Origin of the sequence: Rhodococcus sp. RD6.2, assembly GCF_001040705.1 — a bacterium.
Classification (GTDB): domain Bacteria; phylum Actinomycetota; class Actinomycetes; order Mycobacteriales; family Mycobacteriaceae; genus Rhodococcus_G.
The window spans coordinates 57,672-114,804 of the sequence record NZ_CVQP01000005.1; the positions used below are offsets into that span (position 1 = coordinate 57,672).

52 protein-coding genes and 1 riboswitch are annotated in these 57,133 nt (G+C 68.2%); of the genes, 25 read left to right on the plus strand and 27 right to left on the minus strand.

Annotation, left to right across the window (positions count from 1 at the left end; translation table 11 throughout):
* Window positions 1-247: 247 nt before the first annotated feature.
* A riboswitch (M-box (ykoK) riboswitch) is annotated at window positions 248-417 on the minus strand.
* Between the two features lie 184 nt (window positions 418-601).
* A complete protein-coding gene (locus tag RHCRD62_RS06750; protein ID WP_050063943.1) occupies window positions 602-1,186 on the minus strand; it encodes a hypothetical protein in 585 nt (194 codons plus the stop codon).
* Window positions 1,187-1,395: 209 nt separating this feature from the next.
* Between RHCRD62_RS06750 and RHCRD62_RS06755 the strand changes: the two genes are divergently transcribed.
* Window positions 1,396-2,373: a cation diffusion facilitator family transporter gene (locus RHCRD62_RS06755; RefSeq protein WP_050063944.1), complete on the plus strand. Its 978-nt coding sequence runs from the start codon at window positions 1,396-1,398 to the stop codon at window positions 2,371-2,373.
* A gap of 54 nt (window positions 2,374-2,427) precedes the next feature.
* On the opposite strand, the gene epsC is transcribed toward RHCRD62_RS06755, so the two are convergent.
* The 7 genes from epsC to RHCRD62_RS06790 form a co-directional block, all read right to left on the minus strand.
* Entirely contained in the window at window positions 2,428-3,012 is a 585-nt protein-coding gene (epsC, locus tag RHCRD62_RS06760; protein WP_050063945.1) for a serine O-acetyltransferase EpsC, read from the minus strand.
* Window positions 3,013-3,015: 3 nt separating this feature from the next.
* Window positions 3,016-3,951, minus strand: coding sequence for a cysteine synthase A (gene cysK / locus RHCRD62_RS06765; RefSeq protein ID WP_050063946.1), 936 nt, complete (start codon window positions 3,949-3,951; stop codon window positions 3,016-3,018).
* A gap of 163 nt (window positions 3,952-4,114) precedes the next feature.
* Complete coding sequence (locus tag RHCRD62_RS06770; protein ID WP_050063947.1) at window positions 4,115-5,941, minus strand: phosphoenolpyruvate carboxykinase (GTP); 1,827 nt, start codon at window positions 5,939-5,941, stop codon at window positions 4,115-4,117.
* A gap of 318 nt (window positions 5,942-6,259) precedes the next feature.
* Complete coding sequence (locus RHCRD62_RS06775; RefSeq protein ID WP_050063948.1) at window positions 6,260-6,982, minus strand: hypothetical protein; 723 nt, start codon at window positions 6,980-6,982, stop codon at window positions 6,260-6,262.
* Between the two features lie 286 nt (window positions 6,983-7,268).
* Window positions 7,269-7,583 (minus strand): DUF6802 family protein, encoded by a 315-nt coding sequence (locus RHCRD62_RS06780; RefSeq protein ID WP_050063949.1) that lies wholly within the window; start codon window positions 7,581-7,583, stop codon window positions 7,269-7,271.
* A gap of 43 nt (window positions 7,584-7,626) precedes the next feature.
* Window positions 7,627-9,021: a coiled-coil domain-containing protein gene (locus tag RHCRD62_RS06785; protein ID WP_050063950.1), complete on the minus strand. Its 1,395-nt coding sequence runs from the start codon at window positions 9,019-9,021 to the stop codon at window positions 7,627-7,629.
* Window positions 9,014-9,766, minus strand: coding sequence for a hypothetical protein (locus RHCRD62_RS06790; protein WP_157050835.1), 753 nt, complete (start codon window positions 9,764-9,766; stop codon window positions 9,014-9,016). Before RHCRD62_RS06790 ends, RHCRD62_RS06785 begins: the two co-directional genes overlap by 8 nt.
* Window positions 9,767-9,983: 217 nt before the next feature.
* Between RHCRD62_RS06790 and trmB the strand changes: the two genes are divergently transcribed.
* From trmB to RHCRD62_RS06805, 3 genes are read left to right on the plus strand one after another with little or no spacing between them, the layout of a single operon-like run.
* Window positions 9,984-10,763, plus strand: a complete 780-nt coding sequence (gene trmB, locus RHCRD62_RS06795) for a tRNA (guanosine(46)-N7)-methyltransferase TrmB (protein WP_172671038.1) — start codon at window positions 9,984-9,986, stop codon at window positions 10,761-10,763.
* Window positions 10,760-11,461, plus strand: a complete 702-nt coding sequence (locus RHCRD62_RS06800) for an NYN domain-containing protein (RefSeq protein ID WP_050063953.1) — start codon at window positions 10,760-10,762, stop codon at window positions 11,459-11,461. Before trmB ends, RHCRD62_RS06800 begins: the two co-directional genes overlap by 4 nt.
* Window positions 11,461-14,442 (plus strand): MMPL family transporter, encoded by a 2,982-nt coding sequence (locus RHCRD62_RS06805; RefSeq protein ID WP_050063954.1) that lies wholly within the window; start codon window positions 11,461-11,463, stop codon window positions 14,440-14,442. The genes RHCRD62_RS06800 and RHCRD62_RS06805 overlap by 1 nt, the downstream gene beginning before the upstream one ends.
* A gap of 16 nt (window positions 14,443-14,458) precedes the next feature.
* Here RHCRD62_RS06805 and RHCRD62_RS06810 read toward each other — a convergent pair whose 3' ends face one another.
* The 4 genes from RHCRD62_RS06810 to macS form a co-directional block, all read right to left on the minus strand.
* Window positions 14,459-15,106: a DUF1707 SHOCT-like domain-containing protein gene (locus tag RHCRD62_RS06810; protein WP_050063955.1), complete on the minus strand. Its 648-nt coding sequence runs from the start codon at window positions 15,104-15,106 to the stop codon at window positions 14,459-14,461.
* Between the two features lie 54 nt (window positions 15,107-15,160).
* Window positions 15,161-17,035: a DUF2339 domain-containing protein gene (locus tag RHCRD62_RS06815; protein ID WP_050063956.1), complete on the minus strand. Its 1,875-nt coding sequence runs from the start codon at window positions 17,033-17,035 to the stop codon at window positions 15,161-15,163.
* 110 nt (window positions 17,036-17,145) lie between these two features.
* Window positions 17,146-17,775, minus strand: coding sequence for a response regulator (locus RHCRD62_RS06820; RefSeq protein ID WP_253277262.1), 630 nt, complete (start codon window positions 17,773-17,775; stop codon window positions 17,146-17,148).
* 23 nt (window positions 17,776-17,798) lie between these two features.
* Entirely contained in the window at window positions 17,799-18,953 is a 1,155-nt protein-coding gene (gene macS, locus RHCRD62_RS06825; RefSeq protein WP_050063958.1) for a MacS family sensor histidine kinase, read from the minus strand.
* A 192-nt stretch (window positions 18,954-19,145) separates the two neighbouring features.
* Here macS and RHCRD62_RS06830 point away from each other — a divergent pair, with 192 nt between their 5' ends.
* Together RHCRD62_RS06830 and RHCRD62_RS06835 are read left to right on the plus strand one after the other, a co-directional pair.
* Window positions 19,146-20,600 (plus strand): adenylate/guanylate cyclase domain-containing protein, encoded by a 1,455-nt coding sequence (locus RHCRD62_RS06830; RefSeq protein ID WP_050064503.1) that lies wholly within the window; start codon window positions 19,146-19,148, stop codon window positions 20,598-20,600.
* Between the two features lie 143 nt (window positions 20,601-20,743).
* Window positions 20,744-21,832, plus strand: coding sequence for a lysylphosphatidylglycerol synthase transmembrane domain-containing protein (locus tag RHCRD62_RS06835; RefSeq protein WP_084734172.1), 1,089 nt, complete (start codon window positions 20,744-20,746; stop codon window positions 21,830-21,832).
* Window positions 21,833-21,839: 7 nt separating this feature from the next.
* Here the strand turns inward: RHCRD62_RS06835 and RHCRD62_RS06840 are convergent, their stop codons facing one another.
* Window positions 21,840-22,529, minus strand: a complete 690-nt coding sequence (locus RHCRD62_RS06840) for a FadR/GntR family transcriptional regulator (RefSeq protein WP_050063959.1) — start codon at window positions 22,527-22,529, stop codon at window positions 21,840-21,842.
* A gap of 165 nt (window positions 22,530-22,694) precedes the next feature.
* Between RHCRD62_RS06840 and RHCRD62_RS06845 the strand changes: the two genes are divergently transcribed.
* Complete coding sequence (locus RHCRD62_RS06845; RefSeq protein ID WP_050063960.1) at window positions 22,695-24,404, plus strand: 2-isopropylmalate synthase; 1,710 nt, start codon at window positions 22,695-22,697, stop codon at window positions 24,402-24,404.
* Window positions 24,405-24,470: 66 nt separating this feature from the next.
* Here RHCRD62_RS06845 and RHCRD62_RS06850 read toward each other — a convergent pair whose 3' ends face one another.
* The 4 genes from RHCRD62_RS06850 to paaZ are packed head-to-tail and all read right to left on the minus strand — an operon-like array spanning window position 24,471 to window position 27,537.
* Window positions 24,471-24,743, minus strand: coding sequence for a hypothetical protein (locus RHCRD62_RS06850; RefSeq protein ID WP_050063961.1), 273 nt, complete (start codon window positions 24,741-24,743; stop codon window positions 24,471-24,473).
* A 10-nt stretch (window positions 24,744-24,753) separates the two neighbouring features.
* A complete protein-coding gene (paaI, locus tag RHCRD62_RS06855) occupies window positions 24,754-25,158 on the minus strand; it encodes a hydroxyphenylacetyl-CoA thioesterase PaaI (protein ID WP_050063962.1) in 405 nt (134 codons plus the stop codon).
* A complete protein-coding gene (locus RHCRD62_RS06860; protein ID WP_050063963.1) occupies window positions 25,155-25,484 on the minus strand; it encodes an EthD family reductase in 330 nt (109 codons plus the stop codon). The genes paaI and RHCRD62_RS06860 overlap by 4 nt, the downstream gene beginning before the upstream one ends.
* A gap of 1 nt (window position 25,485) precedes the next feature.
* Window positions 25,486-27,537: a phenylacetic acid degradation bifunctional protein PaaZ gene (gene paaZ / locus RHCRD62_RS06865; protein ID WP_050063964.1), complete on the minus strand. Its 2,052-nt coding sequence runs from the start codon at window positions 27,535-27,537 to the stop codon at window positions 25,486-25,488.
* A 274-nt stretch (window positions 27,538-27,811) separates the two neighbouring features.
* On the opposite strand from paaZ, the gene RHCRD62_RS06870 reads away from it, so the two are divergent.
* The 9 genes from RHCRD62_RS06870 to paaK all read left to right on the plus strand — a co-directional run bounded on the left by RHCRD62_RS06870 (window position 27,812) and on the right by paaK (window position 35,502).
* Window positions 27,812-28,540: an enoyl-CoA hydratase/isomerase family protein gene (locus tag RHCRD62_RS06870; protein ID WP_050063965.1), complete on the plus strand. Its 729-nt coding sequence runs from the start codon at window positions 27,812-27,814 to the stop codon at window positions 28,538-28,540.
* On the plus strand, window positions 28,537-29,391 hold the full coding sequence (locus RHCRD62_RS06875; RefSeq protein ID WP_050063966.1) for a 3-hydroxyacyl-CoA dehydrogenase family protein: 855 nt from the start codon (window positions 28,537-28,539) through the stop codon (window positions 29,389-29,391). Before RHCRD62_RS06870 ends, RHCRD62_RS06875 begins: the two co-directional genes overlap by 4 nt.
* 43 nt (window positions 29,392-29,434) lie before the next feature.
* A complete protein-coding gene (locus RHCRD62_RS06880) occupies window positions 29,435-30,226 on the plus strand; it encodes an enoyl-CoA hydratase-related protein (RefSeq protein ID WP_050063967.1) in 792 nt (263 codons plus the stop codon).
* Window positions 30,227-30,306: 80 nt separating this feature from the next.
* The gene (gene paaA / locus RHCRD62_RS06885) at window positions 30,307-31,260 is read left to right on the plus strand and encodes a 1,2-phenylacetyl-CoA epoxidase subunit PaaA (protein ID WP_050063968.1); all 954 of its coding nucleotides are present in this window, start codon (window positions 30,307-30,309) and stop codon (window positions 31,258-31,260) included.
* Entirely contained in the window at window positions 31,257-31,562 is a 306-nt protein-coding gene (gene paaB, locus RHCRD62_RS06890; protein WP_050063969.1) for a 1,2-phenylacetyl-CoA epoxidase subunit PaaB, read from the plus strand. Before paaA ends, paaB begins: the two co-directional genes overlap by 4 nt.
* A 48-nt stretch (window positions 31,563-31,610) precedes the next feature.
* Window positions 31,611-32,528, plus strand: coding sequence for a 1,2-phenylacetyl-CoA epoxidase subunit PaaC (gene paaC, locus RHCRD62_RS06895; RefSeq protein ID WP_050063970.1), 918 nt, complete (start codon window positions 31,611-31,613; stop codon window positions 32,526-32,528).
* 1 nt (window position 32,529) lies between these two features.
* Window positions 32,530-33,054, plus strand: coding sequence for a 1,2-phenylacetyl-CoA epoxidase subunit PaaD (gene paaD, locus RHCRD62_RS06900; protein WP_050063971.1), 525 nt, complete (start codon window positions 32,530-32,532; stop codon window positions 33,052-33,054).
* A gap of 2 nt (window positions 33,055-33,056) precedes the next feature.
* On the plus strand, window positions 33,057-34,154 hold the full coding sequence (gene paaE, locus RHCRD62_RS06905; protein WP_050063972.1) for a 1,2-phenylacetyl-CoA epoxidase subunit PaaE: 1,098 nt from the start codon (window positions 33,057-33,059) through the stop codon (window positions 34,152-34,154).
* A 52-nt stretch (window positions 34,155-34,206) separates the two neighbouring features.
* Window positions 34,207-35,502, plus strand: a complete 1,296-nt coding sequence (gene paaK, locus RHCRD62_RS06910; protein ID WP_050063973.1) for a phenylacetate--CoA ligase PaaK — start codon at window positions 34,207-34,209, stop codon at window positions 35,500-35,502.
* A 77-nt stretch (window positions 35,503-35,579) separates the two neighbouring features.
* Here the strand turns inward: paaK and RHCRD62_RS06915 are convergent, their stop codons facing one another.
* From RHCRD62_RS06915 to RHCRD62_RS06925, 3 genes are all read right to left on the minus strand, one after another.
* Window positions 35,580-36,188: a TetR/AcrR family transcriptional regulator gene (locus RHCRD62_RS06915; RefSeq protein ID WP_050063974.1), complete on the minus strand. Its 609-nt coding sequence runs from the start codon at window positions 36,186-36,188 to the stop codon at window positions 35,580-35,582.
* A gap of 180 nt (window positions 36,189-36,368) precedes the next feature.
* Window positions 36,369-37,151 (minus strand): SDR family NAD(P)-dependent oxidoreductase, encoded by a 783-nt coding sequence (locus RHCRD62_RS06920; RefSeq protein WP_050063975.1) that lies wholly within the window; start codon window positions 37,149-37,151, stop codon window positions 36,369-36,371.
* Window positions 37,152-37,736: a cupin domain-containing protein gene (locus tag RHCRD62_RS06925; RefSeq protein WP_050063976.1), complete on the minus strand. Its 585-nt coding sequence runs from the start codon at window positions 37,734-37,736 to the stop codon at window positions 37,152-37,154.
* A gap of 108 nt (window positions 37,737-37,844) precedes the next feature.
* Between RHCRD62_RS06925 and RHCRD62_RS06930 the strand changes: the two genes are divergently transcribed.
* On the plus strand, window positions 37,845-38,747 hold the full coding sequence (locus RHCRD62_RS06930) for a LysR family transcriptional regulator (protein WP_050063977.1): 903 nt from the start codon (window positions 37,845-37,847) through the stop codon (window positions 38,745-38,747).
* A 355-nt stretch (window positions 38,748-39,102) separates the two neighbouring features.
* Here the strand turns inward: RHCRD62_RS06930 and RHCRD62_RS06935 are convergent, their stop codons facing one another.
* The 3 genes from RHCRD62_RS06935 to RHCRD62_RS25385 are packed head-to-tail and all read right to left on the minus strand — an operon-like array spanning window position 39,103 to window position 41,901.
* On the minus strand, window positions 39,103-40,011 hold the full coding sequence (locus tag RHCRD62_RS06935; RefSeq protein ID WP_050063978.1) for a LysR family transcriptional regulator: 909 nt from the start codon (window positions 40,009-40,011) through the stop codon (window positions 39,103-39,105).
* 57 nt (window positions 40,012-40,068) lie between these two features.
* A complete protein-coding gene (locus RHCRD62_RS06940; protein ID WP_050063979.1) occupies window positions 40,069-40,602 on the minus strand; it encodes a 2,4'-dihydroxyacetophenone dioxygenase family protein in 534 nt (177 codons plus the stop codon).
* 39 nt (window positions 40,603-40,641) lie between these two features.
* Entirely contained in the window at window positions 40,642-41,901 is a 1,260-nt protein-coding gene (locus RHCRD62_RS25385) for a 2,3-butanediol dehydrogenase (protein WP_172671020.1), read from the minus strand.
* Window positions 41,902-42,127: 226 nt separating this feature from the next.
* Here RHCRD62_RS25385 and RHCRD62_RS06950 point away from each other — a divergent pair, with 226 nt between their 5' ends.
* A complete protein-coding gene (locus RHCRD62_RS06950) occupies window positions 42,128-42,682 on the plus strand; it encodes a YceI family protein (RefSeq protein WP_050063981.1) in 555 nt (184 codons plus the stop codon).
* 86 nt (window positions 42,683-42,768) lie between these two features.
* Here RHCRD62_RS06950 and RHCRD62_RS06955 read toward each other — a convergent pair whose 3' ends face one another.
* Entirely contained in the window at window positions 42,769-44,313 is a 1,545-nt protein-coding gene (locus tag RHCRD62_RS06955) for an FAD-binding protein (protein WP_050063982.1), read from the minus strand.
* 121 nt (window positions 44,314-44,434) lie between these two features.
* Between RHCRD62_RS06955 and RHCRD62_RS06960 the strand changes: the two genes are divergently transcribed.
* The 3 genes from RHCRD62_RS06960 to RHCRD62_RS06970 all read left to right on the plus strand — a co-directional run bounded on the left by RHCRD62_RS06960 (window position 44,435) and on the right by RHCRD62_RS06970 (window position 47,722).
* A complete protein-coding gene (locus RHCRD62_RS06960) occupies window positions 44,435-44,812 on the plus strand; it encodes a DUF3054 domain-containing protein (RefSeq protein WP_050063983.1) in 378 nt (125 codons plus the stop codon).
* A gap of 64 nt (window positions 44,813-44,876) precedes the next feature.
* On the plus strand, window positions 44,877-46,346 hold the full coding sequence (locus RHCRD62_RS06965) for a peptide MFS transporter (RefSeq protein WP_050063984.1): 1,470 nt from the start codon (window positions 44,877-44,879) through the stop codon (window positions 46,344-46,346).
* Window positions 46,343-47,722, plus strand: coding sequence for a chloride channel protein (locus RHCRD62_RS06970; protein ID WP_050064505.1), 1,380 nt, complete (start codon window positions 46,343-46,345; stop codon window positions 47,720-47,722). Before RHCRD62_RS06965 ends, RHCRD62_RS06970 begins: the two co-directional genes overlap by 4 nt.
* 1 nt (window position 47,723) lies before the next feature.
* Here the strand turns inward: RHCRD62_RS06970 and RHCRD62_RS06975 are convergent, their stop codons facing one another.
* Both RHCRD62_RS06975 and RHCRD62_RS06980 read right to left on the minus strand, forming a co-directional pair.
* On the minus strand, window positions 47,724-48,461 hold the full coding sequence (locus tag RHCRD62_RS06975; protein WP_050063985.1) for a sulfite exporter TauE/SafE family protein: 738 nt from the start codon (window positions 48,459-48,461) through the stop codon (window positions 47,724-47,726).
* Entirely contained in the window at window positions 48,458-50,326 is a 1,869-nt protein-coding gene (locus RHCRD62_RS06980) for a penicillin-binding transpeptidase domain-containing protein (protein ID WP_084734173.1), read from the minus strand. Before RHCRD62_RS06980 ends, RHCRD62_RS06975 begins: the two co-directional genes overlap by 4 nt.
* Before the next feature lie 138 nt (window positions 50,327-50,464).
* On the opposite strand from RHCRD62_RS06980, the gene RHCRD62_RS06985 reads away from it, so the two are divergent.
* The 3 genes from RHCRD62_RS06985 to RHCRD62_RS06995 all read left to right on the plus strand — a co-directional run bounded on the left by RHCRD62_RS06985 (window position 50,465) and on the right by RHCRD62_RS06995 (window position 54,165).
* Window positions 50,465-51,016 carry a hypothetical protein gene (locus tag RHCRD62_RS06985; RefSeq protein ID WP_050063987.1) on the plus strand — a complete coding sequence of 184 codons (552 nt, stop codon included), beginning with the start codon at window positions 50,465-50,467 and terminating at the stop codon, window positions 51,014-51,016.
* Between the two features lie 164 nt (window positions 51,017-51,180).
* Window positions 51,181-52,761: an ABC-F family ATP-binding cassette domain-containing protein gene (locus RHCRD62_RS06990; RefSeq protein ID WP_050063988.1), complete on the plus strand. Its 1,581-nt coding sequence runs from the start codon at window positions 51,181-51,183 to the stop codon at window positions 52,759-52,761.
* A gap of 9 nt (window positions 52,762-52,770) precedes the next feature.
* Window positions 52,771-54,165, plus strand: coding sequence for an amidase (locus RHCRD62_RS06995; RefSeq protein ID WP_050063989.1), 1,395 nt, complete (start codon window positions 52,771-52,773; stop codon window positions 54,163-54,165).
* On the opposite strand, the gene RHCRD62_RS07000 is transcribed toward RHCRD62_RS06995, so the two are convergent.
* Window positions 54,162-56,171 carry an MMPL family transporter gene (locus RHCRD62_RS07000; protein ID WP_172671039.1) on the minus strand — a complete coding sequence of 670 codons (2,010 nt, stop codon included), beginning with the start codon at window positions 56,169-56,171 and terminating at the stop codon, window positions 54,162-54,164. The two genes, RHCRD62_RS06995 and RHCRD62_RS07000, sit on opposite strands and share 4 nt — an antisense overlap.
* Before the next feature lie 173 nt (window positions 56,172-56,344).
* On the opposite strand from RHCRD62_RS07000, the gene RHCRD62_RS07005 reads away from it, so the two are divergent.
* Window positions 56,345-56,782, plus strand: coding sequence for a MarR family winged helix-turn-helix transcriptional regulator (locus RHCRD62_RS07005; RefSeq protein ID WP_050063990.1), 438 nt, complete (start codon window positions 56,345-56,347; stop codon window positions 56,780-56,782).
* The last annotated feature ends 351 nt before the right edge of the window (window positions 56,783-57,133 follow it).

A 57,133-nucleotide genomic window follows, 5' to 3' on the forward strand; every position in this document is an offset into this window, starting at 1 on the left:
ACAAGACAAGTCGCGCGAGTGGGCACGGCGGTTGGCCGTGGAGGAAAGGACCGAGGCGGGAGACGGCTAGAGCGCGCGGCGACCGCCGTCGGTCATCGTGATGCGAGTCGACAGTCGACTGGGGGGTTCGTCCACGGCGGTCACCTCCTCGAGACACGGGCGCCGGTCGGTGGACCATCCGGCGCCGAAAAGTTCCGGCGAGCACACGAGGTCGTGAGTCTTTCTTGCGGAACGCATTTCGTGAAACACGTCACCTCCACGTAAGAGCTTCGGCACTGCACGACGTGTCCCGACTCGGGGAAGCCACCTTGGATCACCCCTTAATCCGGGGAGACCTGTCCTAACCTTGGGCGTCTCTCGACGTCGTCAGATCAGTGGCCTGTGTTCGTGCAGGAGCCTCGCCTAACGAGGTGCTGCGCCATCCAACCAACCACCACGGTCGGACGACTGTCAAATCGAGCCTCGAAGCGATCGGCACGGCGGCACCATCACGGGACGGCCCTGCCGAGGTCGGGGGCGGGGTCGCCGTGGCCGCAGACCCCACCGAACGTGAAACGCGCGCCGCACCGAAAGGTGCGACGCGCGTTCATGTTTCCCGGGATCAGCTGCCGGCGCTCCCGCTGTCGCCACTGCTCGCGCTCGACACACCGAGCAGCGTGAGGAAGACCGGGATCGCCTCCGGGTTCTCGAGGACGGTGCTGCCGAAGTCGGCGACACCGGCGACACTGCCGAGACCGGCCGGGACGATCACCGGCGCCATCGCAGTCGCCGCGTCCTTGCCGATGCCCGCGCAGGCACCGACCACGGCGTAAACGCCGTTGGGCAGGTCCTGAACCGTCACACTCGCGGAACGATCCAGAATGGTGGTGATCGCGGGTGCGCCCTTGATGACACCGCTGTTGAGGATGCCGAGGAAGTTGGCCGGATCGGTGATGTTCGCCAGCAGTGCACTGATCTCCACCGCGCGGCCGGCGTCGACGAGACCGGCTGCGCACCCGTCGAGGATGCCGGTGTTGGGATCGTCGAGCGTGAACGTGACGTCCCCGCCGCTGACCGACGCCTTCAATACGGGTGCGGTCGCGGTCGCGGCGGACGCCGTCGCCGGCATCGCGAATGCCAGTGCGGCGGCGGTCGCGGCGGTGATCGCGGCGCCGCCGGCGATCCTCGTCAGGGTGGTACTCGGCATGGTGAACCTTCCTGTGGATGTGACCGCAGCCCGCCCATGCGGTCCGACTTGGGGAGAGCGCACGCACCCTATTGGACAACCGTCCGAATCGCCGCGAAACACGCCGATTGCCGGAGGATTCCTGCCAAACCGTTACTCCGCCAACACGGACCGCCCGACGCGGCCCCAGCCGAGGCCGATCGCCCATTTCCCGTCGTAGGGTTCCACGAATGACGGATCCGGACGTGACGGCGGGCTCGGAGCGGTCGGATTCCGGCCAGGAGAGCACGCTCACGGTGGTGCTGGCGTTCGGCGCGAACCTCGCGATCGCCCTCGCCAAAACGGTGGCCGCGGTGCTCACCGGGTCGGCCTCGATGGTCGCGGAGGCGACCCACTCCTGGGCGGACACGGGAAACGAGGTGCTGCTGCTCATCGCGAACGGACGATCGCGGCGGGCCCCGGACCGCGCCCACCCCCTCGGATACGGACGCGAGGCCTACATCTGGTCGATGTTCGCGGCACTCGGACTCTTCGCGCTCGGCGCGGGGGTGTCGATCACGCACGGCATCCAGGAACTGGTCCACCCTGAGCCCGCCGCCGACTACGGCATCGCCTACGCGGTCCTTGGCATCTCCCTCGTTCTCGAGGCGATTTCGTTCCGGCAGGCGTATCGACAGGTCCGGACCGAAGCGGTGTCCGCGGACCGCGACCTGCTCGAGCACGCACTCCACACGTCCGACCCGACGGTGCGGGCCGTGTTCGCGGAGGACGCGGCGGCCCTGATCGGCCTGCTGATCGCGTTCGCCGGAATTCTCCTGCACCAGATCACCGGGTCGCCGGTGCCCGACGCGATCGGGTCGATCCTGGTCGGCATCCTGCTCGGGGTGATCGCGGTGATCCTGATCGACCGCAACCGGCGGTTCCTCGTCGGCGAGGAGGCCTCACCACAGTTGCGGAACGCGGGCCTTCGGTCCCTGCTGGATCTTCCGGAAGTGGAGCGGGTGACGATGCTTCGGATGGAGTACCTGGGTCCGCGTCAGGTGTTCGTCGTCGGGGCCGTCGACCTGGTCGGCGACGGCGCCGAGCACACCGTCGCGGAACAACTGGACCGATGCGAGAAGGCCCTCGAACAGCATCCGTACATCCGCAAGGTGGTGCTGTCGCTGTCGACGCCCGGCGACCCCGCGCTCACCCCCGACAACAGGTGAGGGGAGTCCGTGCCCGGTCGACCGGGCATGGACTCCCCTCACCCTGGTGTCAGCTCAGATGTACATCGCAGGGTCGATGTAGCTGTTGGGGTCGACCAACTGCTCGTGCTGGCGACCGCTGCGGTGTCGCACGGTCGCCGGAATTCCTGTCGCGATCGAATCGGGCGGCACGTCACGGGTGACGACCGCATTGGCACCGACGGCGCTGTCGTCCCCGACGACGACCGGGCCCAGGATCTTCGCTCCCGCGCCGACCGTGACGCGGTTCCCGATCGTCGGATGACGCTTCGTCTTCGCCAGCGACCGACCGCCGAGTGTGACCCCGTGATAGAGCATCACGTCGTCGCCGATCTCGGTGGTCTCGCCGATGACGACACCCATCCCGTGGTCGATGAAGAACCGCCGTCCGATCGTCGCACCGGGATGGATCTCGATACCCGTCAGGAACCGGGTGAACTGGGAGAGCATGCGGGCCGGACCACGCAGCGCGGGCTTCGCCCACATGCGGTGCGCGACCCGGTGCGACCAGATGGCGTGCAACCCCGAGTAGACGATCGCGTTCTCGACGTTGCTACGCGCGGCCGGGTCCTGGCCGCGCGCGGCCTGCAGGTCCTCCCGAACCGTGCGCAGCACTCCCATGCCTCAGTCCCGGATGTGCTCGAACAGCGGCGTCGAGATGTACCGCTCACCGAAGTCCGGCACCACCACGACGATCAGCTTGCCCGCGTTCTCGGGGCGCTTCGCGATCTCCAGCGCGCCCCACACGTTCGCGCCCGCGGAGATGCCGCCGAGGATGCCCTCGTCGGTGCCGAGGCTGCGTGCGGTCGTGATGGCGTCGTCGAGCTTGACGTCGATGATCTCGTCGTAGATATCACGATCGAGGATGTCGGGCACGAAGTTGGCGCCGAGACCCTGGATCTTGTGCGGGCCGGGCTGTCCGCCGGTCAGGATCGGCGAATCGGCGGGCTCGACGCCCACGATCTTGACCTCGGGGTTGCGCTCGCGCAGTGCGCGGCCGACACCGGTGATGGTGCCGCCGGTGCCGATGCCCGCGACGAAGATGTCGACCTTGCCGTCGGTGTCGGCCCAAACCTCTTCACCGGTGGTGGCCTGGTGGATGGCCGGGTTGGCCGGGTTCGCGAACTGGCGTGCGAGGACCGCGTTCTCGGTCTGCCCGACAATCTCCTCGGCCTTCTTGACGGCACCGGCCATGCCCTCGGAACCCGGGGTCAGCACGATCTCGGCGCCGTAGGCGCGCAGCATGACGCGACGCTCGGTGGACATCGTCTCCGGCATGGTGAGGATGACCTTGTAGCCGCGTGCGGCCGCAACCATGGCGAGCGCGATGCCGGTGTTACCGGACGTGCCCTCGACGATGGTGCCGCCGGGCTTGAGCTCACCGGACTGCTCGGCGGCGTCGATGATCGCGACACCGATGCGGTCCTTGACGCTGTTGGCGGGGTTGTAGAACTCGAGCTTGGCCACCACCTGCGCCTGCGCACCGTCCGTGAGGCGGTTCAGGCGGACGAGCGGGGTCCGCCCGACCAGTTCGGTGACGTTGTTGTAGATCTGGCTCATCGCTGATCCTCTCCCCGTGCGTATACGCCGGGCGTCGCTGTTCGTTGGATGTATTCCACCACTGCCACCTGGGTTCGGCGACACCACCCCCGGAAACGAGTGAGGGGAACCTTCAACCGGATGGACCGGTCGAGGGTTCCCCTCACCACGAAGCTGGACTACGTCAGCCGAGACGCTGCTTCAGAGCCTCGAACTCGTCGCGGATGCCCGACGGCACCTTCTCTCCGAGGAACTCGAACCATTCCTCGATGAGAGGCAGTTCGGACTTCCACTCGTCGACGTCGACCGCGAGGGCCTCGTCGACATCGGCGGCGACGACGTCGAGGCCGTCGAGCTCGAGGTCCGCCGCGGTCGGCACGAAGCCGATCGGGGTGGTCTGCGCGCCCGCCTTGTGCTCGATGCGGTCCACGATCCACTTGAGGACGCGGGAGTTCTCGCCGAAACCGGGCCACAGGAACCGGCCGTCGTCACCACGACGGAACCAGTTCACGTAGAAGATCTTCGGAAGCTTCTCCGAGTCGGCGTTCTTGCCGAGGGTGATCCAGTGGTTCAGGTAGTCGCCGGCGTTGTAGCCGATGAACGGGATCATCGCCATCGGGTCGCGGCGGACGGTGCCCACCGCACCCTCGGCCGCGGCGGTCTGCTCGGACGAGAGCGTTGCGCCGAGGAAGGTGCCGTGCTGCCAGTCGAAGGACTCGCTGACCAGCGGGACGGTGGTCTTGCGGCGTCCACCGAACAGGATCGCCGAGATCGGCACGCCCTGCGGGTCGTCCCACTCGGGGGCGAGGATCGGGCACTGCGACATCGGGGTGCAGTAGCGCGAGTTCGGGTGGGCGGCCTTCTCGCCGGACTCCGGGGTCCAGTCGTTGCCCTTCCAGTCGATCAGGTGCTGAGGCTCGCCCTCGAGGCCCTCCCACCAGACGTCGCCGTCGTCGGTCAGTCCGACGTTCGTGTACAGCGAGTTGCCCGCCTCGAGCGTCTTCATCGCGTTGGGGTTCGAGCCGTAGTTGGTGCCCGGCGCGACGCCGAAGAAACCGAACTCCGGGTTGACGGCGTACAGACGGCCGTCCTCACCGAAGCGCATCCACGCGATGTCGTCGCCGAGGGTCTCGGCGCGCCAACCGGGGATGGTCGGCTGGATCATCGCGAGGTTGGTCTTGCCACACGCGGACGGGAACGCCGCCGCGATGTAGTACGCCTTGTCCTCGGGCGAGATCAGCTTGAGGATCAGCATGTGCTCGGCCAGCCAGCCCTCGTCGTGGGCCATGGCCGACGCGATGCGCAGCGAGTAGCACTTCTTGCCGAGCAGCGCGTTGCCGCCGTAACCGGAACCGTAGGACCAGATCTCGCGGTCCTCGGGGAAGTGGGTGATGTACTTCGTGTCGTTGCACGGCCACGGGACGTCGGCCTGGCCATCGGCGAGCGGTGCGCCGACGGAGTGCAGCGCCTTCACGAACGGCTTGTCGGAGCCCAGCTTGTCGAGCGCGGCCTGGCCCATGCGGGTCATGATGCGCATCGAGACAACGACGTACTCGGAGTCGGTGATCTCGACGCCCAGCTTCGGATCGTCGGCGCCCAGCGGACCCATGCAGAACGGCACCACGTACATGGTGCGGCCGCGCATGCAGCCCCGGTACAGATCGGTCATCAGGCCGCGCATCTCGGCCGGGTCCATCCAGTTGTTGGTGGGGCCGGCGTCGATCTCTTCACGAGAGCAGATGTAGGTGCGGGACTCGACACGCGCCACGTCGGACGGGTCGGAGTTGCCGAGGAACGAGTTGGGCTTCTTCTCGTCGTTGAGACGCGTGAAGGTGCCTGCCTCGACGAGCTGCGTGGTCAGGCGGTCCCACTCCTCGTCCGAACCGTCGGCGAAGACGACGCGATCGGGCTGGGTCAGCTCCGCCACTTCGCGTACCCAGGCGAGGAGTTCGCCGTGCGAGGTGGGCGCGGTGTCAGTGCCAGTCAGACCTGGAATGGTCGCTGAGGTCATCAAACTCTCCCTGGGGTGTTCCGGAATCGAGTCACGGCGCCCTGCCGGACGACAGTGCGCGGCGGATCGCGATTACCCCTCTCGGTGGGGCACCACCCGCTGTTCCATCGACCGTGTGCGAGTGGTTTCACACGGTTGACGACGACACGGGCGCCGGGTGTCCTGAATAGAGGTTAGCTCTGCGCGTCCGCGATGTGGGAATCGGGTCACGTCCGATCGGTCACAGGACCGATTCAGTGATCCGAGCAGATCCACCGAGACAACTCTGGCGGTGACGACCGAGGTCGTCACCGCCAGAATTCGACGTCGTGCGTCAGATCAGCTCAGCGAGCCTTCGAGCACCTTGAGGATGGTGTCACCGAGGACGTCGCTGATCGAACCGGTCGAGGACAGCTGGCCCTCGGCCGAGCCGAGGCCGGTCTCGTCGGCAACGCTCAGCACCGTCTCGCCCGGGTTGGGGATGCGGACCTTGAAGCAGGCGTTCAGGTTCGGCAGCTCGTTGGAGACACCCACGGTGCCTGCAACGCCGATGCCACCGCTCGTGATCGCCGAGCCGGGGGTCGAGTTCTTCGGAACCACGTAGGTGGTCTCGAGGGTGACCGGGTTGCCCGAGTTCACGAACCAGCCGGTGCTGGTGAACTTGTAGCCGGCGCCGTTCGGGGTCGCGGTCACCTCTTCGGGCTGCTGACCGCCGATGAGGTTGTAGGCCGTGACGACCGACTTGACGGGCGCACCGAATCCGGCAGGCGGGAACTCGGTGATGGTGTTGACGTACGGGTTGCCGATGCTCGTGGTGCCGATGACGGTCTTGTAGGTGACCTGGGTGCCGCCAGCGGCCTCGGTCACGTTGACCGAGCGGTCGTAGGTGTGAGTGATCCAGACGGTGCTGGCGTTGTTCTTCTCGGCGTGGGTGGACTGTGCGCAGGTATCCGCGGCTGCCGCGACACCGGTTCCGAGACCAAGGCTCAGCGTTGCACCGCCGACGACCAGCGCGCTCGCAGCGGCCGCGGCGGTGACGCGGCGCAGGGAGGATCGAGACATGGAAACTCCGTTCACGATTCGTTCGGGACCCAACGCGACTACCCCAGCGACGAGTCCTGAAGGTCAGTTACATGTGCGCAATCCGAGCACGCACCGAACCTTTATACGGACGATCGTCCAACTACCTGACCGTTTTCACGGAATTGGCCGCAAACTGACCCCGGAATCGGCGCGCCGGATCCGACTCGGACCACACAGCGGCCGGACGCCGAAGGATTCCCGGCAAACCGACTCGTCGGCCCGTCTAGACGCAGGGACCGGCGCGAACGGCTGATCGCGCCGACGTCTACCGCTCGAACGACAGTCGTCCTTCGTCGACGGGGTCCCAGCGAACCGTCCCGTCCGGGTCCCGCTGCGGCTCCCACGCGGCGTACGCGCCGTCCGCCTCGATGCGGGTGACATGGTCCGCCCAGCCGTCCTCGTCGAGGTCGGACGCGATCGTCATTCCACCGCCATCCGAGTAGACGCGGGTGTCGAGAATGCCGTCCCCGTCGAGGTCGACGGTCGGTTCGGACATCATGAGATCTCCGGAACCCGGACCGGACTCGACCGTCACTTGGTACTGGTCGTCGATTCCCGCCACCAGCGTCTCGTCCTGCATCTCGGCATCCTCTCGATCACCCGCGTTCCGTTCGCGGGACCGGTCACTGTGGACTTGGACGCAGCGCACGGTCCGCCGGTTCCTCGAACGGACGCTCGTGTTCCGCGAGGGCCCGATCGAGGACCGCGAGGTCGCGCTCGACGGCCGCGAGACGCCCAGAGGTCCGCGCGACACCGTCCCGCAACTCCCGGTCGAGTTCGGCCAGCGAGCGTTCGGTCGTCCGGGCGCGCTCCCGATGCGCCCGCTGCACGGCGTCCACGATCTCGGCTTCCGACTCGACGAGCCGCGTCAGCGCCCGTTGCTCCAGACCCGACCTGACCTGCGTCATCGCTTCCGTCAGCCACTGTCGGAGATGGGCCCGGTCCGCGGCCAGTCCGCGCATCCGTGTCAGCGCCCACGCCGCGACACCACCGATCAGCAGCGTCACGGGCAATGCGAAGAGGTCGAACGCCGCGATGTTCGACATCGGTGACACCACGAGCCGGCCGAGTCCGGCGCCGGCCGAGGCACCGACCACGATCATCATCCGATCCTCGACGCCCCGGTGCCGCGGCTCCGGGTCGTCCACGACGGGAGGGCGACGGTTCGGGCCTGCAACCGGATGCGGCGCACCCACCACCGCGGCCGCGAGGTCGCCCAGCACCGCGTCGGTCGTCGCATCCACGGCGGTGGTCAGCACGTCGACCTCCTCGCGCACTCGACAAGGAAACTCCCCCGACATCGACCGTCCCGACCGGTCCACCTCCGCGCGCAGGACTGCGGTTGCGGCACGGACCCGGTCGCCGACGAGATGGGTGAGGTCGACGCGGGCGAGTGCGGACAGCCGCCGCAGCGCCGCCGCGGACTCGGTACGGGGTCCGTCCCGGTCTGCGATCAGCGCCGCGCGACATTCGCGCAGTGCCGCGGTGGCGTCGTCGCGGCGCAGGTCGTCAGCGGTGGCCCGGACCATCGCCCGGACCCGGTCGAGTTCGACGTGACGCGGCGCTGCGCCGCTGTCGTCCAGGGCGCGCTCGACCGCTGCCCGCAACTCCGGCAGGCCGAGGCCCGTCGATACGGACACGGGAAGGATCGGCCCGGCAACGACGCGGTGTGCGTGCCCGGCGAGCACCGCCTCGTCCCGGTCGAGGACCGACTTCCAGTCGTGGTGGGCGTCGATCCGGGTCACGACGGCGATCGCCACCGATCCCGTCGCGACCGCAGCGGCGAGCAACCCCAGTTCCTCCCGGCCGATCGGCGCGGACGCATCGAACGCCACGACAACGACGGACGCCGCCGGATCCGAGCCGTCACGAACCCGGAACGCGGGCAGCAGCGACGCCAGCGCATCGGCCAGCGCGCTGCGACCGCTACCCGGCGGCCCGACCACGGCGACCGACGGTGAGCCCGAGCCGGGAATCTGCCAACGTCGCAACACCTGCTCGATGTCGAGGTCAGGCATTGCGCGCCCACTCACGGACGGCGTCGCGGTGCAGTGCCACTGCGGCGCGCACGGCGTCGGGATCCTGTTCGGTGTTCATCCGCGTTCGCCAGTACCGGGCCCGGGTCTGCGCGTCACCGTCCGGGCTCGCCAGGCCCGTTGCCCGGGCAGCGAGGCGCACGCCGTCGTCGCAGGCGAGGAACTCGTCGACGGCCGCTCGGGCACTGTTCCGATCGGCGATCGTCCGCAGGTGGGTGAGCAGCGCCACGGCCCGCGCAGCCCGGATCGCGCGAACTCTGTCGTCGAGGGCCGTACGCAGTCGCGGCAGGCCGGTGTCCGGGCCGACGGTCGTGACGGGCAGGCACGGAGCCGCGAGGGCCGACGCCGCCCGGGCGAGCGCGCGGTCGGGATCGGTCAGTGTGTCGGTCTTGGCCAGCACCGGCAGCAGGCGTCCGGCGGCCTCCGCGGCGGCCGCTCGATCCACGTCGCGCGGCGGGTCGAGAACCACGAGCACGACCACGTCGCCGGTGAGGATCGGATCGACGGATCCGGGGCGGTCACGGGCGGCCGACTCCACGACCTCCGCGCCGTCCACAGGTCCGAGCGCCGCGACGAGCGAGGACCTGCCGACGCCCGCGCGGCCGGTGAACTCGACGAGGACCGCGGCGTCCACGGCAACCGACAGCTGTTCGAGGTCGCTCGCGTCCTTCCGCCCGGTCGCGCCGAGGGCGAGCAGAACCCCGCCCAGAGAAGAATCAGTCGACACCTTCACGTCACCCCCAACGTGTTCCGAGTCCCTTGCGCGGCTCCCCCGACACGCGTGGTGATGATGACAGCCGGTGAGTGCGAACGGGAGACGTGTCACTCCGGACGGAACGCCTTCATCAGGAAAAGGCCTGCTCCCGCGGGATGACCGCCCCGAACCGGGGTGCCGTCGGAGGCCCACTGAAGCGTCAAACCCTCAACTCACACTTGAGACCCAGCTGCCGGAATCGGTGGTCATGCGTGACAATGGTCGGGTGAATGACGCCGAACCCCGGGTGGAGGGTGCCGCCGACCGCGGATCCCGCCTGTATCCCCGGGTGACCAGTTTCCGCTCCCGACGTGGCTCCCTCACCGATCCCCAGCAGCAGGCATGGGACCGGATGTGGCCCGCCATCGGCGCCGATGTGTCCGACACCCCCCTCGATCTCGACGGGTGGTTCGGCAGGCAAGCGCCGACGATCATCGAGATCGGATGCGGTACCGGAACGGCGACCACCGCGATGGCCCAGGCCGAGCCGCACATGAATCTGCTTGCCGTCGAGGTGTACCGCCCCGGCCTGGCGCAGCTGCTGCAGTCTGTCGAACGCGAGGGCATCTCCAACATCCGAATTCTGCGCGGCGACGCGATGGACGTGCTGGAGAACATGCTCACCCCCGGATCGCTGGTCGGTGCTCGGGTCTTCTTTCCCGACCCGTGGCCCAAGGCGCGCCACCACAAGCGGCGGCTGCTGCAGCCCGCGACGTTCGCGCTGATCGCGGACCGACTCGCGGACAACGGTGTGCTGCACGTGGCGACGGACCACGCCGAGTACGCAGAATGGATCGCCGAGGCCGGTGACGCCGAACCGCGGCTGACCCGCCTCGACTGGGAGCAACTGGCAGGCGGCGCGATCGACTCGCCGATGACCCACGAGCGTCCGGTGACGAAGTTCGAGGACAAGGCGCACCGCGTCGGGCGTCCGATCACGGAAATGATCTGGGGAAAGGCCACCGGATGAGCGTCAGCGAACGATTACCCGATTCTCTCGGGGCCGCGGGCGACGACGCCACGGAGCAGCCTCGACAACCACGCCGGGTACTCCTGGTCTGGGACGCGCCGAACCTCGACATGGGGCTCGGCGCAATTCTGGGTGGCCGTCCCACCGCGGCCTACCGACCTCGCTTCGACGCGCTCGGACGCTGGCTGCTCGGTCGCACCGCGGAACTGTCCGGGACGAGCCCGGTGCGGCTCGAGCCGGAGGCGACGGTGTTCACGAACATCGCTCCTGGCAGCGCCGACGTCGTCCGACCCTGGGTCGAGGCGCTGCGCAACGTCGGTTTCGCGGTGTTCGCGAAGCCGAAGATCGACGAGGACAGCGATGTCGACGCCGACATGCTCGCGCACATCGAGCAGCGCGCCGCAGGCGGCGGGCTGGCCGGTGTCATGGTCGCGTCGGCCGACGGCCAGGCCTTCCGGGAGCCCCTCGAGGATCTCGCTGCCGCGGGCGTCCCGGTGCAGGTGCTCGGGTTCCGGGAGCACGCCAGCTGGGCGGTCTCGTCGGAGATCCTCGAGTTCGTCGACCTGGAAGACATTCCGGGCGTGTTCCGTGAGCCGCTGCCACGGGTGAGCCTGGACTCGCTGCCCGACGAGGGCGCGTGGCTGCAGCCGTTCCGTCCACTGTCGGCCCTGCTCATCGGGCGTCAAGGAGGGCAATAGTGTTCGCGACCTGGGGCCAGCTCGTCTATCGCCTCCGATTCACGGTGATCGGGGTGATGGTCGCGTTGATGCTCGGCCTCGGCGCGTATGGCCTCGGGCTCGAGAAGAACCTGAGCCAGAGCGGCTGGGACGACCCAGGTTCCGAGTCCGTCGCGGCCGCGAAACTGGCGGACGGCACCTTCGGCCGCGACACCACCGCTGACGTGGTGCTCCTCTACACCGCACCCGACGGCAAAACCGTCGACGACCCGACGTTCGCCTCGAAGATCACGAAGAACCTCGAAGAGGCGGTCACGAACAATCCGGACCAGATCCTCAAGGTCAACGGCAGCTACTGGACGACGAAACTGCCTCAGTTGGCCGATGCGACCAAGCAGCACGCGATCGCGAGCGTCGCGATCGCCGGCGCCAACGACACCGAGGTCGCAGCCAATTTCCGCGAGGTGCGCGATGTGTTCTACATCGACGGCATCGACGTGCAGTTGGCCGGGCTGCAACCCGTCACCGGAACGCTCAACGACACGATGGCGAACGACGTCCATCGCATGGAGCTTCTCGCCATCCCGGCCGTCGGTGTGCTGCTGTTCTTCGTCTTCGGCGGCGTCGTCGCCGCGGCGCTCCCGCTGATCGTCGGTGGCCTGACGATCATCGCCGCGAACGGCATCGTCAAGTTGTTCACCCTGTTCACGGACGTCAACGCCTTCGTGGTTCCGGTGGTGTCGCTGATCGGCCTCGGCCTGGCGATCGACTACGGCCTGTTCATGGTCAGCCGGTTCCGTGAGGAGATAGCCGAGGGCTACGAGACCGGCGACGCGGTCCGCCGCACCGTGATGACCGCCGGCCGAACCGTGGTCTTCTCGGCGACGATGGTGACGGCGAGCCTCGGCGGGCTGCTGATCTTCCCGCAGGGCTTCCTCAAGTCCGTCGCCTACGGCGCGATCGCAGCGGTGATGCTGGCAGCGTTGATCTCGGTGACGGTGTTGCCTGCGATCCTCGCGATCCTCGGTCGCCGAGTGGACGCCCTCGGGCTCAAGTTCATGCGGAAGACGAAGACCGCCGAGGAGATCGAGAACAGCTACTGGGGCCGGTTGACGCAGTGGGTGATGAAGAACCCACTGAAGGTGGCGATCCCGATCGTGATCGGGCTCCTGCTGCTGACGATCCCGATCTCCGGCATCAAGTTCGGCGGCATCAACGAGACCTACCTCCCGCCCGACAACGAAACCCGGTTGGCGCAGGAGCAGTTCGACGAGCTGTTCCCGAACAACCGCACCGAGCCGATCAAGTTGGTCGTCGAGGGCGCCCAGGGCGCGGAGCTCACGCAGATCGTCAGGCAGGCCAGCGAGGCACCCGGCCTTGTCGAGAAGTTCAGCATCAACAATCCGACCAAGGACGGCGTGACCGTCTTCAAGGCCGGGTTGGTCGACCGCAACGACTCCGAGGCGACGATCGAGTACTTGCGGGCGATGGACGTCCCCGACGGAGCCACGGTGCTCGTCGGTGGCACCCCCGCCATCGAGCAGGACTCGATCGCAGCGCTACTCGACAGCCTGCCGCTGATGGTGGCGCTGGTGGTCCTGCTGACGACGCTGCTGATGTTCCTCGCGTTCGGATCGCTGGTACTGCCGATCAAGGCCGTGTTGATGACCGCGCTCGGTCTCGGCGCGACGCTCGGCATCCTGACGTGGATCTTCATCGACGGTCACGGAGCGACCTTGATGAACTTCACGCCCGGCCCGATCATGTCGCCGGTGCTGGTGCTGATCATGGCGATCATCTACGGCCTGTCCACCGACTACGAGGTGTTCCTGCTCTCCCGCATGGTCGAGGCCAGGGCGCAGGGCGCGAGCACAACGGAGTCCGTCCGGGTCGGCACGGCGCACACGGGTCGCATCATCACGGCAGCGGCGTTGATCCTGATCGTGGTCACGGGTGCGTTCGCGTTCTCCGAACTGGTGATGATGAAGTACATCGCCTACGGCATGATCGCCGCGCTCGTCCTCGACGCCACCGTGATCCGCATGTTCCTGGTGCCTGCGGTGATGAAGCTGCTCGGCGACGACTGCTGGTGGGCGCCTGCCTGGATGAAGCGTATTCAGGAGCGAATGGGCCTCGGTGAGCCGATCCTCGACGACGAACGCATCCCTGCCGACGTCCCCGAGATCGCACCTGTCGGTGTGCCCGCACCACGTCCGCAGGGCGCTCAGCGGCAGCGATCTACGCCGTTGACGAGGGAAGCCGTCGAGCGCGTGTTGCCGCCGCGAACGGCAGCGGCGTCGCGGATCGCGGCGACTGTGGAACCGCTGACCGGCGAACCGATGACCGAGCCGATCCCGCAGGTCGCACCGCGCCCGGCGCCCGAACGTCAGGCACCGGAGCGGCCCGCGCCCGAGCAGCGCCAGGAACCCGAGCAGAAGCAGGCATCGCGACTCCCGCAGGATGCGGTACGTCCGCCTGCACAGGCGCCCCAGCCGCCGCGGCCCCCGCAGGCTCCGGTGTCACCGAGGCGCGGTACCGAGCCTCCCGCGACGGCGAATCGCCCGATTGAGAGCTGGCTGTCGAGCCTCCGGGTTCCGACAGGGTCGCAGGCGAACGGGAACGCGGTGTCGGAAGCGCACGCAGGCGCACCCGGGCACCAACCGCAGGCACGCCCGGCACAGCCACAGGGCCGAGCGCCGCAGGCAGGACCGGCCCAATCGCAAGGCCAGCCGCTGCCGCCCCGACCGGCCCAGCCACAGGGCCAGCAGCCGCAAGCACGCCCGGGCCAGCCACCACAGGGTCGACCGGCTCAGCCGGAGCGGACCGCTCAGGAGCGCCCGACGCAGGCGGCGACGGCAGCGTGGCCCGCCCCCACCCCGCCTGCCCCTGCGACCGAGTCACAGCCGGCCGACGATCCGTCGAATTCGGGTCGGCACCGTCACACGGACGGGGCGCCGACGGTCAGCGTCAGCGAACTGCTCGCTCGCCAGCGGCGCGACTGACGGACAGGTCGGGTCGTCACCCGAGCATACGTCGCAGGCCCGTCCCGAACGGATGCTTCGCGGTGACGGACCCGAACCGCATCTGACCGCGCACCACGAGGTGCAGCGGCCCGATGTTCGGCCCCGTGCGCACCTTGTTGGTGGTGCTGCCGCCGACGGTTTCGATGCTGTTGAGGTCGACGGTGGCGTCCCCGGGGACGATGACGGTGACGGAACCGCAGTAGCCGTCGATCGTCACCTCGACGACCTGGGTCTGCATCACCGCGGACGTGAAGTCGAGGGTGACGTTCGACAGCCAGTTCTCGACGTGGAGGGTCGCCGGCACCTGCCAGGCCCCCTTCCTGGTCACGCTCGACAGCTTCGCGCGGATGACCGTCGGCGCATCGGCCTGGTACGCCGCCGCGACCGGGGTCGGCGGCCGGGGGCTCGGCGGCCGGGGGCTCGGCGTGTGGGCCTGCGCTGCGTGGTCGGTACCGACGACCCGGATGCCCGGCAGGTCGAACAGCACACTGTTGAGCTCACCGCGCGTGCGGGCAGCCAGAGCCGTGTCCATGCGTTCGGTGAATTCGCCGAGCGAGAGCATCCCCTGACCGACCGCGCGCTGCAGCAACTGGCCCACGTATTCACGTTCGGCGTCCGACACCCGAAGATCCCTGTCCTCCATACGGCACAGGATATGCGCGCCGTGAATCGGGCCGTCGGCGCCGTGCGATCGCGCTCAGGCCGCCGCGCTCCCGCCCTGACCACCGGACGCGAACGCACGCGCATACCTCGTGCCTGCCGCGAGCAGCAGCAGTCCCGCTCCGAGGAAGGCAAGTACCCGGTAGACCCCGTCGAGAGTGGCGAGGTCGAAGAGGAACAGCTTTGCCAGCGCTACCCCGGTGAGCGTCAGCCCGGAGACGAGCGCGAGCCGTGCCTGCTCCGGATGGGTCAGGCCCCAGCGCAGCATCGCGGTGGCGAGCACCATCCATGCCAGCGTCGCTGCGGTGTGCCCGGCGATGAATCCCGTTGTGGCGCCGAGAGCGGCGACACCCGCGGTCACCACGGTCGCGGTGCCCGCGTACCCGGCCACCGACCCGGCGACGATCGCGGCGACGGCGGTCCGATCCGCACCGAGCAGGCCGAGTGACCGCGCGGTCGCGGCGAGCGCCACCACGGTGGCCGCGAGCAGAACCCCGGCGACGACGACCACGAGCGACGAACTCGCATCGTTCTGGTCCGTCAGCGCTTCCGGCGGCGCGATGCCGAGGAACAGCAGTCCACCGAGAACGCCGAATCCGGTTGCGGCGGTGAACGCGATGCGGGATCCGGTCCGGCCCGACACCGCGACCAGTCCCAGCGCGAGGGTCAGCAGTGCCACCGGCAGCACGTCCCCGGAGGTGGCGGCGATGCATGTCTGCAGTGCCGCCAGGGCCGCGATCGCCGACGCGGCGATCCGGGTGTGACGGGGCAGGTCGGGAACGGCCAGGATCAGCCCGACGAGGCTCGCGGCCGTGACCACCAGCACCGCGACCTCGGTCCACCGGGTGAGCACCCCTCCGGTGAACAGCAGCGGCAGGGTGGTGACCGCGAGCATCACGCTCGACGTGACGTCGGCGGCGTTGCGGCGCAACACGATCACGGCCGTGCTCGCTCCGACGACCGCGACGGTCGCGGCCATGGCGAGTAGGAGCGCGACGGTCGGCCGATGTCCGTCCGGCCACAGCCCGATCCCCGACCAGGTGGCGTCCGCGAACACCACGAGCACCACGAGCACCGCCGGAAGGGTCCGTGCGACGTGCAGGTACGGCCAGTCCTTGCCGAGCTGAGGGAAGGCGCCCGCGATCTGCACCACCACCAGGAACGCAAGCAACGACATGGTGATGCCGTCGGTGAGCACGGGCGCCAGGACCGCGATCGCGGTCGTGACGAGCGCTGCCATCGGCTGGGACTCCCACCGGGTCGCGATCAGCATTCCGGCAGCGGCGATCGCGGCGGCCAGGGCGAGGCCGACCAGCGGTGGGAACCAACCGTGGTAGACGGTCGCTGCGGTGACAGCGAGAAAGCCGCCCGCGAGCCCGGTCACGGCCAACGCGATCGCGCCGACCCGTCCACCGCTGCGGTCGTACACCCGCAGGCCCGCACCGACCAGAGCCGCCGAGAACACCGCACCCGCGACGACTCTCGCGACGGGACCGAAGAAGCCGGCTTGCGCGGCGAGCACCAGCAGCATCACCACACCGATCAGGGTGACGGCCGCGCCCGCGGCCGCGAGAACGCGACTGACCATGCCATCGCGCTGCCACCACGGCTCACGCGGCACCGGCGGGGCGGGGGCCGGGCGCGGGGGCGCCTGCCGAGGCGGAGGGCCGGGCTGCGCGTACATGGGTTGCGCATACATCGGTTGCGGGGCGTAGACGGGTTGGGCCGGAAAGTGCTGGACCGGCTGCGCCGGATACACCGGCGGTGCCTGCACGGCCGGGATCTCGAGCTGCGCGCGAAGTCGCGTCAGGTCCTCGGAGACGCCGCGCAGGTGCTGCCCGAGCGCAGCGAACTCGCCGGACAGCCTGGCGACCAACTGTGGATCGATCTGGGTACCACCGGGATTGACCATGGTTCCAGCATCGAGTTCTCCGTTTCCTCGGACATGAGTAGTCCTACTCGAACTGACCGGGGACTTTCCGTGGACGCGGCGACCCGGGGTGTCGGTTGGGAGACGTGCCCCTAGTCGAGTCCGTTTTCGATCGCGTACCGGGCCAGGGCGACACGGTTCGCCAACTGGAGTTTCCGCAGGGTCGCCTGGACGTGGTTCTCCACGGTCCGGTGACTCAGACCGAGCCGGGTCGCGATCTGCTTGGCGCTCAACCCCTTCGCGACGAGCCGCAACACCTCGGTCTCGCGGTCCGTCAGACGCGGCACCGGGGCGGACGGCTCCTGGTCTGCGCCCGCGATCCGCCGGAACTCCCCCAGGACGAGCCCGGCCAGGCCCGGCGTGAACACGGCCTGACCGGAGGCGGTGGCGTGGACGGCCGCAACGAGTTCGGACGCGGAGGCGCTCTTGACGAGGTACCCGGTGGCGCCGGACTTGATCGCGTCGAGCACGTCCTCGCGTTCGGCCGACGCGGACAGCACCAGCACCCGGGACTTCGGGGACACCGCGAGAACCGCGGCCGTCGCCTGGGCGCCGTTGCCGTCCGGCAGCTGCATGTCCATCAGGACTACCGCGGGGAGCACGGCGGCCGCTCGGCGCGCGGCGGCGGCGACACCGTCGGCAGTGGCGACGACGTCGAAGCCTGCCGACCCGAGATCGCGTGCCACGCCGTCCCGCCAGATCGGGTGGTCGTCGACCACCATCACCGTCACCTGCTCGGCCACGCTTACCCCTTTCCCGGCGCGCGTTTGCCCACCCGGATCTCCCATTCGACGCCCTCACCGACAGCGGTGTCCAGCGTGGCGTCGCCGCCCAGTGCGGCCACCCTGCCCAGGATGGACCTCGACACTCCCATGCGCCCTTCCGCCTCGGCTGCGGCGAGTCGGTCCGCCGCCATCCCAACGCCGTCGTCACGCACGGACACGATCACATCGACGCCGAGATCCTCCAGCAGGACATACGCTTTCGCGTTCGCGCCCGCGTGCAGCGCGACGTTGGACAGCGCGGTCCGCACCACGGCCGCCAGTTCCTCCGCCCGGTCGCGGGGCATCGTGACGGCACCGCCGGGCGTCGACACCGACACCGCGGTCCCGGCCTGCGAACGCAGCAGCGTCCGCAGGTCCACGTCGACGTCGCCGCCGGCGACCGGCAGCGCCTGCTCGGAGATCAGCTCCCGAAGCGCGACCTCCTGCTCACCGGCCAGCGTCGACAGCTCGAGGGTCGGACCGCCGATCTCCGCGCCGCGGCGCCGTACGTACGCAAGCACCTGGAGCACCCCGTCGTGTACCTCGCGCCCCAGGCGTTCCCGTTCCTCGGTCGCCGCCGCCAGCCGGGCGGCCCGCTCGAGTTGGCCCTGCGCGCGTCGCGCGGTGTTCGCCGCGAGCCCGACCGCGAGTCCGACGGACATCAGCACGGGTGCCGTGGCATCACCAGCGAGGTCGACGTCGACCGTCCCGCGCACGGCGACGGCGACGATCGCGATCCCGAGTCCGGCGAGGACGCCGACGAGTGGCCCGCTCAGGATGGCAGCCGAGATCACCGCGTTGGTGGCCCACAGGGTGGTGGGCAGGCTCTGATGTGCGGAGTACCAGTCCTGGTCGGCGACCAGGCGCGTCGCCGCCATCGCGCCGACAACCACCGCCACGTCGGCGACGACCCACCAGCGCCGCGCTGCGCCGTCCCGGGACAGGACGATGGCGGCCACCCCGGACCACACCGCCATGAGTGCGACGATCACCCAACTCAGGGTCGGCCGAATGTACTCCGACACCGCGTGCGCCTGATAGCCGACCGCGTACACCAGCGTGGCCAGCCGGAACACCTGTCCGGCCCGCCACAGTGGTTCGGTCGGTCGACTCCGCTGCGGGTCGTTCACGGTCACTCGGGCGACCCTACGTCCCCTGGCGTCGCCCCCTTGTCAGTTGCGGCGCTCGGCGCGGGCGAATGTGCCCCCGGTCATGGTTGGGCCCTCCGACTCTGCTCCCACCGGGTATGCCCAGCTAAATTGGTCGCTGTGCTGGCATCCTCCTATCGAGCGGTCGCGCTGACCATGCGCAGTCGTTGGCCGCTCTACATGGGGTCGATGATTCTCGCGAACTTCATCGGTGCGGTGCTGGTGCTGGCGTTCATCCGATACGGACTTCCGATCGACGAGTCGGCGGCGATCATCGACGACAGGGTTCGGAACGTCGTCATCTTCGGCGTCTACCTGATCCTCGCAGGCATCGTGAGCCTGGGCGCGGCCGCGATGATGCTGCGTTCGGTGATCCGATGGCAGTTGCGCGGTGGCCCGCCGACCCGAAACGAGCAGATGGCAGCGCTGCACGCGCCGCTGCGCCAGGCGATCGTGCATTTGATCCTGTGGGTGGTCGGCGGCATCCTGTTCGTGGTCCTCACGGTGACGGAGATGCCGGAACTGGCCGTCGCGGTGATCGTGACCGTGTGTATGGCCGCGACGACGACGTTCGGTTTCACCTACATGCTGGGCGAACGGATTCTGCGGCCCGTCGCCGCGCAGGCCTTGTCGGAGGGCCGGTTCGACCGGACGCTTGCGCCCGGTGTCGGCACCCGAATGGCGATGACGTGGGGCCTGGGCACGTTGATGCCGGTGATCGGCATCATCCTGCTGTGTGCGACGCAGCTGAGCACCGATCTGCAGTTCTCCACCAACTCGTTGGCAATCGCGATCCTGCTGCTGTCGGGGATGACGATCACGACGGCATTCGTGCTGTCGATGCTGACCGCGAGCCAGGTGTCGGATCCGATTCGGCAGCTGCGGCGGGCGATCGAACGGGTCCAGCGCGGCGCGACGGACGTGCAGGTGGAGGTGTTCGACGGCAGCGAAATCGGACGCCTGCAGGTGGGGTTCAACCGGATGATGCAGGACTCGGCCGAACGCCGGGTACTGCGGGAACTGTTCGGCCAGCACGTCGGCGAGGACGTCGCGCGTCGGGCATTGCAGTTCGGAACCGAGCTCGGCGGCGAGACCCGCTTCGTGGCTGTCCTGTTCGTCGACATGGTGGGGTCGACGGGTGCGGCGGCGGAACGGCCACCCGGCGAGGTCGTCAGCCTGCTCAACGAGTTCTTCCGGGTGGTGGTCGACGTCGTCGACCGCCATCACGGGTTCGTCAACAAGTTCATGGGTGACGCCGCGCTCGCGATCTTCGGTGCGCCGCTGGACAGGCCGGACGCGCCGACGGCGGCACTCGCGGCCGCCCGAGAACTTCGATTCGCGCTCAACGGCATCACCGCGCTCGACATCGGTATCGGTGTCTCGGCAGGTCTGGCCGTCGCGGGCAACATCGGCGCGGCCGAACGGTTCGAGTACACGGTCATCGGGGATCCGGTCAACGAGGCATCGCGGCTGACGGAGCTGGCGAAGATCCACCCCAGCCGCGTCCTGGCATCGACCAGCGCGCTGTACTTCGCCGACGAGGAGGAACAGTCGGAATGGGAGCTCGGCGACCAGGTCCAGCTTCGGGGCCGCAACCGGGTCACCCACCTGGCGTCGCCGGTGCAGTATCCGTGACCCGGGGTTCGCGCTTCTGAGGTGAACCAACCCCGATTGGCTACGCTGGCCTGGTGGTGACGCCGGAGCCGGACCGGAGTGGGGACTCCCCCACCGATCAGGCGGTGCCGGACACAACCGGCCGCCGCGGTCGCTACTGGTGGCTGAAGTGGCTCGCCGGCGCTGCGCTGGTGGCGCTGCTGGTCGGCGAGGGCATCTACCTGTGGCCGCGGCTGCACGATTCGTGGCGGGCGCTGACCGAGATCCACTGGGGTTGGCTGGCGGCGTGTGTGCTGGCGCAGGCCGTCTCGCTGAGCGGGTACGGGCGGGTACAGAAGCAGTTGCTGCACGCCGGCGGCGTCGACGTCGGCCAGCCCAAGTCGGTCGCCGTCGTCTACGCCTCGACGGCGATGGCCGTCACGCTGCCTGCCGGGCAGGTGTTCTCCACCGCGTTCACGTACCGGGAGACGCGCCGTTGGGGAGCGAATCCCGTGGTGGCGTCGTGGCAGCTGGCGATCTCCGGGGTGATCGCGGGCATCGGGCTCGCACTGATCGGGCTGGGCGGCGCACTGCTCGTGGGCGGCTCCGTCAGCCCGGTGATGCTGGTGCTGTCCGTCGTCGGCCTGATCGCGCTGGTCGTCGCGATCCGCTACGTCTCCGCGCACCCGAGCGCGATCGAGGCGGCCGCCCGGTGGGTCCTGGTCCGCGTCAACCGGTTGCGGTCGAAGCCCGCGAACACCGGGATGCACGCGGTCCGCGAAACCCTCTCCCAACTCGAGTCGGTGCAACTGGGAAAGCGGGACGGGGCGATCACGGCCGGGTGGTCGGTCGTGCACCGGGCCGCGGACGTCGCGTGCCTCGGTCTGGCGTGTTGGGCGGTCGGCGCAGAGCCGACATTGGCCGGAGTGCTCATCGCGTTCGCCGCCGGCAAGGCCGTCGCGACGATCCCGCTGGCGCCCGGCGGCCTGGTGTTCGTCGACGCCACCCTGATCGCGACGCTCACGACAGCGGCGCGGATCAGCGCTTCGGAGGCGGTCGCGGCGGCCTTCGTCTACCGCGGGGTGAGTTTCATCCTGGTGGCGATCGTCGGCTGGATCGTCTTCGCCTTCTTGTTCCGGGGCCACCAGCACGAGGACCTCGAGTTCGATGTCGAGCTGGAACGCCGCGAGCAGCGGGAGCAGTTCGAGTTCGACCAGCGCGAGCAGCGTCTGACAGCCCGGGACGACACGCCCAACGACCCCCGCTCGGGCTGACGGAACCTCACCCCGGCTTCTGAACGGCGGCGAGCATCGAGTCGAGATGCGCGCGACTGATCGCGACCGCGGCGGCCGCATCCCCGGTGGCGACGGCCTCCACCAGTGCTCGGTGGTCGTCCGCGTCGGGTTCGGGGTCGTGGGAGCGCGTCCCGAGAAGTTCGATCATGTCGATCATCGCCTCGGTCAGCCGCGGCACGAAGGTCTCGAACAGTTCGGACAGCACGCCGTTGTGGGCGGCCCCGACGACGGCGCGGTGGACCTCGATGTCGGCCTCGACGAAGGCGCGGTTCCCGAGCGGAAAGGCCTCCTCGCGTCGCGTCAGCGCCCGACGCATGGCGGCGACGTCGGCGGCGGTGGCGCGTGCCGCCGCGAGCCGTGCGGCCTCGACCTCGATGGCGTTGCGGACCTCGACGACCTCGGCGATCGCCTGACCGCGCAGCACCCCTTCCCATGCGACAGCGGGCGTGGTGCGCTCGACGTAGACCCCGGCGCCCTGCCTGGCCCGGAGCAGGCCTTGGCCTGCGAGCATGCGCAGGGCTTCGCGGATCGTGGAGCGTCCGACACCGAGTTCGGTGGCGAGGGTGGTCTCGCCGGGCAGCTTTGCGCCGACCTCCCATTCCCCGTTCGCGAGTCGGCCGAGCAGTTGATCGGCGGCCTGGTCGGCGAGCAGGTTGCGGCGCAGCGGGGCGGTCACCGTGTGAACTCCTCGGGTTGTCAGACAAGTTGTTTCGGTCTAGCGTACCTTCCGTGGCTTTTCGTGGACTGCTCCTCGACCGCCGCGGCGGGGTCTGACCGGACCGGCACCCCGCCGCGGGGTTCGATCGTGCCGGTCGCCCGATCCGTACCTGGAGCACCTGCCATGAACGTCAACCGCCAGACCCCGTCGCCGATGCCGTCCCACCGTTACCGCTCACACACCGAGCGGGTGGCCGTTCCCCTGATCGAACGACACTGGCCCACACATCAACTCACCGAGGCACCCCTGTGGGTTCCGGTCGATCTGAGGGACGGGAACCAGGCTCTCGCCGAGCCGATGGACCCGGACCGCAAGCGCCGATTCTTCGAGCTGCTGGTCACGGTGGGATACAAGGAGATCGAGGTCGGCTACCCGTCGGCCAGCCAGACGGACTTCGACTTCGTCCGCGCTCTCTCCGAGCAGAACCTGGTATCCGACGACGTCACGGTCGTCGTGTTCACCGCCGCGCGTACCGACCTGATCGAACGCACCTACGAGTCGGTGCGCGGACTTCCGAACGTGGTGGTGCACATGTACACGGCGACGGCTCCCACGTGGCGCGACGTCGTCCTCGGACACGATCGGGAGTCGTTGCACCGCTTGATCGTCGACGCCGCCGGGGAGGTTGCTCGTGGCGGCGAGGCACACCCAGGCGTCCGGTTCGAGTTCTCACCGGAGGTGTTCAACCTGACCGAACCGGACTACGTGCTCGAGGTGTGCAACAGCCTCACCGAACTGTGGGATGCCTGCCCGGACCGGCCGGTCATCCACAATCTGCCTGCGACCGTCGAGGTTTCGACGCCGAACGTGTACGCCGACCAGATCGAGTACATGCATCGACATCTCGCGCGCCGCGAATCGGTGATCCTGTCGGTGCACCCCCACAACGACCGCGGCACCGGCGTCGCGTGCGCCGAGTTGGCGGTGCTGGCCGGAGCACAGCGAGTGGAGGGCTGTTTGTTCGGGAACGGCGAACGCACCGGGAACGTGGATCTGGTGACCCTCGCCCTGAACCTGCACGCGCAGGGCGTCGATCCGATGATCGACTTCTCCGACATCGACACGGTTCGACGAACAGTGGAGTACTGCAACAGGATCGACGTGCATCCCCGGCACCCGTACGGCGGCGACCTGGTGTACACCGCGTTCTCCGGCACCCATCAGGATGCGATCAAGAAGGGTTTCGCCCACCACGCCGCGGCGGCCGAGGCCGCGGGCGTCGACCCGGGGCAGGCGCCGTGGAACGTGCCGTACCTGCCGATCGATCCGCGCGATGTCGGCCGCGACTACGAGGCCGTGATCCGGGTGAACAGCCAGTCCGGCAAGGGCGGGATCGCGTACCTGCTGCAGACCGGATACGGGATCGACCTGCCGCGACCGCTGCAGATCGACTTCGCGAAGCGCGTCCAGCGCGCCACTGACGACAGCGGCTCCGAGGTGACCGCCGAGCAACTGTGGGAGCTGCTGTTCGCGGAGTACGGCTTCGACGGCAGGCTGGGCCAGTGGTCGGTTGAGCACCGCGCGGACGGCGACCACCTGCGGGTACGGGCGGAGTTCGACGGCGCGGCGATCGACGGCGCGGCCTCGGGCAGCGGGCCGGTCGAGGCGCTCACCCGGATCCTGGCCGCACACGGCCGCACCGTGGAGGTGCTCTCGCTCGGGCAGCAGTCGGTGGGTTCGGGCAGTGACAGCCGAGCCGTCACCTACGCCCGGTGCGGCAACGGCGACGGGACCGCGCACTGGGGTGTCGGCTTCGACCAGTCGGTGACGGCATCCACGCTGCGTGCCGTGTTGGCGGCAGCCGCCGGCATCAGCAGTCCGCGACCGAGATGACCGCCGGACGCCAGCCGAAACAGCTTTCTTCCAAGCAGTTTTCGGTCGGTGCCTCGGGGTGACCGGTCAGCTGATGGCCGCGGACAGCATGCTGCTGCCGACACCGCTCTTCAGCAGGTCGGCGATGACGCCGATGCCGCCGTCCATCTTGATGGTGGTACTGCCGAGGTCCAGGGCCTGACCCAGGCTGCCGAAGCCACCACCACCATCAACCGCATGGACTTCGGCATCAACCTCGAGATCGAGGCCGGCCTCCAGGCCTGATCCGGTCTCGTACCGACAAACGCACCCGCTGCGGCTACCTCCCCCGATCGCAGCGGGTGCGTTGCCGTCGTGCAATCCCCGGCGTTCACCGAGCGCGCGTGAGGGACCTACTGTCGCCGCGAAACTCGGCCACGGACTTGCCCCGAACACGCACGGTCACGTCGTAGATACCGTTGCGGCCGTATCGCTCCCGCTCGACCGCCTCCGCGATGAGCTCGTCACCCAGCCGAGTGGGGGCGAGGAACCGAATGTCCGCCCGCGCGGCGACCGTAGTCTCACCGTATCCGTTGCAGGCAAGCGCAAATGCCGTGTCCGCCAGGGTGAAGACGAATCCGCCGTGCGTGATTCCGTGCCCGTTCACCATCGTCTCGCCCACCGTCATCGATGCGACAGCGCGGCCCGGGACCAGTTCGTGCACCTCGATCCCGAGTGCCTGCGATGCCACGTCAGCATCGAACATCTCTCGCGCCGAGCGGTATTCGGGGGTCATACTTCTCTCACCGACCCGAGGACCGACTCATCCTCCTGGGTGAACATCGTGACCCCTCCGGTGGCGAAGTTACGGACGTCCCTGCCGGCATCCCGCATCTCCGCCGACGCCAGTCCGACGTGCATCGCCTCGACGTCGGGGAAGTACAGCGATGCACTCGCATAGTAGGCCGGCGTGCCGTCGCCGAGCGCACTGCACTTTCCCCAGGTGTAGCCCGACAGGCCGGGGATCCTGCGCGCCAACGGGACGTGGGTGGCGCGATAGTGGGCGTCGAAGGCGTCGGGATCCTGGGGGTGGCCGTAACAGACCACCACCTTGCACCCCATGTCAGATCCCTCCATCGTCGGACGCCCCCTTGGCGACGAGGGTGAGGACGTCATAGGTCGCCACCGCATCGCCGTTCTGATTCGCGACCACGGCGTCCCACCGCACCTCGCCGTAGTCGGCGCTGCTGCGCGGTGTGATCAGCTTGGCCGTCAACGTCACGGTCAGACTGTCGTCCGCCTTCACCGGGGTCAGGAAGCGGAGGCTGTCGACGCCGAAGTTCGCGAGGACAGGTCCCGGGTTCGGCTCGACGAACAGCCCCGCCGCCAGCGAGACGACGAGGTAGCCGTGTGCGACGATGCCGCCGAAGAGAGGGTTCGCCGCCGCGGCCTCGGGATCGGTGTGCGCATAGAAGGTGTCGCCGGTGAACTCCGCAAAATGGTCGATGTCCGCCAGGGTGACCCGCCGCGGCCCTCCGACGACGGTGTCACCGATCCGCAACTCCGCCAGGTTCTTCCGGAACGGATGGATACCGTCGTCAGTTCGCCGCGATCCGGGAACCCAACGATTGCCGACGGCGGTCAGGATGTCGGGCGTCGCCTGGACTGCGGTGCGCTGCATGTGGTGCAGGACGCCACGGATGCCACCGAGTTCCTCACCGCCACCGGCACGGCCAGGGCCACCGTGAACGAGCACGGGGAGCGGCGACCCGTGTCCGGTCGATTCCCGCGCATCGTCCCGGTTGAGGACCAGGACGCGTCCGTGGAACGGAGCCAGCCCCAGCACGATGTCGCGAGCGAGCACGGAGTCGCGGGTGACGAGGGAGGCGACGAGGCTGCCCTTGCCTCGGGCCACGAGTTGGAGCAGCTCGTCGGTGCCGTCGTATCCGATCACCGTGCTGACCGGCCCGAACGCCTCGATGTCGTGCGGCTCGTCGGCGGTCGTATCGTCACAGCGCAGCAGGATCGGGGGCAGGAACGCGCCGGTCGACCGGTCCGCACCCACGACGTCGAAGTCGTCCGGGTCCCCCACCACGATCTGCGCCGACTTCGTCAATCCGCGAAGCGATTTCAGGACCTCGTCGCGCTGCTCGATGCTCGCCAGGGCGCCCATGGTGACTCCCTCGGCATCGGGGGCGCCGACCACGACCCGCGCCAGACGGCCCCGCGCGGCCTCGACCACGTCGTCGACCAGGCCCGAGGGAACGAAGGCACGGCGGATCGCGGTGCACTTCTGGCCGGCCTTCACGGTCATCTCCGTGACGAGTTGTTTGACGTAGAGATCGAACTCCTCGCTGCCGGGTGCGACGTCCGCACCGAGGATGGAGGCGTTGAGCGAATCCGCCTCGGCGTTGAAGTGCACGCCCTCGGCGACAACCCGCGGATGGGCCCGCAGCATCGCCGCGGTGTCCGCGGATCCGGTGAATGCGACCGAGTCCTGCCCACCGAGGTGGTCGAGCAGATCGCGCGCGCTGCCCGAGAGCAGCTGGACCGACCCCTCCGGTAGCAGTCCGGACTCGATGATGCGGCGGAACACCAGCTCGGTGAGATAGGCCGTCTGACTTGCCGGCTTGACGATCGACGGCACTCCGGCGATGAATGCCGGTGCCAGCTTCTCGAGGAAGCCCCACACGGGGAAGTTGAATGCGTTGATCTGGACGGCGACACCGCGACGCGAGGTGTAGACGTGCTGACCGAGGAACGTCCCCGCCTTGCCGAGTTGCTCGTGGGTCCCGTCGAGGTGGACGGTGTCGTTCGGCAGTTCGCGCCGCGCCTTGCTCGCGTAGCTCAGCAGGGTTCCGAAGCCACCGTCGATGTCCACGCCGGAGTCACGCCGCGTCGCGCCGGTGGCCGCGGACAGTTCGTAGAACTCGCCCTTGCCGGCCATGAGTGTCAGGGCCAACGCCTTCAGCGCTGCAGCGCGCTCGTGGAAGGTGAGTTCGGCCAGGGCGGGCCCACCGACCTCACGGGCATACGAGACCATCCCGGCGACATCGAGCCCGGTGGACGAGATGCGTGCGACCTCGAAACCGTCGACTGCGCTCAGCAGCGGCGTTCCGGCATCGGGCGCCGTGTACCAACTCCCGGCGACGTAACTTTGCACCAACTTGCTCACGACAACCTCTTTTCACCGTACGTTCGGTCGGTAATCAGGATCGCCAGATACCGTGTCTATTGTCAAGGCAAAAGCCAGATTCCGGCCGCCGACTCGGATGCAATCCGAACTTGCGGAACCCTTGCGCGCCGACCGAAGGTTCGGTTATTAATGGAAACCGACACGCTGCGAAGGAGACGAAAGTGGTGCAACCAATCCTGATGCGCGGAGGCCGCATCCCACACGAACGCTCAGGCCGGACACACGTCCGGTTCCCACTGCCGAGCGAGACGCCGTGAACACCCTGACGATCGACGATCGGGCGGACCGGATGGTGGTCACTCTCGATCGTCCGCAGCAGCGAAACGCGATCAACGCCGAGATGATCTCGGAGCTGCACCGGGTGTGCGCGCTCCTCGAGGACTCACCGAAGCCGTTGGTGATCAGCGGATCCGGTGATCACTTCGCCGGTGGGGCCGACATCGGGGAGCTGCGGGCGCGGGGACGCGACGAGGCGCTCGCGGGCATCAATCGCACTCTCTTCGACCGGGTCGCGGGGCTGCCGATGCCCACCGTTGCGGCCGTGAGCGGCTTCGCGCTCGGCGGCGGCGCGGAACTGGCGTACGCCTGCGACATCCGGGTCGCGGCGGACACGGCGGTGTTCGGCAATCCCGAGCCGGGCCTCGGCATCATGGCCGCCGCCGGTGCCAGCTATCGCCTGCAGGAACTGGTCGGACGGTCGATCGCCAAGCAGGTGATCCTGGCCGGCCGAAACCTCGGCGCGGCGGCGGCGCTGCGGTGCGGGCTCGTGATGAGCGTCGTGGCCCCCGGCGAACACGTTGCGGCAGCACACGACATCGTCGATCGCATCAACCGCTCCGCCCCACTCGCGCTCAGGCTCAGCAAGCTGATCGCCGATGCGCCCGGATCCCATCCCTTCGCCGACGACATCGCGCAGGCGGTGCTGTTCGAGAGTCGGGACAAACACGACCGCATGACGGCCTTCCTGGAGAAGAAGAAATGACGAGCACAATCCCCGGCCATGTCGGTGTCGTCGGCGGCGGACGGATGGGCGCCGGCATCGCGCAGGTGTTCGCGACGCTCGGTTCCACCGTCACCGTCGCCGAGAGCGGCGACCGACAGGCGGCCTTCACCCGAGTGTCGGACGGACTGCACCGCGCTCGCGAACGCGGAAAGCTCGGCGATTCCGATCCGGCGACGGTACTGGGACGCGTGTCGCTCGTCGCCGCACCGGACGAGTTGCCCGCCGGCCTCGATCTCGTGGTCGAGGCCGTCCCGGAATCCGTGCAGCTCAAGCTCGACGTGCTCGCCCTCGTGGAGAAGACCGTCGATCCGACGACGGTGATCGCGACCAACACCAGTTCCATCTCCATCGCCGATCTCGGTGCGGTGCTGGGCGATCCCCGCCGATTGATCGGCATGCACTTCTTCAATCCGGTACCGGCGTCGACGCTCGTCGAGATCATCCGAACGCCCTCGACCGACGCCGGCGTCGTGGCACAGGTATGCGAGTGGGTCTCCCAGCTCGGCAAGTCCCAGGTGCTCGTCAACGATTCGCCGGGCTTCGCCACGAGCAGGCTCGGCGTCTGCCTCGGACTCGAGGCGATCCGGATGCTCGAGGAAGGTGTCGCCGATGCCGAGTCCATCGATCGCGCGATGGAACTGGGATATCGACACCCGATGGGTCCGCTCCGTTCGACCGACCTCGTGGGCCTCGACGTTCGTCTCGCGATCGCCGAGCACCTGACGGAGACGCTCGGCGAACGCTTCCGGCCGCCCGCCCTGCTCCGCGAGAAGGTGGCGCGGGGCGAACTCGGTCGCAAGTCGGGTCGAGGCTTCTTCACCTGGTCCTGAGACGACACTCGGGCCCGTATCCCACTGACAGGAGGCGTATTCCATGAGCGGTATCGAGACGGTCGGGCTGGCCACGACCGCGGGCCTAGCGACGATCACGCTGCGCCGCGCTGGCGCATCCAACGCGCTCGATCGCGCAGTGAAGGAACAGTTGTCGGCTGCGGTCGAGGCGGTCACCGCGGACCGAACGGTGCGCGCGGTTCTCCTCGAGGCCGAAGGTCGGAACTTCTGCGTCGGTCAGGATCTCACCGAACACGCGGCAGGGCTGACGGAGGATCCCGCCCGCGCGATGGACACCGTCGGCGCCCACTACAACCCGTTGCTCACGGCGCTCGCCGCGGTGCGCGTACCGGTGGTCGTCGCGATCAACGGCGCGTGTGTGGGGGCAGGCCTGGGAATCGCGCTGGCCGGAGACATCCGAATCGCCGGGGAGAGTGCCACGTTCGCCACTGCCTTCACCGGGATCGGACTGGCGAGCGATTCCGGATTGAGTCACACGATGGTCGAGATGCTCGGTCCGAGCCGTGCAACGGGGCTACTGATGCTCGGCGACCGATTCTCGGCGGCCCAGGCCCTCGAGTGGGGACTGGTCCACCGGGTCGTGCCCGACGGCGAACTCGCCGGGGAGGCCCGGACGCTGGCACGTGGGCTCGCGACCGGACCGACCGCGGCCCACGTGCACGTCAAGCGCCTCGTGTCCGCGTCGTCCGCCGGCCTCACGGAGGCACTCGAGCGTGAACGCGAGGCGCAGGAGGAACTGGGCCGCTCGGCGGATCATCGCGGCGCGGTCGACGCCTTCCTCGCCAAACGCGCACCGGTCTTCGAAGGCCGCTGACCGCGCCCGCGCGCTTGTGCCGCGGGTCACTTCCATGCATACTCACACCAACCGATCATTCGGTATTAGAAGCAGGACATATGACCTCGTCTATCGCAGAAAATGAGCTCCACAGTCACTTCGAGGAGACGATCTCGGCCGACCTGCGAGTCGAACCGCGGGACTGGATGCCCGAGGGCTACCGCAAGACCCTGATCCGGCAGATCGCCCAGCACGCGCACTCCGAGATCATCGGCATGCAACCCGAGGGCGCCTGGCTCACTCGGGCGCCGTCGCTGCGCCGCAAGGCGATCCTGACGGCGAAGGTCCAGGACGAGGCCGGGCATGGCCTGTACCTGTACTCCGCGGCAGAGACACTCGGAGCCGACCGCGGCGACCTGACCGACAAACTGCTCGACGGCCGGCAGAAGTACTCGTCGATCTTCAACTATCCGACCCTGACCTTCGCCGATGTCGGCGTGATCGGTTGGCTCGTCGACGGTGCCGCGATCTGCAATCAGGTTCCGTTGTGTCGCAGTTCCTTCGGGCCGTACGCACGGGCAATGATCCGTGTGTGCAAGGAGGAATCCTTCCACCAGCGGCAGGGCTACGAACTGCTCATGACGATGATGGGCGGCACCGATGCTCAGCGCGAGATGGTGCAGGAGTCAGTGAACCGATGGTGGTGGCCGGCGCTGATGATGTTCGGCCCGCCCGACGACCGGTCGCCTAACTCCGCGCAGTCGATGAAGTGGCGCATCAAGCGACACACGAACGACGAACTCCGTCAACGGTTCGTCGACATGTCGGTACCGCAGGCCGACGCGCTGGGCGTGACGTTCCCGGACCCCGACCTGCGATGGAACGCCGAGCGCGGGTCGTACGACTTCGGCGAACCCGACTGGACCGAGTTCATGCAGGTGATCGCCGGGAACGGAGCTTCGAGCGTCGAACGCATCGCCAATCGCCGGGCCGCACACGAGAACGGTGCCTGGGTACGCGAGGCCGCCACCGCATTCGCCCGACGGGCGAGCACGAAGGAGAACGCACGATGAATGCACCCGACCGACCCACCAGCGCCGACTGGCCGTTGTACGAGGTGTTCCTCCGCGGCAAGCGCGGACTCAACCACGTCCACGTCGGCTCGCTGCACGCCGCCGACGACGAGATGGCGCTCAGGCACGCGCGCGACGTGTACACCAGGCGCAACGAAGGCGTGAGCATCTGGGTGGTGCAGGCGAACTCGATCGCGGCATCCAGCCCGTCCGAGAAGGATCCGTACTTCGCGCCCAGTGGCGACAAGGTCTACCGACACCCCACCTTCTACGAGATCCCCGACAACGTTCCCCACATGTGATCCGGTCGGCTCGCTCGCGCGGCCGTCCACAATCTTCGAGGATGCACGATGACCGACCACGACCATGCCTTCGACGGCCTTGTCGACGCGGACAGCCACGGCCAGTGGGCCTTCGGCACCAGCTTCGACGACCCACTGGCCGGCGTAGACACCACGGTCCCCGACGACGTCGATACCTCGGCGCTCGCCACCTATTGTCTGATGCTCGGCGACGACGCGCTGATCATTTCGCAGCGCCTGACCGAGTGGGTCACGCGCGCACCGGAACTCGAGGAGGAGGTCGCTCTCGCCAACGTCGCGCTCGACCTGCTCGGCCAGGCGCGCCTTCTCCTGGCGCGGGCGGCCGCAGCCGATGCGGCCGTCGTGCCCCACGTCTCCGACACGGCACAGCTTCCGGGCGAGGATGCGCTCGCCTTCTTCCGCGACGAGAACCAGTTTCGCAATGTCCGACTCGCCGAGATCGACAACGGCGACTTTGCGCATACCGTGATTCGCCTGCTGGTGTTCTCGACGTGGAGACTCGCGCTCCTCGACCGGCTACGGGAGTCACGCGATCCGGTCCTGGCCGCCGTGGCCGTCAAAGGCGTCAAGGAACTCACCTACCACCGCGACTACGCCGCCCGCTGGGCCGTCACACTCGGTTGCGGCACAGCCGAATCGAAGGCTCGCATGGAATCGGCCCTCGACCGCGTCTGGCCGTTCGTCGACGAGCTCTTCGTTCCCACCAGCGAGGAACACGCGCTCGCCGCGGTGGGTGTGGCGGCCGATCCCGGCGAACTACGCGAGGAGTTCGACTCGGTTCTCGATCAGGTGTTGCACGCCGCCGAGCTGTCCGCGCCGACCGGCCGAGTCGCCGGCACGGTGGGGGGACGGGCGGGCCGTCAGGGCCTGCACAGCGAAGCGCTCGGACTACTCCTGGCCGAAATGCAGGTGGTCGCCCGGGCACATCCTGAAGGCGCGTGGTGACATGGCCGCTTCCACACACGCCGAGCTGCACGTCCACGATGCGCAGCGCATCGCGGAGTCGGTTCTCGACCCCGAGATGCCGATGCTGACCCTCGCGGATCTCGGTGTCCTGCGCAATGTCGAGGTGGGAGTAGACGGTGCCGTGGTCGTGACCATCACCCCCACCTATTCGGGTTGCCCCGCCATGGCGACGATGCGCGACGACATCCAGCACCGTCTACAGCTCGCGGGCTTCCCGTCGGTCGAGGTGAGGACCACGCTCTCGCCTCCGTGGAGCACCGACTGGATCAGCGACGAGGGACGTCGGAAACTGCACGAGAACGGCTACTCCACGCCGGGCCCGGCTCCACGCCGCGGTTCGGGCCCGGTGCCGTTGACGCTCACCGCCACGCCCCGGGTGATCGAATGCCCTCGGTGCGGTGGCGCTGACACCCGCCTTGACTCCGAATTCGGGGCGACACTGTGCAAGGCCCTCTACCGATGCCTCGATTGCCTGGAGCCCTTCGATCATGTGAAAGAGATCTGAACATGGACACTGTGGACACCACGAAACCCGCTGTCTCGATGCGCAACAGGGCCTTCCACACCCTCACGGTTGCAGACGTGGCGGCGCTGTGCGACGACGCCGCCGCCGTTACCTTCGAGATTCCCGCCGATCTTTCCGAAGAGTTCGCGTTCGGCGCCGGCCAATCCCTCACCCTGCGCCGCACTGTGGACGGCGTCGAGCACCGCCGGTCGTACTCCATCTGCGCCCCGGTCGGGTCCAACCCGCGTGTCGGGGTCCGCGAAGTCGCCGACGGTCTCTTCTCGAACTGGTTGGTGCACGAGGTTCGCCCCGGCGACCGGATCGATGTCCAGCCCCCCTCCGGATCGTTCGTGGCCGATCCCGCCGTCGGTGGCCGGCACGTGCTGATCGCGGCGGGATCCGGGATCACCCCGATGCTCTCGATCGCCGCGACGATGCTCCCCAATCCCGAAACCGAAGTGGTTCTCCTCTACGGGAATCGGCGCACGCGTTCGGTGATGTTCGCCGAGGAGATCGCCGACCTCAAGGATCGATACGGTCCACGCTTCCACGTCGTCCATGTCCTGTCCCGCGAGCCCCGCGACGTCGAACTCTTCACTGGCCGCCTGGACGCCGACAGGCTCCGCGCGATCTTCGACGCCGTCGTGCCGATCTCCGGTGTCGATCACTTCTGGCTGTGCGGGCCGTACGGCATGGTCACCGACGCCGAGGCCGTGCTCGGCGATCTGGGCGTCGACCCGAAGCGTGTCCACCACGAATTGTTCTATGTCGACGACGTGCCCCCTCCCCCGGCACGCCACCGCGACGACGAGGTCACCGGCCCCGGCAGCGAGGTCACCGTTGTCCTCGACGGTCGCTCGACCACCGCGACGTTGCCCCGGGACGCGACGATCCTCGACGCGGCCGAGAAGTACCGCTCGGATCTGCCGTTCGCCTGCAAGGGCGGAGTATGCGGAACCTGCCGCGCGAAGGTCACCCACGGAGACGTCGACATGCGCCGCAACTACGCGCTCGAGGACTACGAGGTCGATGCCGGCTTCGTCCTCACCTGCCAGAGCTATCCGGACAGCGACGACGTGACCGTCGACTTCGACGCCTGACCGCCCTTCCCCACATCGACCGCCGTCGCACCCCCGGCACCCGGAGACCACTATGACCAGCACCGTCACCCCGTCACAGGACATCGAATTCGCAACGCGCGACCGGATCTCGTCCCTGCAGCTCGAACGCCTCCAGTGGTCGCTGCGCCATGCCTACGAGAACGTCCCGCACTACCGGGAAGCGTTCGACGACGCCGGGGTCCATCCCAGCGAGCTGAAGGACCTCGGCGACCTCGCGAAGTTCCCGTTCACCACGAAGGCAGATCTACGGGACAACTATCCGTTCGGAATGTTCGCAGTGCCACAGGATCACGTGTCGCGAATTCACGCGTCGTCGGGAACGACGGGACGTCCCACCGTGGTCGGGTACACCGCAACCGACCTGGACAACTGGGCCGACCTGATCGCGCGGAGCCTTCGTGCCGGCGGCGTGAAGCCGTCCGACAAGGTCCACGTCGCGTACGGATATGGACTGTTCACCGGGGGACTCGGCGCCCACTACGGGGCGGAAAGGCTCGGCTGCACGGTCATTCCGATGTCGGGGGGGATGACCGAACGCCAGATCCAGCTGATCGAGGACTTTCGCCCGGACGCGATCATGGTCACCCCGTCGTACATGCTCACGATCGTCGATGCGATGCTCGCCAAGGGAATCGATCCGGCCCGGACATCACTGCGCACGGGCGTCTTCGGAGCGGAGCCGTGGACCGAGGAGATGCGCGGAGAGCTCGAGCAGCAGCTGGAGATGGACGCCGTCGACATCTACGGGCTGTCCGAGGTCATGGGCCCCGGCGTCGCGATGGAGTGTGTGGAAACCAAGGACGGCCTTCACATCTGGGAGGACCACTTCTACCCCGAGGTGATCGACCCGATCACCGGCGAGGTGCTGCCGGACGGCGAGGAGGGCGAACTCGTCTTCACCTCGCTCACCAAGGAGGCGATGCCGATCGTGCGCTACCGCACCCGCGACCTCACGCGACTGCTACCGGGCACGGCGCGGACCATGCGCCGCATGCAGAAGGTGACCGGGCGTACCGACGACATGATCATCCTGCGCGGAGTCAACCTCTTTCCGACCCAGATCGAGGAGCTGATTCTCGCGGTGACCGGTCTGGCGCCTCAGTTCCAATGCGTTCTCGACCGACCCGGCCGAATGGACGAGCTGACCGTCCGCGTCGAGTCCCGGCCGAACACCTCGACACAGGAGGCCGAACACCAATCCGCCAGGCTGCGGCAGTTGGTGAAGGATCGCATCGGTGTCACTGTCGCGGTGGAGGTCCTGTCGCCGGGGAGCCTGGACCGATCGATCGGCAAGGCCCGGCGTCTGATCGACAATCGACCTTCCTGAAAGTGCCTGGGGCGCCGCGGATACGATCCGGGGCGCCCCACTCGTTCTCGGTACGTCCGTGACCGGGAACCCGAGAGTCACGCCCTCATCCCGTCGAAGGTGAGCGCGACCACCGCGTCGGCGAGCTCGGAGACCGATTCACCCCCGCGCGGTCGGTACCACTCGATCAACGAGTTCACCATTCCGAATACGAGCCGGCTGGTGAGAGCCGGATCGATCCCCGGCCTGAGGTCGCCCTCCTCGGCGGCGGCCACCACCAGATCGCTGACGAAGGCATCGAACTCGCGTCGGCGCGCGAGTGCGCGCCGCTCCACTGCCGTGTTGCCTCGCACCCGGAGAAGCAATGTCACGTAGGGAAGTTCGGCGACAAGCTCCTCGACGCTTCGCCGAACGAGATACTCGAGTCGATCGATGGACCGGCCACTGGTCGCCCGTTCCTCCGTCGTGACCGCGAAGAGCGCGTTGAGCGCCCGGGCCAGCGCGAGTTCCAGAAGCTCCGCCTTGCCGGAGACGTGGTGATAGATCGACGACTTCGTGATGCCGAGCCGCTGAGCAAGCGCCTCCATGCTGGTGCCGTCGTACCCCTTGTCGTTGAACACCTTCACCGCGACGGCGAGCAACGAGTCGAGATCGTATCCCGGCCGCCCGGGCGACCCCGTTCTTCGGACTGGACCTGCCGCCGCCATCTTGCGCGTTCCTTCCAGGACATGGACACACCGCCTCGGACTGTGCGGCTTCACGTAGCCTACCGAAGGTTCGGTAATCCCCATGCTCCGGCCGCGAGATCGCGACGCCCCCCAGGCACGACGACGACCGCTCCCTCCGCGCGATCTATGCGGAGGGAGCGGTCGTGCCGGGCCTCGGATCTACGGGAGCACCGCGCCGCCGTCTACGTGCAGAGACTGTCCGGTGACGTTGCCCGCGTCGGCCGAGAGCAGGTACGCGACGGCTCCGGCGACGTCCTCGACGGTCTGCGGGCGCTTCATCGGGATGAGCTGGTCGACCATCGCGCCGAAGATCTGCTCGGACGCCACCCCCGCCAGAGCGGGATCGTGCTCGGCGAGCCAGCCGGCGGACTGTCTCCACATGTCCGTCCAGATCAATCCGGGCAGAACCGCATTGACGCGAACGGACGGGGCGAGCGCACGGGCCGACGACTGGGTCAACGCCAGCACCGCCGCCTTCGAGGAACCGTACGCGGTCAACAACTCGTGCCCGTTCCGGGCCGCGATCGAGGAGAAGTTGACTACGGACCCTTCGCGACCACGCGCGGCCAGCTCCGCGGCGAAGGCCTGAATACCGAAGAAGACGCCGCGGACATTGACCGCGTATGTCTTGTCCCAGGTGTCCACGTCGAGCGCGTCGAACTGCCGGAATCCGCCGAGCCCGGCCACGTTGACGAGACCGTCGAGGTCGTCGTGCGCGGCGAAGGCTGCCGCGACGGCAGCCTGCAGCGCACCCACGTCGCAGATGTCCACCACGTGGGTGGTCACCGGCACTCCGCGGGACCCCACTGCGACAGCGGTTTCCGCCAACCGCTCCTCGTCGATGTCGAGCAGCGCCACACCCCGACCGTCTGCGGACATCCGTTCGGCGACACCGCGTCCGAGGCCACCTCCGGCACCCGTGACGAGAACCGCGCCCGCCATCTAGCGGCCCGTCCGTGCGGGCAGGTGCGCGACCGCATCGTTCGCCGCGGCGAGGTCGTAGAGCAGGTCGTGCGTGATGACACCGGCGACCGTTCCGTCCTCGTTGTACCCCACGATCGGACCATGGAAGATGCCGAACATCAGGGACTCGACCTCCTGCTTGGGCAGGTGCACGATGCCGGCCGGCTCGTAGATGTAGTGGTTGGGTCCGATGGATTCGGCCTCACCCTCGTACGCCCAGCGGCCGAAGATGTTGAACGCCTCCGCGGCGCCGCAATGCATGTGCAGCGGGGCCTGCGCATTCTCCGCTACGTACAGCAGAATCGAGGCCGCGCCGGTGGTCTCGTTGATGTTCAGGAGCTTGAAGGACGTACCAGGCATCGGGAACGGGGTCCACGGGATGTCGTCACAGTTGTTGACCCGCGACGCGAGACTGAGGGTCGGCCCGCTCACCGGGGAACCGGCCCGAGCGAAGACCTCCGCGACCGCGGGGTTGGACTGCGGATCGATCTCGGGGCCGGTCAGCTGCGGGCGGATCGGGTCGACCACATGAGCGTCCGCTCCGTGAGTGGTGTTGACAGACATCGGATTTCCTCCTGTATTCGGTGACTCACCCATGCTCCGATGTGGCGGCCGTCACGTCCATGACGTATTCTCGCCCGATCGTTAGACGAATACCTAAGGTCGTGCACGATGGATCTGAATCTACGGCTCGTGCGCTACTTCGTGGCTGTCGCCGATGCCGGGACGTTCACGAAAGCAGCTGAGCAACTGCACATTGCGACGCCGTCGCTGAGTCAACAGGTACGCAAGCTCGAGGAGACGCTGGGCGTCTCGCTACTCGAACGCGACCACCGCGGAGCTCGTCCCACGGCGGCCGGGCAGGACTTCCTCGAGGAGAGTCGGGCGCTGCTGGCGGCCGCCGAATCCGCGGTCGGCGCGGCCCGCCGCCACCAGCGCAGCTCGTCCGGCAAGGTACGCCTCGGATTCCTGGCCGGCGGCGCCGGGGAGCTGACCCGTCCGATCATCGACGAGTTCCACCGACGAGAACCCCAAGTGGAACTGGAACTGACACAACTGGCGTGGGGGGACGAGCTGTCGGCCTTGACCTCCGGCCGGGTCGACATGGTCGTCGCCCGTCCGCCTCTCGAGTCGCACCCCCGGCTACGCCGGGTCGTCCTGTTCGAGGAGCCTCGTGTCCTGTTGATGGCACACGACCACCCGCTGGCCCGCCGACGGAAGCTACGGATCGCCGACCTCGCCGACGTCGTGCAGGTGGACACCCGCGAAGGGACCCGAGACTGGCGCAACTGGTGGTCGATCGATCCGCGACCGGACGGCACACGTCCCACCTACGGCCCCATGGTGAACAGCATCGAAGAGATGGTCCAGGTCGTCGCAACCACCGATGCGGTCGCGATCACGGGAGCAGGCGTGGCCGGCCTGTTCCGGCGGGCGGACACCACCTCACGACTCATCGCGGACGCCGCGCCGTCGACCGTCGAACTTGTCTTCCTGGCCTCGGACATGCCCAGCGCCGTCGAACGTTTCGTAGCGGTCGCACTCGGACTGAGCGCAGTCCTCGGTACCCGCTGACCAGAGGGTTCCCATGCGCCGTCAAGCGCCACGGTGCTGGAACTGACCGGCCACCTCCCGGCATGCCCTACGCACCTCGTCCAGACGACGGCGAACGAACGGACGACCGTCGTGGCGACGCCGATACTCCGGCGAACCGGGCAGCCGGCTCCTGCGAAGCCCTCAAAGGGAGATGGCAACATCACGTCGATCGGCCTCTACACAGCCTCGGCGGAGGATGGCGGCTGGCAGAGCCTCGGCTGACAGCCATTGAGGTTGTCGCCTCAAGAGCCCCCGCCCGACAGGCGGGGGCTCTTGCGCTGCCGGGATTCCGGCCGACACCAGGTGGTCGCGCTCCTGTGACGAGCCCCAATCTTCACTCTGCCGGTGGCTCCATCGCTACCTGGCGACAGGCCTGACCGATCGCATCCTGGAGCGTTGCCAGCTCCGGCCTTCGATTGCCCTCCAGAGTGCACAGGGTGAGCACGCTCGGGCTGATGTCGTCGATGGGCACGAAGCAGACCAGCGGATGGCGATAGTAGGTGGGCAGCGACTCAGGCGTGGTCGTGACCCCTGCGCCGGCGGCGACCGCCTCGAGGAGTTCTTCCACGGTCGACACCGCCAGACTCGGTTCGGCTCGATTGCCGTCCGGCCGCGGGTTCACCATCCAGAAGTCGGTCCATTCCGGCGGCCCGCCGCTGCTGCTGATGAACGGCTCAGCGGCAATCTCGGCGAACCGGATCGACTCCCGGGCGGCCAACGGGTGGTCGTGCGCAAGCACGGCCACCCGTCGCTCGGACAGAATTCGCCGACGCCGAACTCCCTCGGCAGGAAACGGTTCCCGGACGAAGACCGCGTCGATGTCGCCGGCCAGCAGTGGCGCCAGTTGTTGGCTCCACTCGAGATGATGCAACCTCACCTGCAGCTCCGGATCGACGGAGCGGAGCCGATCCAACACGGCCGTGGTGAGCTGACCGGCACCGGTTGCCATGAACCCGATGTCGATGCTGCGACGGCCCAGACGCTCCGATTCACGCCACCGCAGAAGGCTCTCGTTGGCGGCCACGACTGCGCGGGCTTGCGGGATCAGTGCGCGTCCGGCTTCGGTCAGCTCGACGTGTCGCGAATTGCGTTCGAAGAGAAGGAAACGCAGGTCCTTCTCCAACCGGGACACCTGCTGACTCAGCGCCGGCCCGGTCATGTGGAGCAGTGCGGCGGCGCGGCCGAAGTGCAGCTCGTCCGCCACGGCCAGAAAACACCGAAGCGCCTGCGGCGAGACATACATGCTGCACCTCACACGCCATCGGTTGGAGAATCGGTGTCAGGCTAACCGATTCGGCGGCTACCCGATCGCCTTCGCGTGCATGTCCTGCGACGGATCGGTGGCGTAGTCGACCAGCTGGAGTTTCTCGACGGCGTCGTTGTCACGCGCCATGTAGTAGTGCAGCCGGGCGTCGGCGACGACCGCGAGGCCTCCGTCCGGCAGGTAGCCGGCGATCGGGCCCTCGACCATGGCGATCATGACGCAGCCGTCCGGGGCAATCGGCGTGTGTACGGCCCCGGCGACCTCGCAGGTGTACATGCCGGCCATGCCGGGATCGTCCTCCTCGTAATAGAACCCGCCTTCCAGGAGGTACGCCTGCACATTTCCCATGTGCCAGTGCGGAGTGGCAACGGTGCCGGGATCCACTTTCAGGATGAGGGTGAACGAACCGGTCACGAGATTGCAATACAGCAGCTTGAATTGCGTTCCGGGCATCAGCCAGTCGGTCCACGGAATGTCGTCGGGGTCGACGAATTCCTTTCTCGCACCCTTCGGTGTGACACCGGGGTCGGTCATCCAGAATGTCGGTCCGAGGTTCGAGGCAGCGGTCATGGTTTTCTCCTTCTTTTCCGTGGGAGGGATTCGGGTCGGTCAGCCGACCGCGGTCATGTCGACCAGGATCTTGATGGCGGTCTGGTCCCGGAGCGGGCCGAACCCGTCGGTGATGAGGTCCTCGAATGCGATCGTCTGCACCCAGCTGTCCAGCGGATACGCCCCACGAGCCATGAACTCGATGGTCTCCGGGTAGTCGCGGCAGTACGCGATGGAGCCGACGATCTCGCACTCGCTGAAGAGGATCTCGGTGGGGTTGAACTCGACCGGCTTCTGATGCACCGCGACGACCACAACTCGGCCGTGTCGAGCCGTCGAGCGGACTGCATTCAGGAAAGTGGCCTGCACGCCGGCCGTCTCGAACGACCTCGCGACACCGGCTCCATCCGTGTGCGCGCGCAGTTCCGCGACGACATCCGTCTCGTTGGGATCGATCACATTCGTAGCTCCCACAGCTTCGATCGCCGCGCGCCGGGCCGCCGACGGCTCGATCACGGTGATGTCCTCGACGCCTATGGCCCTCAACGCCAGAAACACCCCGATCCCGATGGGACCGGCCCCGTGGACGGCGACGCTGCTGCCCGGAGCGACATCGCCTCGGCGCACAGCGTGCAGGGCCACGGCCAGGGGTTCGATCAACGCTCCCTCGCGGGTGCTCATCCCGTCGGGCAGCCGATAGACGTGATCGGCATCGACGACTGCATATTGACCGAGACCACCCCCGCCCGCCCAGCTGTAGCCGACTGCGGCAATGCTGCTGCAGAGGTTGTACGAGCCGTCCAGACAAGCCGGGCATCGTCGACAGTTGACGGTGGGCTCCACCGCCACGGCGTCACCGACCGACAACCCGTCGACCTCTGAACCGATCTCCACGATCTCACCGGAGAACTCGTGACCGAGGATGACCGGGACACTCACTCCGGTGAGAGGATGCGGCGTTATCGGCGCCATCATCGGCGCATGGAAATACTCGTGCAGATCGCTGCCGCACAATCCATTGAAATGAACCCGAACTTTCACCTGACCAGGACCTGCAATAGGCTCAGGAATATCTTCGAAACGGATATCCCCGACTCCGTGATAGCGGGCTGCTTTCATTCTTGGAACTCCTGCGCTCGAGAATTGGAATCTCTTCCGACGTGACGCAGACAACAGTCGCACCGGGCGCGCAGAGAAGTCCAGGTACTTTCTTTCGCGAATCGATAAGCCGCGCTTACCGATCGGGGCGAGTGCTTCTTCGGCCCGTCGATCGATCGGCCCGCGCTCGATGAATCGCCTGACGAGGCGAGGACGTCCCACGCCCCACATGCGAAGCGGTCCCCCTCGAGGCGCAGGGGTCCCAGCACCCACAGCCCTCCCCCACGATTTGCGCACTTGACGCTTCCCGCGCCCGCCTCCGGGCGCCGAGAAGTGCGCGAACCGCATGGTGTGATCGAGGTCACCTCCAATTGCGGAATGACTGCGGCGGTGCCACCGTTGCAACCACAGTATTCAAAGTTTCAACTACTTTCCCCTGGGAGTACACATGACCACCGCCACCGCCACCCTCCCCACGCTCACCGCCGGCACCTGGGCCATCGACACCACCCACTCGACCGTCGGCTTCTCGGTCCGGCACCTGATGGTCAGCAAGGTCCGCGGCACGTTCAACGACTTCTCGGGCGCGATCACCGTCGCCGAGGACGGCACCCCGTCCGTGAGCGCCGAGATCCAGGTCGCATCCATCGACACCAAGAACGAGCAGCGCGACGGCCACATCAAGTCGGCCGATTTCTTCGACGCCGAGCAGTTCCCGACCGCGACCTTCGTCTCGACCGACGTCCGCTCCAAGGGCGACGACTACGTCCTCACCGGCGACTTCACCCTCCACGGCGTGACCAAGCAGGTCGAGCTCACCCTCGAGTACAACGGCGTCAACCCCGGCATGGGCAACGGTCCGGTCGCCGGCTTCGAGGCGTCCACCGTCCTCAACCGCAAGGACTTCGGCATCTCCATCGAGATGCCCCTCGAGGGTGGCGGCGCCGTCGTCGGCGACAAGATCACCATCACGCTCGAGATCGAGGCCGGCCTGCAGGCCTGATCGCCCCCCTACAGACGGCGCACCCGCCGAGCCCTTCCCCCTCGGGCCTCGGCGGGTGCGCTTTTGCGTCGACCCCCCGGTCGTTCCTATCGGCCGGCGACGATGTCCTTGACCGCGAGATGAGCGAACAGCATGCTCGCGCCGATCGGGTTGCCGCCACCGGGGTAGACGGTGCCGCTCGCCGCGGCCATCGTGTTACCCGCGGCGTAGAGGCCGGGGATCGCGGTGCCCGCGGTGTCGAGCACCCGCGCGGCGGTGTCGGTGCGCAGCCCGCCCTTGGTGCCGAGGTCGGAGATGCCGAACGCGGCCGCATGGAACGGGCCCTGCCCGATCGTCACGAGCGGCGGCTCGCCACCCGAGAACGCCCGGTCGTAGGCCTCGTCGCCACGACCGAAGTCGGGGTCGACGCCGGTGCCGACGAACGAGTTGAAACGCTCGACGGTCGCGACCAGGTTCTCGGCGGGGACACCGATCTTCTCGGCCAGCTCCTCGAGGGTGTCGGCGGTGTGCCACAGACCGGCCTCGACGTACTTCTCGGTCTCGACCATGGAGACGTTGGTGGCGTTCACTGGCGGACGCTCGCCGCCCTTGTCGTCGTAGATCATCCAGTACGGCAGGGTGATCTTGCCCTCGTCCATCTGGGCGATGATGTCGCGGCCGATGCGGTCGTAGGCCGAGGACTCGTTGACGAACCGCTCGCCGTCCTGGTTGACGAAGATGCCGGCGGTGAACCACAGTGCGAACGCGGACCGGCCGTCCGGATGGGTCATGCCGGGCGACCACCACGCCTCGCCCATCAGACCGGTGTCGGCGCCGACCGCGATACCGGCCAGGTGCGCCTTGCCGAGGTTGGCCGGCGGACCCATGGTGTCGCGGGCCTCGCCGGGAACCCCGTACTTGCGGCGGAGTTCGTCGTTGCCCTCGAAGCCGCCCGCCGCGAGCACCACGCCCTTGCGGGCCCGGATGGTGACCTGCTCGCCGTCACGCTCGACGATGGCGCCGACCACCGCACCGTCCTCGACGACGAGCTCGACCAGCGAGGTGTTCAGGTGCAGCGTGGCGTTGGGGTACTTGCCGATCGCCTTGAGGAAGCGGGCGATCAGCGCCCGGCCGCCGATGAAGAAGTCGTCGGGCTGCGGCGTGCCGAGCCGGTCGTTGTCGAGCGGTCCACGCACCACCTCGCGAAGCTCGGGGGCGTCCGACACCTTCAACGGGGACGGCATGGTGTGCCGCTGACCGTCCAGCCGCGCCTTGGGCGCCTTGCCGAAGTAGTCGGGCCACGGCAGCATCTGGAACTTCAGGTCCTCGTCCTGCTCGAGGTATTCGATCAGGGGGCCGCCGCCGAGGACGTAGGTGTCCTGCAACTCGCGGGGCGCGCCGTCGCCGACCACCGCGTGGAAGTACTCGAGCGCGTCCTCGATGGTGTCGTCGGTGCCCGCCCGAACCAGCACCGGGTTGCACGGGAACCACACGCCGCCGCCGCCGGAGTAGGCGGTGGTGCCACCGAACTTGTCCGTCGCCTCGACGAGGATCACGTCGAGGCCTTCCCGTGCCGCCGTGTAGGCGCCGGCGACGCCGCCGCCACCCGATCCGACCACCAGGACGTCACACTCGCCGTTCCACTGGGCCATCTTGATTGCCTCCCGAATGTCTGCTCGATCACAGTGTCCCGACCACGCTAGGAGCACGACGCCGATCCGTCCGCCCGTATCCCGTCCAGAGGGAGACGAAGGGCCGCCTACTCTGGACGTCGTGAAGAAGGTGCTGCCGATTCTGCTCGTCGACGTCGTCCTGGTCATCGTGTTCTGCGCGATCGGGCGCCGCAGCCACGACGAGGCGAACGCCCTGACCGGGCTGCTGACGACGGCATGGCCGTTCCTCGGTGGACTCGCGCTCGGTTGGATCGCCAACGAGGCGCTCTACCGGAACAAGTCGCTGCCCGCGTCCGTCGTCCCCGCCGGAATCGTCATCTGGCTCTGCACGCTGGTCGGCGGAATGCTGCTCCGCGTCGTGTCCGGCCAGGGCACCGCATTCAGCTTCATCCTGGTCGCCGCGACAGTGCTCGGCGTGTTCCTCCTCGGCTGGCGCGCCATCTACGCGGCCGTCGAGCGCCGCCGTGCGGTGACCTAGGCCGGCCTGCAACGAATTGGCGTCGTAGCCGCCGCACCCGCGACGTGCGTGGCACAGTTCTTGAATGAGCGAACTCGCGTCGCCTCCTCAGGACCCCAAGTCCGACCACGGGTTCTTCGGTCAGCCGTTCGCGCTGGCGAACCTGTTCTCGGTCGAGCTCTGGGAGCGGTTCTCGTTCTACGGGATGCAGGGCATCCTGATCTACTACCTCTACTACTCGGTCGCCGACGGCGGACTCGGGCTGTCGGAGGCGTCTGCGGTCTCGATCGTCGGCGCGTACGGCGGCACCGTGTACCTCTCGACGGTGCTCGGGGCATGGATCGCGGACCGGGTGCTCGGTTCGGAGCGGACGCTGTTCTACAGCGCTGTCCTGGTGATGCTCGGACACATCGCGTTGGCGGTCATTCCCGGACTCTCGGGGGTCGGGGTCGGCCTGATCCTTGTCGCGGTCGGCAGCGGCGGACTGAAGGCGAACGCCACGTCCCTTGTCGGCGACCTGTACTCCGAGGGTGACGAGCGCCGCGACGCCGGGTTCTCGATCTACTACATGGGTATCAATATCGGCGCCTTCATCGGGCCGCTGCTCACCGGATGGGCCGAGAAGAACTGGGGCTTCCACGTCGGCTTCGCGCTGGCCGCGGTCGGCATGGCGATCGGTCTGATCCAGTACACGCTCGGCCGCAAGCACCTCGGAAACATAGGAGCCGTGCCGTCGAACCCCCTGCCACATTCGTTGCTGTGGAAGTACGGGGTGGCCGCTGCGGTGTCCGTGGCAGCGCTGGTCGTGCTGTGCCTGGTCGGTCTGATCACCACCGACAACCTCTCGGACGTCGTGGTCGGTCTGACGATCGCCGCGGCCGTCGGCTACTTCGCACTGATCCTGTCGAGCAGGCACATCACCAGCACCGAACGCAGCAGGGTGGTCGCGTTCATCCCGATGTTCCTGGCGAGCGCCGCGTTCTGGTCACTGTTCCAGCAGCAGTTCACGGTGGTCCCGATCTACGCCGACCAGTTCCTCGACCGCAACCTGTTCGGCTGGGACTTCCCGCCGTCGTGGGTGCAGTCGATCAATCCGGTCTTCATCATCATCTTCTCCGGCGTGTTCGCGGCGATGTGGACGAAACTCGGCCCCCGCCAGCCGTCGTCACCGCTGAAGTTCGCGATCGGCACGGGACTCATGGGGGTGGCGTTCCTGGTGTTCCTGCCGTTCGCGGACGGGCAGCCGAACGGAACTCCACTGCTCGCCCTGGTGTTCATCCTGCTGCTGTTCACCTTCGCGGAACTGTTCCTCTCCCCGGTCGGGCTGTCACTGTCGACGAAGCTGGCGCCCAAGGCTTTCCACACCCAGATGGTCGCCCTGTTCTTCCTGTCCGTGGCGCTGGGCAGTTCGATGGCAGGCACGCTCGCCAAGTACTACGACACCGACAACCAGGCCCCGTACTTCATGTGGATCGGGCTGGCGTCGATCGGGGTCGGCGTGCTGATGGTGGTCCTGTCGCCGTGGATCAGTCGGATGATGCGCGGGGTGCACTGACGGTGATCACCCGCGCGGGGGCACGAATCGGGCGGTGGCTCACCGGGTACACCCGAACCTGGCTGGTCCTCGGGGTCGCGATCGGAGTGATCGCGGGACTCGGCGCGGCGGCATTCCTCGTGCTCCTGCAGTGGGCGGGACAGCTCCTGCTCGAGGGCATCGGCGGGTACGTCCCGCCGCAGGCGAGCGGTGACGGCGGGAGCTCGGGTTCGGACGGCTTCCGGCGCTGGTGGGCGATCCCACTCGTGGTGTGCGGGGGCGCGCTGCTGTCGGCGATGCTGGTCGCGCGATTCGCGCCGGAGGCGGAGGGACACGGCACCGATGCGGCCATCGAGGCGTATCACAGTGATCCGGGCTCGATCCGGGCTCGTGCCGTCCTCGTGAAGATGATCTCCAGCGCCCTGACCATCGGTTCCGGCGGATCCGCCGGCCGAGAAGGTCCGACGGCGCAAATCTCCGCGGGTTTCGGGTCGCTGCTGACTCGCTGGCTGCACCTGCCTGCCGACGTGGGGCGCATCGCGGTCGCGATCGGCATCGGCTCGGGCATCGGTGCCATCTTCGGCGCACCGCTGGGCGGCGCCGTCCTGTCGGCGTCCGTGCCCTACCGGGAGGACTTCGAATTCCGAGCCCTGATTCCCGGCCTGATCGCGTCGATCACCGCCTACGGTGTCTTCGGGTCCTTCCTGGGCTACGAGCCGCTCTTCGGGTTCGCACTGCCCGACTACCGATTCGACGATGCGTCACATCTGTTCTGGTTCCTCCTGATCGGTGTGCTGTCGGGGTTCGTGGCCCTGCTGTACACCGGGGTGTTCTACGGCGTGGCAGGGGTGAGTGCCCGCCTGCCGGGTGGGCGGATCGCGAAGCCCGCGGTCGGCGGACTCCTCGTCGGCCTGCTCGCGTTGGCGGTGCCGCAGGTGCTCGGGAGCGGGTATGGCTGGGTGCAGGAGGCGCTCGACCGCGAGTCGCTGCTGGCGTTGCCGTTGTGGATCGTGGTGGCGCTACCGCTGATGAAGATCATTGCGACCTCCCTGTCGATCGGCACGGGCGGCTCCGGCGGAATCTTCGGTCCCGGCATGGTGATCGGCGGGTTCGTAGGAGCCGCGGTGTGGCGGCTGACCGAGCCGTGGGTGCCGTCGGTGCCGGACAGCCCGGCACCGTTCGTGATCGTCGGCATGATGGCATGTTTCGGCAGTGCCGCGCGGGTTCCTCTGGCGGTGATGGTGATGGTCGCGGAGATGACGGGTGGATGGGCAGTGCTTCCGGGTGGAATGGTGGCGGTCGCGGCCGCGTACCTGATCGTGCGTCACCGAGACAGCTCGATCTATCGGCGGCAGCGACTGAACCGTGCGGACGCCGAGCACAAGAACTCGGCGTGAGTCAGCGCAACGCCAGCCACCCGGCGAGTCCGAATCCCGCCACTGCCACCGCCACCCTCAGGACGGACGGCGGGATCACTTTGACGACCGGTGGGCCGCACCAGCCTCCGAGCAGGCACCCGAGGGCCATGGCCGCCGCGGCACCCCAGTGCACCTCACCCGACCCGGCGAAGATCAGGGCGGCGACGAGGTTCGCGATGCCGAGCAGGAAGCTCTTGAGGATCGTCGCCTGCCACACGGACATCGCGGTGCAGATCAGCGTCAACGCCAGGAAGATCACCCCGGCGCCCGCACCGAAGTAACCGCCGTAGACGGCGACGACGGCGAGTGCAATCGGGAACAGGACCGGGAACTCCCTGCTGCCGGCCAGCTTCCGGATCCACGGCTGCGCCAGCAACGCGATCGACGCGATCACCACCAGGTAGGGCACCACGGCCTCGAACGAACCCTCGGGCGCCCACAGCAACAACACCGCGCCCGCCAGCCCGCCGAGCGCGCAGACGGCCGCCCACCGCCACAGCTTCGGCCCCATCTCGGTCAACTCCCGCAGCGAGTTCGCGGTGGAGCCGACCCCGACCGCGACGAGTGCGACGGTATTGGTGACGTTCGCCGCGATGGGCGTCAGCCCGACGGCGAGGAGCGCCGGATACGACACGATCGACGCGAGTCCGGTCACGAATCCGACTAGCCCGGCCCCGAATCCGGCGACGACGAGGAGCAGGTAGTCGAGCGCACTCACTGGGGCAGTCGGGTCTGAATCGGACGCAGGAACCGGCCGGCGGCGTCCACGGCGGGCGCGGAACTGTCGGCGCCCGCGACGAACACCGCGAACGCGACGTCCTGATCGATGCCGACGAACCAGCCGTGGGAGGGCTGCCCGGCGACCTCGGCGGTACCGGTCTTCCCGCGCACGTCCGCGATATCGGCGAGTTGTGTTGCGGTGCCCGAGGTCACGGTCTCGCGCATCATCGTCTTCAGGTCGTCGGTGACGGCTGCGGGCGCCGGGGCAGGCGCCGCGTCCCCGACACCGGGCTGTCCCTTCACGAGCATCGGGGCCGGCGTCGACCCGCGGGCGATGGACGCGGCAACGAGTGCCATGCCGAACGGCGACGCCGTCACCCTGCCCTGGCCGATCGCGGATTCGACCCGCTCGGCGGGCGTGTCGGCCGGAGGGACACTGCCGGTGACGGTCGTCAGTCCGGGCGTCACGTAGTCGATGCCGAGGCCGAACTGCTGGGCGGCGTCGTGCAGAGCGTTCGGCGTCATCGACACCGCGAGCTGCCCCATGGTGGTGTTGCAGGAGCGGGCGAAGGCGGTGTGCAGAGGTACCGATCCGAGGTCGAAGTTGTCGTCGTTGGGAATGGTACGTCCCTCGATGTTCGCGACACCCGGGCACGGCAGAACGGTGTCGGGCGTGACCGAACCTTCTTGCAGGGCAGCCGAAGTCGTGACGGTCTTGAAGGTGGAGCCGGGCGGGTAGAGACCCGTCAGCGCGATCGGCCCCTGGCCGCTGGCGGCCGAGTTCTGCGCGACGGCGAGGACGCCACCGGTCGACGGCCGGATCGCGACGATCGCCGCCTGTTGCGGCAGTGTGTCGATGGCGGCCTGCGCGGACGCCTGGACCGCGGGGTCGAGTGTCGTCGCGATGTCGGGAGCAGCGGCGCCGTCCTGACCGGCGAGCCGTTCGGCCGTACCGTCAGGCCGGACTAGTTGCACCGCCCATCCGGCGGTGTCGGCCTGCGCCTGCTCCCACAGGGTGCGCAGCCCCTCGAATGCCGGTGACTGCGTTGCCTTGTCGACGGTCAGCAACCGCGTCTGCTTGACCAGGGTGACGCCGGGCGTCGCGGCGAGTTGCGTCTCGATCGGCGCGAGGTCCGCGTCGCGCAGGGTGATGACCGTCAGCGGACGACCCTGTGCTGCAGCGAGATCAGAGGTGATCGACGCCGCGGTCACCGTGGGGGCGACGGGCTGGAGCAGCGGCGCGAGGGCAGCAGCCGACGCGGTGGGGTCGGGCACCGCTGCGGGGTCGAGGGTGACGAGGGTGACGGTCTGCTCGGTCATCAACGGAGCTCCGTTGTCCGCGAGCACGTCGGGAGACCCTCCGGCGAGGGTGGTGTACCGCAGGGAGGTGTCGGCCGTGAGGCCGGGCGCGAGCAGCGCGGGGTCCCACGGGATGGCGCCGCCGTCGGCGACGGCCTGCCCACCGCCGGTGGTCGTGTACGTCCATTCCCGATCCGCCGGTGCCGAGGGCGCTGAGGATGCAGTGGTCGGGGTTGCCGTGTCGTCGACGTCTTCCGCTGTGCCACCGTCGAAGGTCCAGTCGGCATCGAGCGTGAAGGTGCCCGCATCACTGTCGGTGCTCGCGACCGTGAACTGCGCGTCGGTCGGGTTCAGGCCCTCGAACATCTGCCCGATCGCGGTTGCGGCGGCGGTGGGATCGGAGGTCAGGGCGGCCGCTGCCTGCGCGTCGCGTCGCGTCAGGGCGTCCGCGAAGCCCTGCGCTGCAGTCTCCGTCTCGGACGGGCCGGTGCTGCAGGCGACCCCTCCGAGGACCAGGGCGGACACCGACATGGCCGCGACGCCGACGCTGACTCGGGGGTTCATGCGCATCCCCCGACCCTAGGCGGCTCCGCCGACTGTGCGCGCTTCCTGTGGCCGGAGCCACCGGACGCACGCACATGCGCGACGCGATCGGCGTATGGTTGTAATCAAGTAATCATTGCAACTTTCGAGGTGAGAGCAATGGGATACTCGTCGTATAGCCGCAGGTTCGGCCGCAGCGGCGGCTGGCAACAGGCCGAGGCGCCCGACACGCGCGATGTCAGCGACTGGTTCGCCGGACGCCTGCCCGACGACTGGTTCACCGGTCCCCCGACCATCGAAGTCGATCGGGAGGAGATCGTCGTCACCGGCGAACTCGCGCCTCCCGACGACGCCACCCCCGCCGCGGTCGAGGGACGGGTGTCCCGATTCCGCGAGTCGACGCGGTCGCAGCGCATGCAGATCGCCGACGAGGCGGAGGCCCGCTACGGCCGCAAGGTCGCCTGGGGCGTCACGCTCGGTGACCATCACGTCCTCTTCACGCATCTGGCGGTGCCGGTGATGACGCGACTGCGCCAACCCGAACGCAAGGTCCTCGACACCCTCGTCGACGCAGGCGTCGCCCGGTCCCGCGCGGACGCCCTCGCGTGGACGGTCCGTCTCGCGGGCCAGCACGCCGAGGAGTGGCTCGCGGAACTGCGGGACGCGATGCGCAAGGTCGACGACCTGCGCACCGAGGGCCCTCAGCTGTAGGAGATCGACGAACTGACGAAAACTCGGTTGCGGGGTCACCACGCCTCCCCTACGGTGGATGGCGCCCTGTTGTCGACGATCGGACGGACCATTGCTCATTCGGAGGTAGTTCTCGCGCGCCGCGCTCTTCGCGTGCGCTCCGCAACCCCCCCGAAGGAGCATTCATGCCCTCACTCGTCCTGTCCGACCTCTCATTCTCCTGGCCCGACGGCGATACCGTGCTCGACGGCGTCGACGCAGTGTTCCCTGCCGGCCGAACGGGCCTCGTCGGCCGCAACGGTGCAGGCAAGTCGACGCTGCTGCGCCTGATCGCGGGCCGACTGACCCCGGCGCGCGGTTCCGTCACCGTTGGCGGCGACCTCGCCTATCTGCGTCAGGATCTCGCCCTCGACCCCGGGCGCACCGTCGATGCCGTCCTCGGAATCGCGGAGCAGCGTACGGCGTTGCACCGCATCGAATCCGGCGAGGGGACCGACGACGACTACGCGACCGTCGGCTCGCACTGGGACGTCGAGGAACGCGCTGTCGCGACGCTGGACCGCCTCGGCCTCGCGCGCATCGCGCCGACCCCGGAGGCGTTGGGCCGCACCGTCGGAACCCTGTCGGGCGGCGAGACGATGCTGCTCGGCCTGTCGGCCGCGCTGCTCACCGAACCGGACGTCCTCCTGCTCGACGAGCCGACGAACAACCTCGATCTACAGGCGAAAGCCCGCCTCTACGCGGCGGTCGAGCAGTTCACGGGAATCGTCGTGGTCGTCAGCCACGACCGCGAACTACTGAACCGGATGAACACGACAGCCGAATTCCGCGATGGCGAATTGCGTTTCTTCGGAGGCAATTTCGACCACTATCGGCAGGTGGTAGAGGCCGAGCAGGAGTCCGCACGGGCCGCCGTTCGAGATGCCCGCGCCGATGTGCGTCGGCAGGGTCGAGAGCTGGTCGAGGCACAGATCAAGATCGATCGCAGGCAGCGGTACGGGAAGAAGATGGAGTCGAGCCTGCCTCCGATCCTGGCCGGTCTGCGCAAGCGGCAGGCGCAGGAGTCGGCGGGCAAGCTTCGGGGCAACCACCAGGGGAAGCTGGACGACGCCCGTCGCACCCTCACCGAGGCGGAGGACGCGCTTCGGGAGGACAAGGAGATCCGGATCGACCTGCCCGACAGCGTGGTTCACGCCGGGCAGCGGGTACTGGACCTCGATTCCTCCCTGCCGACGGGGCAGCACGTCGAGCTGGGCATCACGGGTCCGGAGCGGATCGCCGTCGTGGGCCGCAACGGAATCGGCAAGACCACGTTGCTCCGCGCGATCGCCGACGCCGGCCCCGTGGTGCCGTGGCGGGTGTTGCCTCAGCGGCTCGACGTCTTCGACGAGTCCCGCACACTCGCAGAGAACGTCGCGGATGCGGCGCCGCATGCGTCGGGCGAGGAGATCCGGGGCAGACTGGCGCGCTTCCTGTTCCGTGGCCGGGATGCGGATGTGCCCGTGTCGGCGCTGTCGGGTGGCGAACGGTTGCGGGCCGCGTTGGCGACGATCCTGCTGTCCGAGCCGGCGCCACGTCTGCTGATGCTCGACGAGCCGACCAACAACCTCGACCTCCCGAGCCTGGCGCACCTGACGGAGGCGTTGACGCAGTTCCGCGGCGCACTGGTCGTGGTGAGCCACGACGTGCCGTTCCTGCGCGACATCGGCATCACGCGATGGCTCGAGTTGAGCGACGACGGCCTCGCGGAGACGGATCCGCTCTAGAGTCTGGCCATGACTGCAGTGCATGCGTTCGGCGACGACGCCCTCGGCGACCTCGATGCGACAGGGGTCGCGGCGCGGATCGCGTCCGGTGAGATCACGTCCCGCGAGGCGGTGGACGCGGCGATCGCCCGCGCCGCCGCCGTGACCGACCTGGCCGCGATCGAGGTCCCCGACTTCGATCGGGCACGGGGCGCCGCGTACCGGCCGGGTCCGTTCGCGGGGGTACCGACATTCGTGAAGGACAACGTCGACGTCGCGGGGCTGCCGACCGGTGAGGGCAGCGCCGCGTTCACGCCGCGTCCGGCGGCGACGGATGCGCCGTCGGCGACCCAGCTGCTCTCGACCGGGTTGGTGGCGTTGGGCAAGAGCAGGTTGCCGGAGTTCGGGTTCAGCCCGACCACGGAGTTCGCGAACGCCGAGCCGGTACACAATCCGTGGAATCCCGACTTCTCGTCGGGCGCGTCGTCGGGCGGTGCGGCGGCGCTGGTGGCGTCGGGAGTGGTGCCGATCGCGCACGGCAACGACGGCGGCGGGTCGATCCGCATTCCGGCGGCGGCGTGCGGGCTGGTCGGGTTGAAGCCGACACGGGGCCGGATGCGGGCGGACAAGAACGACCTGTCGATGCCGGTACGCATCGTCACGCAGGGCGTCGTGACCCGCACCGTCCGCGACTCGGCGAACTACTACGCGGCCGCCGAGCAGCACTACCGCAATCCGGCCCTACCGCCGATCCGGCTCGTCGAGGGTCCGAGCAGCACCCGACTGCGCGTCGGCGTGGTGATGGACTCCGTGCACGGCACCCCCACCGACGACGACACCCGCACCGCGGTGCGCGCGACCGCGGATCTGCTGTCCGGCCTCGGCCATCACGTCTCCGAGGCGCCGCTTCCGGTCGGTCCCGAGTTCGTCGACGACTTCAGCATCTATTGGGGTTTCCTGTCCTTCGCGCTCTGCACGGGCGGGAAGCGGATGCTCGGCCCGGACTTCGACAAGGACCGCACCGACAATCTCACCCGGGGCCTGGACGCGCTGTACCGCCGCAACATCGCGAAGACGCCGCAGGTGCTGTACCGGTTGCAGCGGACCGCGCGCCGGGCGAGGCAGTTGTTCGCGACCTACGACGTGGTCCTGTCCCCGGTCGTGTCCCACACGACACCGGAGCTCGGGTTCCTCTCCCCCGCACAGCCTTTCGACGAGCTGTTCGAGCGGATCGTCACCTACACGGCGTTCACACCACTGAACAACGCCGCGGGCACGCCTGCGATCTCGCTGCCCCTGCACACCACGTCGGCGGGACTGCCGCTCGGGATGCACTTCTCGGCCGCGCACGGCGACGAGCGGACGCTGCTCGAGTTGGCATTCGAACTCGAGCAGGCCCGCCCGTTCGCGCGGATCACCGGCTAGGGAACCAGCTCGCCGTCCGGCTCGGCCTTGCGGGACAGCGCGCTCGGCCACCACACCCGCGGACCGATGTCGTAGACGAGGGCGGGCACCAGCAGTGAGCGCACGAGCAGTGCGTCGAGGAGCACACCGAACGCGACGATGAAGGCGATCTGCGCCAGGAAGATCAGCGGGATCACGGCGAGAGCCGAGAACGTCGCGGCGAGAACGACTCCGGCGGAGGTGATGACACCGCCGGTGACGGTGAGTCCGCGGAGCACGCCGCGCCGCGTCCCGATCCGGTGCGCTTCCTCGCGGACCCTGGTCATCAGGAAGATGTTGTAGTCGATGCCTAGTGCGACGAGGAAGACGAACGCGAACAGTGGGACGACGGGGTCGGCGCCGGGGAAGCCGAGGATGTGATTGAACACGATCGACGAAATACCCAGTGTCGCCGCGAAGGACAGGATCACGGTGCCCATGAGCAGCAGCGGCGCGAGCAGGGAGCGCAGCAGCAGGCACAGGATCGCGAGGACCACGAGGCTCACCACCGGGATGATCAGGTTGCGGTCGTGGGTTGCCGTGGTCTTGGTGTCGAGGTCGGTTGCGGTGGGTCCGCCGACGAGTGCGTCGGCGCCGTCGACCGCGTGAACCGAGTCCCGCAGTCGCTTCACGGTGTCCTCGGCGGCGAGCGAGTCGGCGGCGTCGGTCAGGGTCGCCTCGATGGCGACGCGTCCGTCCACGATCAGGGGTGCTCCACCGGAACTCACGATCGTGACGTCCTCGACGCCGGGCACCTCGGCGGCCGTGCGCACCTCGGCGAGGGAGTCGGCGTTTGCAATGATCACGGCGGGTGATCCGCTACCTGCGTCGAAGTGTTCGCCGAGCACCTGCTGTCCGGCGCTCGAGTCCGCCTCGAACAGGAAGGTGTCGGACTGCGCGATGCCACTGGCCTTGAACTGCGGCAGGAAGAGTGCGAACAGGATCAGTACGAGCGTCGAGCCGACCCAGAACCGGCGGGGGTGCCGTCCGATGCGTGCGGCGAGCTTCGCCCAGAATCCGTGCTGAGCTTCGACTTCCGAATCTCCGGTGTAGCCGGGTCGACGCGGCCAGAACGCGGATCGCCCGAACAGCACGAGTGCCGCGGGCAGGAACGTCATCGACGCGACGAACGAGGCGGCGATACCGATCGCGGCGACCGGGCCGAGACCGCGATTCGAGTTCAGGTCGGACAGCAGCAGGCACAGGACGCCTGCGATGACGGTGCCCGCCGACGCGGCGACGGGTTCGAGGGTCGCCTTCCACGCGGTGCGCATCGCGGCGTACTTGTCCTCCTGCACGTGCAGTTCCTCCCGGAACCGCGAGACGAGCAGCAGCGCGTAGTCGGTGGCGGCGCCGAACACGAGGATGAACAGGATGCCCTGGCTTTGGCCGTTGAGGGTGATGGCGCCGGCGTCGGCGAGCACGTAGACAAGGAGGCTGGCGAGGACCAGCGCGAACAGCGCGGAGAAGATGACGACGAACGGCAGGATCGGACTGCGGTAGACGACGATGAGGATCAGCATCACGACCGCACCCGCGACGAGGATCAGCAGTCCGTCGATCCCCGCGAACGCCGAGCTGAGGTCGGCGGCGGTGCCTGCCGGGCCGGTGACGTGAACAGTCAGGCCGTCGGGCGCGTCGGCGAGGGCGTCCCGCAGTTGGGCGACGGTGTCCTTGACCTCGCCCGTGCTGTCGACGGGGACGAACACCTGCAGCGCCTGGCCGTCGTGGGACGGGAGCGGCGGCGAGACCTGCGGCCCGAAGCCCTCTGTTCCCGCGAGCACTCCTGTGCTGTCGGCGAGGAACGCGGTGTCGGCGGCCTGGATACCGCCGTCGCGTTCGGCGACGACGATGGCGGGCACGAATGTGGTGTCCTGAAATCCACTCTCGAGGCGTGCGACCTCCGTGGCTTCGGCGGATGCGGGCAGGAACGATGTGGCGTCGTTGGACTGCACGTCCGTGAGCTTGCCCGCGAAGGGTCCGCCCATCCCGGCGAGCGTGAGCCACGCGAGGATCAGCAGAGCTGGCAGAATCCAGCGCAGTCGCCGAGTCCGGGTGGGTGCCGTCGTTGTCACGATCGTCCTCTCGAGGGATCCGGTGCCGATGTCCGATTCGTGATTTTGCTCAGCCTGCTGAACAAATGCAACCCCGGGAGGACGAGATGGGTCCCGACGCCATCGACACCTGGCCCACCGGCCGACTGCTGTCCACCGCGGCACGGCTCGTCGAGCACTCCTGGGAGTCGGTGCTCCGCGCACACGACCTCACCCACGCCGGGCTGTTCGTCCTGCACGCGGCATCCCGCGCACCGGCATCGCAACGCGAACTCGCCCGCACCGCCCGCGTCACCGACCAGACGATGAGCCGTACCGTCGAGAAGCTCGAACGCGCCGGCTACGTCACCCGCGAGACGGATCTCTGCGACGAGCGCCGCAAACTGGTCACCGTCACCGACACGGGACGCGACGTGTACGGGCGGCTGATCGACCTCGAACGCGACGACGCCACACTCACCGCAGCCGTCGGAGACGCGACGGCCCTGCGTACCCAACTCCTCGCTCTCGTCCGAGCACTGCAGCCGCCTGCCGACCGCTCGTGACGCAGAGGCCCGGACCTCGGCCGACGGAAAAGCCCCACACCCGATTCGGGTGTGGGACTTTTCACATCGTCGATGGTGTGGACGCGCTGTCAGGACAGGCGCATTCATACACGACCTGTCAGGACTGCGATGCCAGCCCTGCACCGACCGCGACCGCGATCAGACCGAGTCCACCGATGCCGGCGAAATAGCTGATGGCGGCGAGGCTGTCATCTTCGGACGAACCCATGCTTGAACTCCTTCTGAACGGGGATGCTGCTCACCGGCGTCGGGTTGCCGAATACTGCTGGGCTACCGGCTCGCAGGGTCATTGCTACCCGGATGACCGCCCACCCGCAAGGCCTGGAACCT

Bases quoted from the DNA above. Each gene is read 5' to 3' on its own strand.
- RHCRD62_RS06985 (WP_050063987.1), top strand. From the start codon at position 50,465: ATGGGATACTCGTCGTATAGCCGCAGGTTCGGCCGCAGCGGCGGCTGG.
- RHCRD62_RS06940 (WP_050063979.1), bottom strand. From the start codon at position 40,602: ATGACCGCTGCCTCGAACCTCGGACCGACATTCTGGATGACCGACCCC.
- paaI (WP_050063962.1), bottom strand. From the start codon at position 25,158: ATGACCCCCGAATACCGCTCGGCGCGAGAGATGTTCGATGCTGACGTG.
- paaC (WP_050063970.1), top strand. From the start codon at position 31,611: ATGACCGACCACGACCATGCCTTCGACGGCCTTGTCGACGCGGACAGC.
- RHCRD62_RS06845 (WP_050063960.1), top strand. From the start codon at position 22,695: ATGAACGTCAACCGCCAGACCCCGTCGCCGATGCCGTCCCACCGTTAC.
- RHCRD62_RS06800 (WP_050063953.1), top strand. From the start codon at position 10,760: ATGAGCGTCAGCGAACGATTACCCGATTCTCTCGGGGCCGCGGGCGAC.
- paaD (WP_050063971.1), top strand. From the start codon at position 32,530: ATGGCCGCTTCCACACACGCCGAGCTGCACGTCCACGATGCGCAGCGC.
- RHCRD62_RS06995 (WP_050063989.1), top strand. From the start codon at position 52,771: ATGACTGCAGTGCATGCGTTCGGCGACGACGCCCTCGGCGACCTCGAT.
- paaK (WP_050063973.1), top strand. From the start codon at position 34,207: ATGACCAGCACCGTCACCCCGTCACAGGACATCGAATTCGCAACGCGC.
- RHCRD62_RS06810 (WP_050063955.1), bottom strand. From the start codon at position 15,106: ATGGAGGACAGGGATCTTCGGGTGTCGGACGCCGAACGTGAATACGTG.
- RHCRD62_RS06915 (WP_050063974.1), bottom strand. From the start codon at position 36,188: ATGGCGGCGGCAGGTCCAGTCCGAAGAACGGGGTCGCCCGGGCGGCCG.
- RHCRD62_RS06750 (WP_050063943.1), bottom strand. From the start codon at position 1,186: ATGCCGAGTACCACCCTGACGAGGATCGCCGGCGGCGCCGCGATCACC.
- paaA (WP_050063968.1), top strand. From the start codon at position 30,307: ATGACCTCGTCTATCGCAGAAAATGAGCTCCACAGTCACTTCGAGGAG.
- RHCRD62_RS06955 (WP_050063982.1), bottom strand. From the start codon at position 44,313: ATGGCCCAGTGGAACGGCGAGTGTGACGTCCTGGTGGTCGGATCGGGT.
- RHCRD62_RS06965 (WP_050063984.1), top strand. From the start codon at position 44,877: ATGAGCGAACTCGCGTCGCCTCCTCAGGACCCCAAGTCCGACCACGGG.
- RHCRD62_RS06775 (WP_050063948.1), bottom strand. From the start codon at position 6,982: ATGTCTCGATCCTCCCTGCGCCGCGTCACCGCCGCGGCCGCTGCGAGC.
- RHCRD62_RS06990 (WP_050063988.1), top strand. From the start codon at position 51,181: ATGCCCTCACTCGTCCTGTCCGACCTCTCATTCTCCTGGCCCGACGGC.
- RHCRD62_RS06820 (WP_253277262.1), bottom strand. From the start codon at position 17,775: ATGGTGGTCGACGACCACCCGATCTGGCGGGACGGCGTGGCACGCGAT.
- epsC (WP_050063945.1), bottom strand. From the start codon at position 3,012: ATGGGAGTGCTGCGCACGGTTCGGGAGGACCTGCAGGCCGCGCGCGGC.
- paaB (WP_050063969.1), top strand. From the start codon at position 31,257: ATGAATGCACCCGACCGACCCACCAGCGCCGACTGGCCGTTGTACGAG.
- RHCRD62_RS06770 (WP_050063947.1), bottom strand. From the start codon at position 5,941: ATGACCTCAGCGACCATTCCAGGTCTGACTGGCACTGACACCGCGCCC.
- RHCRD62_RS06880 (WP_050063967.1), top strand. From the start codon at position 29,435: ATGAGCGGTATCGAGACGGTCGGGCTGGCCACGACCGCGGGCCTAGCG.
- RHCRD62_RS06785 (WP_050063950.1), bottom strand. From the start codon at position 9,021: ATGCCTGACCTCGACATCGAGCAGGTGTTGCGACGTTGGCAGATTCCC.
- RHCRD62_RS06875 (WP_050063966.1), top strand. From the start codon at position 28,537: ATGACGAGCACAATCCCCGGCCATGTCGGTGTCGTCGGCGGCGGACGG.
- RHCRD62_RS06950 (WP_050063981.1), top strand. From the start codon at position 42,128: ATGACCACCGCCACCGCCACCCTCCCCACGCTCACCGCCGGCACCTGG.
- RHCRD62_RS07005 (WP_050063990.1), top strand. From the start codon at position 56,345: ATGGGTCCCGACGCCATCGACACCTGGCCCACCGGCCGACTGCTGTCC.
- RHCRD62_RS06935 (WP_050063978.1), bottom strand. From the start codon at position 40,011: ATGTATGTCTCGCCGCAGGCGCTTCGGTGTTTTCTGGCCGTGGCGGAC.
- RHCRD62_RS06925 (WP_050063976.1), bottom strand. From the start codon at position 37,736: ATGTCTGTCAACACCACTCACGGAGCGGACGCTCATGTGGTCGACCCG.
- RHCRD62_RS07000 (WP_172671039.1), bottom strand. From the start codon at position 56,171: ATGGGCGGACCCTTCGCGGGCAAGCTCACGGACGTGCAGTCCAACGAC.
- RHCRD62_RS06815 (WP_050063956.1), bottom strand. From the start codon at position 17,035: ATGGTCAATCCCGGTGGTACCCAGATCGATCCACAGTTGGTCGCCAGG.
- RHCRD62_RS06830 (WP_050064503.1), top strand. From the start codon at position 19,146: ATGGGGTCGATGATTCTCGCGAACTTCATCGGTGCGGTGCTGGTGCTG.
- paaE (WP_050063972.1), top strand. From the start codon at position 33,057: ATGGACACTGTGGACACCACGAAACCCGCTGTCTCGATGCGCAACAGG.
- RHCRD62_RS06980 (WP_084734173.1), bottom strand. From the start codon at position 50,326: ATGAACCCCCGAGTCAGCGTCGGCGTCGCGGCCATGTCGGTGTCCGCC.
- RHCRD62_RS06860 (WP_050063963.1), bottom strand. From the start codon at position 25,484: ATGGGGTGCAAGGTGGTGGTCTGTTACGGCCACCCCCAGGATCCCGAC.
- cysK (WP_050063946.1), bottom strand. From the start codon at position 3,951: ATGAGCCAGATCTACAACAACGTCACCGAACTGGTCGGGCGGACCCCG.
- RHCRD62_RS06755 (WP_050063944.1), top strand. From the start codon at position 1,396: ATGACGGATCCGGACGTGACGGCGGGCTCGGAGCGGTCGGATTCCGGC.
- RHCRD62_RS06920 (WP_050063975.1), bottom strand. From the start codon at position 37,151: ATGGCGGGCGCGGTTCTCGTCACGGGTGCCGGAGGTGGCCTCGGACGC.
- RHCRD62_RS06780 (WP_050063949.1), bottom strand. From the start codon at position 7,583: ATGCAGGACGAGACGCTGGTGGCGGGAATCGACGACCAGTACCAAGTG.
- RHCRD62_RS06930 (WP_050063977.1), top strand. From the start codon at position 37,845: ATGGATCTGAATCTACGGCTCGTGCGCTACTTCGTGGCTGTCGCCGAT.